Here is a 57671-nt window from a genome sequence, read left to right as displayed (position 1 = left end):
CGCTTTTAGGACCCACAAAGTTTCCATAACCAGTAAAGCAAGAACCTTTATTTGTTAACTGACCATCCTTTTTATAAGCGAAACACAGATCTACTTTCCGACCATTACTATGACTAATATGAGGAGGCAGTGGCATTTCTTTAGAAAAAGGAAAAGAAGAATCTAGATAAACTAGTTTCAAATTTTCATTAGCAAGTTGAACTTCATCTGCCGTTTTTAACAGAATAGAAAGCGTTTGCGGAGTGACATAATTTCTATTCAAAAGAGGGTAGAGTAGGTTATGAGGAATCAAGTTCCCCTGTTTCGAATTAGGCATTGGCACTTTGCCATAAATACTTGCAAGCGGCGGCACAACAAAAAGTACTACAATTAAATAAATACCCACAAAGCTGACAAACTTAAAGAAGAAATGCGTTTTAGGTTTTCCAATTGCCCAAAGCAAAAAGACGACAAACCAAACTATGCCTCCTATCTGAGAAATGAGTGATAGGAATATGATTACGAATCCATGGAAAAAGACTATAAATAGCTTTTTAAAAAGTTTTAGCATATCCTTTTAACGAAGTAAAAAATGAAAAAAACATGTTTTGGGATTTAAATTTGAGAGATTGCTTCATTTATAATGGCTTCCTTAGATTGGTCTATATCAATAGTTATAGCATGCAGTGGTTCTTCCAAATCCTTGAATTGCGAATCTAATAAATTTAAAGGCATAAAGTGATCTTCTCGTGCGTTCATTCGATCATGAATGAGTTTAGGAGATCCTTTAAGGTAGACGAAAACGACATTTATGTTTCTTGATAAGATTTCTCTGTAGCTCTCTTTTAAAGCTGAACATGCAAAAACCAAAGCGGTAGATTTTACTATATCTGCACTAAATGCGTTGATTTTTTCTAGCCAGGGTTTCCTGTCTATATCGTTTAATGGCTCACCAGATTCCATTTTAGCTATATTTTCTTTCGGATGAAAATCATCAGCATCATAGAAAGGAAGATCTAAAGACTTAGCAATTCCTTTTGCAATGGTAGACTTTCCAGAACCAGAAACACCCATTACGATGATTAATTTATTCTTTTTCATTTCAGTTCCAATTTATGATTTATTCAATAACTATCCACATCATTTATGGAAGGAGTAAAATATGTAGTTTTTAATTATTGTAAACATATAGTATAAAATCATATGTGTTAGGTTCGAATAAGGAAGAATCCATACTTGCTTTCCAGCCTATGTTTGTGTTGATAACATGAAAGTTATAGTGACTTTCTATTGACCTGAAATCGAGTGTTCTTATAGAATGGACTGTTAGCATGTCATTTCTAAACTTATGAATAGTCGTAAAGGGTTGTCATCAACAAAATTAAATAAGATGATTATTTTAAAAATTGTGGTCATAATTTTAATGGCAGATTTACTAACTGGATTTTTTCACTTCCTTTTAGATCAATACGGTAAGCCGGACGCTAGATTTTTCAAAAATGCAATAAAAATCAATCTAGCACATCATGAGAATCCACGCTTAATGGTGGACCGAACTTACTGGCAATTAACAAAAGACAGCTATTATATAGGAATTGCGCTTTTTGCAATCAGTTTACTCTGGGGATTTCATTGGGAGATTGCGCTACTTCTAATAGTAGGTGCTCAAGCTAATATTTTACACAAATGGGCACATATGAAAAGATCTGAAAAAAGCATCCTGATTCATTTTCTGCAGAAGATTAAAGTTTTACAGAATAAAAGACATCACGGAAACCATCATAGAAAACCCTTCGATAGTTATTTCTGTGTGATGACTAATTTTTGGAATCCAATTTTAGAGCGGATATATTTCTGGGAAGGAATGGTTAGGTTATTAAGGATTTTCGGATTAGAACCCGTGGCAGGAACCAGTATTCGTAATAATGTTTAGACAGAAATAATCTCAGTTCTTCAATTGCTCTTGCTTTTGAAGAACTGAGATTCTTATATTGGATTGTATTTAATTGTTTTCAGGGATCAATTTATAAATGGCACCATCAGCTTCCGTACTTACATAGATATATCCTTCATTATCTAGTCTGACGTTTCTAACTCTTCCGATGTTTTTTAGCATTTGTGTTTCTGACATATCTTCGGCAACTTTTGTAACATATTTGAACCGAAGAGAGCCAACTAGAATTTGATTTTCCCAGCCCGGATATTTGTCAGATTGAATCATATCCATTCCACAAGGAGCAATAGATGGTACCCAATATTTCTCAGAATTAGTCATTCCTTCCATTTCTGTTTTATTGGTAAATGTGGTTCCATTATAATTGATTCCGAATGATACAACTGGCCATCCGTAATTTTCACCTTTTTTAATGATATTTAATTCATCTCCACCTCTAGGGCCATGTTCGTGTTCCCATAAAGTATTGGTTTTAGCATCAAATTTCAGCCCTTGCGGATTTCTATGACCGTATGAATAGATACTTGCAATTGCATTTTCTTTATCAACAAAAGGATTGTCCTCTGGAATGCTTCCGTCCGTGTTGATTCTATGAATTTTACCACAATGATTTTCAAGTGATTGTGGATTGTCATCTCGTTTTCCACGGTCACCTACAGATATGAATAAGTGATTGTCATTGTCAAACTCTAAGCGTCCTCCATAATGATGCTTTGTAGACAAGTAGGGAAGTGCTTCGAAAATTTCTGTTACTTCTTTTAATGATTGACCATCCAGTTGAGCTCGTATAACTGCCGTCGTGTTTTTGCCGTCTTTTGGTTTGGTAAATGAAAGATAAATAAGACTGTTTTGCTCGAAATCTGGATCAAGTTCGATGTCTAATAATCCACCTTGTCCTTCGTTCTGAACTTTTGGTACGCCGGAGATTTCATTTAATGTACCGTCAGCTGTTCGATGAAATAAGGTACCATTGGTATTAGTGATCAGCATTGAATTATCTGGCAAGAACACATATCCCCAAGGCACTTCGATTTCATCTGTGATTAGTTCCAATTTGAATTTAACGCCATCCACCTCAAATAATGAATCTGGATTAAACTTATTATCAAAAGAATACGAATCTCTATTATCAATTCCATTTTTAATGAAGGCTGCCAGTTTGCCGATCTGCTCATCTGGAATAATGCTATCAAAAGAAGGCATACCTAGGTCTTCATAACCAGTTTTGATAGAACTAATTATGGAGTCTATTGCATTGCCATGTTTCCATTTTCTGTCCACGAACATTTCCACTTTTTGACCGTGGCAAGAGGCACAATTAGATGCATAAAGTGTTTTCGCTTCTGCAAATTCGTCAACTTCTACATGAGAAGCTTCCATCGCATTTTCACAGCAAATTGTGAAAACGGTAAGTAATATTAAACTGGTTATGTATTTCATCTTGTGAATATAATTAATGAGTTGGATTAATGAGGATTCGGTCTAGAACTTTTTTAGGAAAAAGTCTTAGGTTGAAATAATGAAGCGTATCAATTCAGCTCAACGATCTCTCGTTCCTCGAGCTCGGTGATCTACACTTCTCTTCAGATCGTCGAGCTTGAAGTGCAACGGAGTGATCGGCAAGCTGGTCGAAGTGAAAACGTAATTTGTTGGCTTCAATAATCTCGCGATCCGCACCTACTTGATAGCCTCACTGAATGTGAGACCATCAGAGGTGCTTCTTTGCCCACAATTTCATGGTATCACCTTCCGTGAGGCTATGAGATTGTGGGAATCCAAACGGGCACGATGATCCGATAAAGATTAAGCATTAAATTCCCCTAATTTTTCGTTATACTTGCATGTACAACTATTAACTATGCCACTATATCACAAACTCGGAAAAATACCACCGAAACGCCACACACAATTCAAAAAACCAAACGGCGAATTCTACTACGAACAGCTTTTCGGAACCATCGGATTCGATGGAATGTCATCGCTTATGTATCATATGCAACGCCCCACTCAAGTCAAGGAAATCCTGAATTCTAAAGACGTTTCCCCGAAGGCAGTTCTTGAAAAAAACATGCGTTCATTGAAGTTAATAGGATTCAATGTAGCTCCTGAAGATGACTTCTTAGACAGCCGAAAAACAATGCTGTTTAACAAAGATTGTCATATTGCATTGGCATCGCCTAAAAAATCAATTACAGACTATTTCTACAAAAATGTCGACGCTGATGAACTTCTTTTTATCCATAAAGGTAGCGGAACGCTTAAGACCATCATGGGGGAAATTCCATTTGAAAACGGAGATTACTTAGTCATCCCAAGAGGCGTGATTTATCAAATTGAATTTGACACAGAGGACAATAGATTATTCATCGTTGAGTCCTTTAAACCCATTTACACCCCTAAAAGATACCGAAACTGGTTTGGTCAACACCTTGAATCATCTCCTTTCTGCGAGCGTGATTTCAAGCTGCCTAAGAATCTTCAGACCTTCGATGAAACAGGTGACTTCTTAATGAAAATCAAAAAGCAAGGCGTCTTGCATGAATTGGTCTACGCTGCACATCCATTTGACGTGATAGGTTGGGATGGATACAATTACGCCTACGGATTTTCGATTCACAATTTTGAACCGATAACGGGGCGTGTACATCAGCCGCCTCCAGTTCACCAGACGTTTGAGACATCTGCATTTGTGGTCTGTTCCTTCTGTCCAAGGCTCTATGACTATCATCCATTGGCTGTGCCAGCTCCGTATAATCACTCTAACATTGATTCTGATGAAGTCTTGTATTATGTAGATGGTGATTTTATGAGTAGAAATGACATTGACCAAGGCTATATAACGCTTCATCCAGCTGGTATTCCACACGGTCCACATCCAGGATCTATGGAACGAAGTATTGGAAAGAAGAAGACAGAGGAATTAGCTGTGATGGTGGATACATTTGCACCGTTAATGGTTACCCAAGAAGCACTAGACATTGACGATGGAAAGTACTATAAAAGCTGGCTTCCTCATTAATTAAAACATCATAATTAAGACTTTTTGGGACTTTGCAACCGTTACTTCGGTTATTCGTCGATAAAATTGGAAAAATCCAAATCTATTTTTATATTTTTAAGTTCACTATAAAATTTACCAATGGCAACTTATACAATTAATGTAAACGGCAAAAAACGAGAAGTCGATGCTGATCCAGATACACCGCTTCTCTGGGTACTACGTGATCACTTAGGACTAGTAGGCACAAAATATGGTTGTGGAGTGGCTTCATGTGGAGCATGTACGATTCATTTAGACGGAAGTGCAGTAAGATCGTGTTCCGTTCCGGTGGGTGCCATTGAAAATCAAAAGATTACATCTATCGAAGGGTTGTCTGAAAAAGGTGATCATCCCGTTCAGTTAGCATGGAAAGAACATGATGTTCCTCAGTGTGGCTATTGCCAAGCTGGTCAGATCATGTCTGCATCAGCACTTTTAAAGAAAAATGCTAATCCCACAGATGATGAAATCATGGGTGCAATGGCTGGAAATATATGCAGATGTGGAACTTATAATAGAATCAATGCAGCAATTAAAACTGCGGTAAAAAATAGCTAATCCTTAAATCAAAGAAAATGAATGTTAAAGTAAATAGACGATCGTTTATACAAGTTTCTTCATTGGTAAGTGGAGGGTTAGTCTTAGGATTTTCTTGGGGCTCTTGCACAAGACCTGAAGAAGTTATTGTAATGCCGAAAGAATGGTTTGACCTCAATGGGTTTTTAAAAATAGGAGACAATGGTTTAGTGACCATCATGTCACCTAATCCTGAAATAGGACAGAATGTTAAGACAGCAATGCCGATGATCATAGCTGAAGAGCTAGATGTAGATTGGAAAAATGTTATTGTTGAACAAGCGCCATTAAATACGGATTTGTTTAATCGTCAAGTTGCAGGTGGATCGCAATCCATAAGACAAGGCTGGACGTCTCTAAGAACTACCGGTGCAACGGCTAAGCAAATGTTGATCAATGCTGCAGCACAAAAATGGGAAGTAGAAGCTTCGACACTTAAGGCTGAAAAAGGGTTTGTTATCAATAGTGCAGGGGAAAAATTAGGATATGGTGAACTCGCATCTATTGCAAGTGGAATGGAAGTGCCCACATCTGAAAGTGTTAAACTGAAAGATCCTAAAGATTTCACTTTAATCGGAACCAATGTTTCTAATGTAGACATCGATAAAATTATAACTGGAAAACCATTATTTGGCATTGACACCAAAAAAGAAGGAATGGTCTATGCTTCGGTTTTACGACCTCCAAGTTTTGGGAATTCCTTAAAATCTGTTAATGATGCGGAAGCACGACAAGTTACTGGTGTTTCGGATGTTGTTCAGTTTGGAGATAAAGTAGCAGTCATAGCTAGCAATAGTTGGGCTGCAATGAAGGGCAAAAAGGCTTTAAAAGCAGAATGGGAAAATGGAGAGACTGAAGATACAGCCTTTCATGATGAGGAAATGATGACGCTACTGAACACGAAAACGGATAAACCTAAGCGTGAGGAAGGAAATGTAGAGAAAGGATTTGCCGAAGCAGATGAAGTAATCGAACGAATATATGAAGCTCCATTTTTGCCTCATAATTGTCTGGAACCCATGAATTTCTACGCTGACGTAAGATCAGACAAAGTAGAATTATTAGGACCAATTCAGACTCCGGCTGGAACAAGAAAGCAAGTGGCTGATTTACTTGAAAGACCTGAAGATGAAGTCTCTGTCGATATGACACGAATGGGAGGTGGCTTCGGAAGGAGGCTTTATGGAGATTTTGCGCTAGAAGCTGCAGAAATATCAGATAAAATTAAAAAGCCAGTTCAAGTGTTGTTTACAAGAGAGGACGACATGACAGCAGGTACCTATAGACCAGCCTCGAAGTATAAGTTTAAGGCAGGAATCAAAGATGGTAGGATGACCTCCTATCATTTAGTCGGGGTCGGATATGATATGTGGGGGAATTGTACTCGACACGATAATTTTCCAGGTGGCGCAGTGGATAACTATTTGGTAGAATCTCATACTCCACATACTAATATAACTACGGGAGCATGGAGAGCACCTATTACTAACTTTTTAGCCTTTGCAGAGCAAGCATTCTTAGATGAAGTTGCTGAAAAATGTGAGAAAGATCCCGTTGAATTCAGATTAGAATTGTTCGAGAAAGCAAAATCAAACCCAGCTGGTAAAGTTGAATATGATGTTGACAAATCAATCGGTGTCATAAAATTAGCAGCAGAAAAATCAAATTGGGGGAAATCTCAAGATGGCGTATATCAGGGATTTAGTACTTACTATTCACACAATACTTATGTTGCTGAAGTTGCTGAAGTTGTGCTTGAAAATGGAAGTCCTAAGGTTCAGAAAGTGACCTGTGCAATAGATTGTGGAATTGTGGTTAATCCTTTGGGAGCGTTGAATCAAGTGGAAGGAGGAGTTGTGGATGGAATAGGGCATGCGATGTACGCAGATTTCTCATTTGAAAATGGTAGAGCTAATCATGAAAATTTCAATACCTTCCGATTAATCAGAAATCCTGAAGCGCCAAAAGTAGAAACGCATTTTGTGGAAAGTTATAATGATCCTACAGGTTTAGGAGAACCGACACTGCCACCTGCTGGAGGAGCAATCGCTAATGCATTTGCTAAGGCAGGAAAAGAAAGGATGTACAAGCAGCCATTCATTCAAGCCAAAGGTTTAATTGGGTAATTTTTAGCAGTTTTTTATAAGGAATCGGTAATAAGAATTATCATTGTCATGTAAAGAATTAAAAAATTTAATAGGACGATTTTATGAGTGAATTAAAGTGGAATACCGCAAAGGAATACGAAGATATTACGTACCGTAAATTAAATGGAGTAGCCAGAATTGCATTTAACAGACCTGAGGTCAGAAATGCTTTTCGTCCTACGACTGTTTTCGAATTATATGAAGCCTTATCGGATGCGAGAGAAGATCGGTCTATTGGAGTCATTCTCATTTCAGGGGAAGGCCCTTCGCCTAAAGATGGTGGATATGCATTCTGTTCTGGTGGAGACCAACGAGTTCGTTCTAAAACTGGATATAAAGGAAAAGACGGAATCAATAGATTGAATATCCTTGAAGTTCAGCGGCTTATCAGGTTCATGAATAAAGTGGTCATCGCTGTTGTTCCAGGATGGGCTGTAGGTGGTGGGCATAGTCTTCATGTGGTGTGTGATCTAACATTGGCAAGTAAAGAGCATGCAATATTCAAGCAGACAGATGCGGATGTGGCGAGTTTCGACGGTGGAATGGGATCAGCCTATCTGGCAAGACAAGTAGGACAGAAAAGAGCACGTGAGATTTTCTTTCTAGGTCGAAATTATTCTGCTCAGGAAGCTTTTGAGATGGGAATGGTCAATGCTGTAATTCCTCATGACGAGTTAGAGGATACCGCATATGAATGGGCACAGACCATAATGAAGAAAAGCCCTACAGCTATTAAAATGATTAAATATGCCTTTAACCTAATTGATGATGGTCTTATCGGTCAGCAAATTTTTGCTGGGGAAGCAACTAGACTCGCGTACATGACGGATGAAGCAGAAGAAGGTCGGAACGCTTTCCTCGAGAAACGAGATCCTGACTTTGATAAATTTCCTAAATTCCCATAAGTATTAGCCCTATTTAGGAATATTACATATAATATTATTAAATGTATAATCTTCTGATTATCTATGTTTTGTAAAATTATGGAAAGTCAATCAACTTGAGTTAGTATTCGACGTTTCCGTTTCGCTTTATTATTCGATGTTAACTTCTCTTGTGTAAGTATATTGATCGTTGTTATAAGTACTGTAATAATAATAGTATAACAAATAGTAATGATAAAGGTCATTATTGATCACATTGCTACCTGGAGTATTTACCGAAGTATCAGTAAACCAATTGTATGAGCCATTGGTATCAGAGCTTTCTATTTTAAATATTTGTTGCACACCGCTGACAGCTAGTTTCGATCTTCGAAATAATGTCATAGAAGTAAACTCATTATTTAAGTCATCACGCATTAATGTCTCCATTTTGGATAAAATTTGTCCATCTTGAAATTGTACACCCTTATGACAGGTATATGAATCAGTGGTATAAACATCACAATTATTGAAGTCATATTCATTGAAAACCTGCTTGAGTGGCGAAGTACTAAGACTTCCATCTGGATTGATGACTAGATTTCGAGCTTGGTTATCGGCATACTGTGGAAGTGTAAGAACTCCATCTTTTATTTGCAAAACGGTTCCTTCTCCTTGTTCAAAAACAGTTAATTGGTCGGTGGAACTATTATAAGAGATATCAAATTTTGTTTCTCCTCCTGACAGAAAACTAGCTTTAGGATTATTGTCATTTAGTATAATTTCTTTGGAAGTTATTGAATTACTTACCTCTAGATCATCATTTATGGTCAGCGTATTTGTAGAAAAATCTCCATAAATTAACGGAGTAGTTGTGCTATTATTGGCAATGAAAAGTTGATTGCTTCCTGCAGAAATCGCACCTGCTTCATAACCTAAGAACACATTGTTAGAGCCATTATTTAGCAATCCCGAATTAAATCCAAGGAATGTATTATTGCTTCCATTCGTCTGAATTTGTCCAGAACCAGCTCCGATCATCGTATTTTTAATTCCTGTTGTAATACCTTCCCCTGTATTTCCGCCTATAAAAGTGTTTCTGCTTCCTGTGCTTAATTGTTTTCCAGCTCTTTTTCCAATGACCGTATTAACGCCAGCTCCACTAGTAGTAGCTGTTCCAGCATCATGGCCTATAAATATATTATTACCACTTAAGTTAAGCCTTGTACCGTCGTAACTAAGTTTATTTGTTGCCCCATTCGCTTGCATAATCACGGAGTCTATAGCACCTTCCGTCAGAAATACTTTCGTATCATTATCAGCATCATTTATATTCTGAAATGATTTCCACCCCTCACCATCATATCCCATAAATTTCGATCCATCCCATTTGATTACTCCTTTTTCGTCATTATTAGTATCGTTCCCTACTTTAATTTTCCCATTTACGTGAAGTGTTTGACTAGGATCTTTTGATCCCATATTAATTCCTGTTCTCCCTAAATCATCTATTGTTAATGAAGGATGTGGATAGTAGTTCTCTCCTATAATTTTACCCCATCCAGTATGAATTTCTGTTTTATGAGGATAAAATAATAAACCCTGATCGAATCGTAGCATGGACGCTGAACTGATTAGTCTGTTGCCATTCTAAATAATACACAATGCTACACTGCTCGTCCATTCGTAGAATTTCCCTAATCCAAAATATCACCCCAAGAGGTGAGGCTGACCATTCACAAAAGAGTGAATATTGTTTAAAAAAAACATGAAAACAATGAATTTGCTCGTACTTGCTCTTGGTTTATTAGTTGGTATTGCATGTACTAAGGATGGAGATAGTGGAGATCCAGAAAATGAGCTTTTAACGAAGCTTGAATCTAAAGCGTCTCAGACGGTATCAGGTAACATTTCAGGAGGTAAGATTTTAGGAACGCTTGACTGGGCTTGGTCTAGTTCCAATGCTTGTTTCGTAGAACCAGCAGAATCCAGATATCAAGGAAAGCACATCTTTTATCAAATCGAATTGCCTACTAATTCCATTATTAAGATCTCATTGATACCTAATGATGCATCCACTGCGATGGGGTTATATGCTTATTCGAAAGCAAGTGGTAATGTTACTTTTCCAGAAGACTTGAACTCTGCCGTGACTTGTGAAGCAGATCCTTCGAATAATAATGGGCGTCAGACGGGTAATCGCTCAGTAGAACTAAATGCGATCAGTAATCCTTATTCGATTATGATCGGCGTGGCAGGTGCTGAAGGCGTGGAAGATGCTGGATTTAAATTAGAAATTGAAATAGAAAGTTAGAATTGGTTTTGAATAATAACGCATGGTCTCACGTGAAAGTGAGTCCATGTTTTGTTTTAAATGTGTTTTATCTTACCCCAGAAAAACCTCGATACGATAATGGCGACGATTGCCACTAGAGAAAATAGATAACCTCCGTCTTCTGCCACCGTATGTGCTGAAAAGGCTAGAACTGCATCGAAAAAAAGTCCAGCATATGCCCATTCTTTTAGAAATTTTGAAGCATTGCTAAGAATAGCAACCAAGGCTAGTGTTTTTAAGATTCCATTAGGAATAACGATCCAAGCAGGAAATCCTAAACTTTCATAGAATCCTTGCGTCATCTCTGAATTTAGCAAATGCATGTTAATTGACATCAAGAAGACTAAACTCAAGATGATTGTTGCGATCCAATAAATAATCTTATCTCTTTTCATTTCAGTTGATTTGTAATTTCATAAAGAGCAATGGAAAGTGCAGTGCCCACATTTAAAGACCCCGTTCTTCCGTATTGCTGGATATGAATAGAGTGGTCAGCAAGAAGAAGACTCTCAGGACTTATGCCGTGTCTTTCTGATCCTAATAGTAATGCAATTTTCTCCTGTGTACCCAATATTAATTTATGAAGAGGTTTGCTTTGATCTGCTATTTCTAAAGCAATGATTTGATAGCCTCTTTCATGAATCTTATTTAACTGCACTTCGGTTTCTTGTTCAATTATTATATCGATGTATTTTTCAGCTGACCTTGCTGCCTTCTTAAACTTATCAGAATGCACATTACTATACGGTCCTAAAAAATGAATTTCGGATACACCGAATGCCTCACATGTCCGAATAATCAAACCCACATTGGCTGGAGAATGAATATTTTCAACAATGACTAAAAGCGGAAATTTCTTTTGATCCCAGTTTATTTTATCCGATGGTACTTGGTTGGACATTCAATTTTATAGAATTAATGACTTTACGTACGGTTTTCTTTCTGATGTCTTTTTCTAAATTCCTATTCTCATTTTTCTTTAATTCATATTGGAACTTAAAACTAATCTGATCTTTTTCGATAGATACGACTTTCAAATAATAACTATCCTCAACAATGAAATCAGAAAACTCTTGTATTTCTTCGATCAATTCTGATTCTAATTGCTCGATGGTATTAAAGTAATTCGATCCCAGATCAAAATTAATATTGACCTTCCTAACGTTACCCTTTGTGTAATTGATTATTTCACTGAAATAAGCTTTTTCATTAGAAATGATAATAAGCTCATCGTCTTCAGAAAGCAATTTAAGCTTTGCAAGTCGAATATCTAGAACTCTTCCTTTTAGTTCTCCTATCTTAACATAGTCGTTAATGGATAATGTATTAGATAGAGCAATGTGAAAACCGGCTATAATCGGTGAAATGTATTCTTTAGTTATGATAGCAATTGCAGCTGCAATGATACTCAGAGAAGTAAATAAGGTTGAAAATTCAACACCTATTAAACTTAAGACAAGACCTATGATACTTAAGGTCACGATTAAGTAATAGATATTCCTGACGCCTAGTGTAACATTGTTCGATTCTTTAGAAGTAAGGGTTTTCCTTCTTTTATAAACAACAAGGAAAAAGGATAGCAGAATATTTAAGGAGAATAAGAAAATTAGGAAATCTAAAAAAGTGATGACCCAGTTATAAGGTATGCCTAATAGCAAATCAAAATACCTGATTAAGATCAGCGCAATTAAAATGAGTACTTTAATGAAAATATTCAGTCTTGACATGGTGCAAAGCTACACTTTCTTTTTCTGAAATACTCCCCAAATGATCGTTATTAGTAGTAAGACAATTCCAGCAATTGCTGCCATGGCAACCGTGTCTTGATAACCAGATATTTCGGATCTTTTAATTACAATTCCAATAAATGCCCAGATCAACACTAGAATATAAGCTACATCTTTTCGCTCTGCAAATACTCTAAATCCTACTAGCGTCGCGACGAAAATCATAATCATTGCCCACACTGATTCCGGAAGCCCGAATCCATCCCATCCTATACTCACTAGCAATGTCGTTGCATTAGCAATAGTCGCAACAGTTATCCAACCTAAATACAAACTGAATGGAATATGCACCAGCCATTTGTTACTGAATCTAACATGTCGCTTGCCAACCTCTAATCTCTGGTAAATGTAAATCAACGTGATCAAAATGATTAGCATGACTAAGAAGGAGAGAAAAATCATCTTGTGATGCCATAGCAGTATCCAAGTGATATTCGCTAAACAATTAAAGACAAAGAAAAATGATATCCTAGAAATAAAGTGATGTTCTTTTATTTCATCGAAGTCTGTTTTGATAAATTGATAGATAACGAATCCAATTAAAAATAAATAAATCACTCCCCAGATTGCGAATGTTAACCCTGCTGGAACGAAAACATTCGGATATAAATCTGATAATTCACCAGTATTTATACCATTGATAGGCAATGCATTAGCCAGGTAGTTAACCGTTAATACGCCAGCTAAACATATCGTATTCAAAATTGCACACAATCTATAAATATTCATTTATTTGGGTTTTTCGCAGTTTACTTTTTTCCGCGTGTCTATTAATTGAATAATTTTCCAGCCATTTTGTTCGATCAGTTGAAAAGCATCTATCCCACAATGACTGAATTTGTCACCTATATAAAAGGCATAATCCGTCCACACTTGAGCAACACCCATCTCTACATCTACTTTCGTGTTCCAAATTTTTTCATCCCATATATCATCATGCGGTGTTCCGACTGCATTCAAGAAAGCCTGCAAGTCTCCCTTTTTGATAACGATATTACCTTCGCTATTCTCTGCACTAGTGTACATCCTTACATCATCAGAAAAAACGGAATGAACCATACTGCTATCGCCAGCTCTCATCCCATCGAAAAGTTTGATGATAACATCATGTACTCCTTGTTTTTCCACTGAATTAATTAATTCCTGGCTTTTGAGATTAAAACTGATCAGCATGAGTGATAAAAGAATATATTTTCCCATTTTAGAAAGATAGCTATTTTTTAATATAATTTACACCAAAACTTAATGTAGTGTAATCTAAGTCATTCAAACCGAACTGAATTCCACCGTGAATAATAATAGGGCTCTTCGATTTATAATTAGCTTCCACTCTGAGTACACTCGGTCGATCTCCTACTTCTAAATAGCCTATATAACCTGCCCATTCAGTCTTAAATTCCCATTGACCCTTTAAAAAATGACTACCTAGCGCATATAGGAAGGCGTCATTCTGAAAATGTAGACCATCATATGTCTGGTAAACGTACAGTCCTGTTACAAAGTATGGACGAATCCAAGTGAATGTTTTAGCATATGTTGCATCAAAAAAATAGCCCGGCGTATCAGTAAATCGTCCACCTTCCAAATTATTTCCTGAAGCAGTTTTGAAATTGGCACTAACCAAGATATCCAGCCAATTCACCTTTTCCTTCAGAACATGAAAGTAAGTTCCAAAATAAAAATCACCAGATGAAAATCCGTTTGCCTCATACTGACGTATACGTCGAGCATCTCTTAATTGGTCAGAGGTATTATAATGTTCAATGGGAACCATCCACATTGCAATCGCAATCCGATCTGAAAATGGAATATCTAATCTGGCAAAGACATCATAAGTCGGATCTTTAGTGTAATGATGATATCTGAATTGTGTGTGAAACTGTACATGTTCTGGGATGCCTAGGCTGTTAAATGTAGGAACGGGCAATGCATTCGGGCCTAGACCAGAGGTCGATAGATCAAGATACTCTTGCCATGGAGTTTTCCCATCCCACTGAACTAAGGTATTCCACCAGCCATAATCTTGAGCATCCATCTTGATTACTAAAGCTGCAAATAAGGTGATGATGAATAGCGATCTTTTCACCGCTCTATGACAAATTTTCTTGCGCTTAATGCTTTCCCTTTTTCCTGGACTTTGATGACATATACACCGACTTCTAAGTTTCCAGAATTTAATGAAAAGGATTGATTCTTGGTTTTATTCATAAAAACTAATCGACCTGCTGTGTCGAAAATGGAAATTACTTTTTCATCTTCATTCTGAAAGTTAACAAGCAGTTGATCTCCCTTCTTTATAGGATTAGGGGAAAGTCTGAAAGTGGACGCTTTATTAATTTCTACAGTATTCGTCGCTAGGCTACCTAAAGCACTATAGGCATTAATTCTTCCATGTCCATGATATGGGTCCCAACCAGCCAAATCTTCATTAGATCTTCCGACTTGATCTTCCGCAGAATTGGTAAGAATAGATCTGATAGATTCTAGTGTTAAGTCAGGATCGACGTCAAGTAAAAGGGATACAACGCCTACTACATGTGGAGTTGCTTGTGATGTTCCAGACCAATAAGTACCGTAATTACTGTTGCTATTATAACTAATTCCATAGATATAATTTCCTGGAGCAGAAACATCTATATGATCGCCATAACTGCTTCCCTTTGTGGTATTCCATGGGAAAGAATTAGAACGTTTGTCATCTGGATCAGTAGATCCGACCGCAATCGTATTATCATAAGCTGCTGGATAATATGGGACGCTGCTGTTTTCGTTCATCATACATGCAACGATGATAACACCTTTATTTGTTGCATAGTTAATTGCATCTTCCATCACTGCAGAATAGCTAGAACCTCCGACTGACATATTGAGCACATTTGCTCCATTGTTTGCAGCGTAATAGATTGCCTCTGCCCACCATGAATAATAACCTTGGTTGTTTTCATTTAGAATTTTGAGCACCATTATCTTTGAATTCCAGTTAACACCTGCAAATCCATTATTGTTATTAGCATTCGCGGCAATTATGCTGGTTACGTTAGTACCATGCCCTAAATCGTCAGCAGGGATGTCGTCATTATTAGCAAAATCCTTTCCGTGAAATCCTTTTTCATTCGACCAAAGTCTGTTTGAAATTTCAGGATGATCTAATTTTAATCCAGAATCCAGAATAGCGATGATGGTCTTTTCATTTCCTTTAGAAATTTCCCACGCCTTCTTCATTTCGATATCGGCTCCTTCTTTTGTACCATTCCCTAGCGGAAAACTTCCATCGTTATGCAAGCCCCATTGTTTCGAGAACTCAGCATCATTAGGAATAATTTCTCCACCTCCATGACCTACATAATCTGGTTCCACATAGCTGAACAAGCGAGTATCATAATATTGGTAGATTGTTTTCGAGATATTAATTTGACTAGAAAAGTCTATAGAATATGTGTCTGCTCCATTTTCAGGATTGATAACATGAATTTTTTCTACTCCATGCTGCTTATTAAGTTTATCTAAGCTGGGAATATTAAATGAATTTTTCTTGAAATCAACATGGCGCACTTGGGAGTTGTCCTGGAATTTAACCAAGATTCTTTGCGAATGGTGTTTAGCCATCGTTTGAGCACTGCAGAGATGACTCAGGAGGATCAGCGCAATAAGTTGCAAATATTTCATCAATTAGGTTTAATGCTTAGAAATATCTCAAAAAGGTAAAAGGTGTAAATAGTTGTTTTGAAATAATTCTTATCGTAAATGTAAGGATTTAGATGAATAATGTGTCTTTTAAAATATGGATATGTCATATATAAGGTAATGATCATAATTAAATAGATCTTGTACATTTTAGTTAACAACTATCTTTAAGCGTATTCTGTTAGGTTTTTTATGAAGAAGGATGAAATCTTTTACCATGTTTTCCAACGAAGTTTCTACGATGCTAATGGGGATGGTCACGGCGATCTTCAAGGGCTGAGATCTAAACTGGATTACATAGAGGAATTAGGTGTAACATCTATTCTGTTACTTCCTTTGTACGATTCAAGTTTTTACCATAATTACTTCGCGAATGATTTTCGGAAGATCGATCCAGTTTATGGAACGTTCGATGATTATATCGAGCTCATCGATGATATTCACAGGAGGGGAATGAAGTTGTATCTAGACATGGAGGTGCAATATGTAGCCGAAGATCATTTATGGTTCAAGGATTCATATGGAAATCCAGCGTCTATTTATTCTCAGCATATTATCTATAATGATGATCAGAACACGAAACCTGAGTCCATCATTTTTAACTTGACCAGTATTCATTCTTACGATGGTACGGAGAAAAAAGTGGCTTGCTTGAATATATTGAATCCACCTACACAGGAGTTAATTTATAAGGAATTCGAGTTTTGGACAGATCCATATGGTGACGGGTCTCTAAGATCGGGAGTAGATGGATTTCGATTAGATCATATGATGGATGACCTGGATGACAAAGGGACGATTACGCACGTTTACTCGAAATTATGGAAGCCATTAATAGATAAAGTTAAATCGATAAACCCAGCTGTCAAATTTATAGGAGAGCAAGCTGATTGGGACTCTCATGGCTCTAAAGGTTTTACAGAGGCTAATGTGGATTACATGTTTGCATTTCCTTTAAAATTTGCCATTAGCAATCAACATAAAGGGGACATCGAATGGGCGCAGCTCAAAGGAATAGAGATAACGCCTGAGGATAAAATGCAAATTATCATGATAGAAAATCATGATACAAATAGGTATGCTACTGATGTAGCAAGTCATCCTGGCCGACTCAGAACTGGAGCAGCGCTAAATATCCTTCTAAAAGGTATTCCAGCGATTTATTATGGTCAAGAATTAGGAATGAAAGGAGCAGGTGGCTTTCAAGCTTATGGAGTTTCTGATGGAAATGATATCCCAAGAAGAGAAGCATTACCTTGGTGGGCGAAAGTAGAAGGACCCGGAATCTGTCTATGGTATAAGGAAACTGGACCGTGGTGGGATGATTCTAATCTGTCTGACTATGATGGAATTTCAGTAGAAGAACAATTGCTTGATCCTAATTCATTACTGAATTTTTATAAGGAAATAATCAAAATACGAAATCAGCACGAAGCTTTTCAAAATGGAGAAATTGTGTTTCTCGATAATGAAAATGATTATGTAATTTCTTATATTAGATTTTTTAAGGAAGACTATTTTTTAGTGAATATTAGTTTATCAGACGAAAAGCAGTTGATTAATATTGGTCAATTTAATATCAAGGAATCAATATTTTCGTACCCTTATAAAGAAGAAAACCCCTCCATACTCCAACCATTTAGCATTCAAATTTATAGTTTATTTAACGAAAAGAAAGAATATGATATTGAACATTAGTAGTGTTTTAAAGGTTCGGATAGGTATGATGATGTTATTAAATATTTTTGCTATCCAGTTTGCGCAAGTCCCTGAAAATCATACGATTCCTGAAGTTCTTCAAGATGAAATTAATGTTGCTTTAAGTTATTATCCAGATTTGAAGGATGCTGAAATTGAATTCAGATTTAAAAGTGATATCAAGAAGTCTACCATGCAGGCTAGGCCTAAATTTGGGTCTTTTTTCAAGTCTAGAAAGAATAGAGCTTATGTCGTTTTAATCAGTGAGAATTTTAAAATTTCTAATAGGGAATTTAAGACGATAGATATGCCAAGAGATGTGATGATCGGGTGGATCGGCCACGAGCTAGGACACATCATGGATTACAGAAATAGAAGTAAGTCTAATCTTATTAAATTTGGTATTAAGTATTTATACTTTGATAATTTCATTGCGAATGCAGAGCGTAGAGCTGATTCTTATGCTGTTGCTTCTGGAATGGAAGAATACATTCTGAAAGCGAAAGAGTTTATATTAAGTAACTCTGATATTGATGTGAAATATTTAGCACGAATTAAAAAGTACTATTTATCTCCTGAGGAAATTTTAGAATTGGTCAACGAAAGAGAGGCGAAGGAAGCATCTGCTTTATAGTGTAGTGAATTCTTCCCATTCAGAAAATTTATCTTCACCCATCACTCGTTCCATTTTAACTTGGCCACCTTTCTTTTTATTTCTGCCATTCCAGTCATAGAAAACATCTGGATTTACAACTCGTACTTTGACACCTTGTAACGCTTTTGATCTTGCTACTTTATAATTTTTATTAGCCTCCTTAAGATGACTATCTAGAGTTTTAGCAATTTCTATTTCATCAGCTTTAAGATCATCAGAGCCTAAATACCACACATGATAGAAACCGTCCTCATATTTTTTAGCGCACAAGGTATACTCAGGAATAGTTGTATTGTATTTCTCTTCTAAATGTTTTACGGCGACGTCTAACTTGTTAACTGACAATTGCGAGCCAACGGTGTTCAGGAAGAATTTGGTCCTACCGGTTATCTTAATCTCAGCCTTTTCCACATTTGTAAACATGATTGTGTCTCCGATCAAATATCGCCATGCACCACTTACTGTACTTATAATTAATATATAATCTTGGTCTTCTTCGACTTGAGAAAGATTCAAACTTGGGGCTCCTTCTATCACCGATCCATCTTCTTTTATATATTCAGGTTGGAATGGTATAAATTCATAATAAATTCCATTGTCAGTGATCAGTTGCATAGCATCTGTTTCAGGTCGCACTTGGCAAGCGATAAATCCCTCCGAAGCTAAGTACGTATCTATAACGGTGACAGGCTTGCCTAATAAAGCATTGAAGCTTTTTTCATAAGGACCGAATGCCACACCTCCTGAGGTATAGACTTGTAGATTAGGCCAGATCTCATGAATGTTGTTCGCACCATGAAAATGGATAACTTCTTTCATCATTAATTCCATCCAAGATGGGATTCCACTTAATCCTGAAATGTCCCACTCTTTCGCTCGTTCAGCAATAACACGAACTCTGTCATCCCAATCATCAATTTTAGCAATATCGTCTCCTGGTTTATAATATCCCTTGAACCAAAATGGAATTCTACTTGCGCTAATTCCACTAATTTCTCCCTCCAAGTGTGTCTCTTTATCTTCGAGATCCGTAGAGCTACCTAGCATCATGAACTCTTTTTCGAAAAACTCTGGAGGTAAGTCAAAATTTCTAAGTGATAATACTTGTTTTATTCCACCAGCTCTAATGGCAGCAATCATTTCATCTGTAACAGGAATACGCTTACTAGTTTTGCCTGTTGTGCCAGAACTCAATGCAAAGTAATCAGGAGAACCAGGCCAAGTTATGTTTGATTCACCTTCATGCATTAAGTGCCACCACTCACTATTCATTTTCTCGTAATCATGATAGGGAACTTGCTTCTTAAATGCAATGTGGGGATTATTGCTATCTATGATCTCTTGAAAGTTGTAGTGCCTTCCGAATGAAGTTTCCTTTGCTTTTTCTAATAGATTTTTAAGTACTTTTTCTTGGTTACGAATGTGATCCTCTTCAGCTAATAAGAGATCACTAAAATCTATTAAACTCTTTACGATTGTTCCAAATATTGCCATATGAATGAAACCTCGAAAGAGCCATAATTGATCGGTCTATGACTATAAATCACAAAAAAAAACTCAGAAGCCTTCCTTTCAAGAAGATTTCTGAGTTTTAGAAGGAATAGGGTAGTATCCTATTTCTTCTTTGCGACAGGAACATCAAGCGTCAAATACTCATCTTTTCCAGTAACTGCATTTAAAATTTCAAATTGTAAATCTACCGTGCTTAAACTTTCGAGCGTTCTTACTAAAAGTGTTTTTTCTGAATGTGCTGGAATCTCTATGATTCTGGCATTTCTCTGAAAGCTGTACTTAGAGGTATTGTTTAATATGAAATCGACATCTGAAATGTTAGTGACTTTCACTTGTAAGATGGTAGTAGGCCCGATATAGTCATCGTATTCGAAAGAAAGCGAAGCGTTGCATATTGCCTTAAGCCACTCTTCTTCACCTATCAAATTGTTATTAAACCAAGCTACGGTTCTTCCAGCAAAAAGCGCCTCTTTCATAGATTCTGCAGTTTTCTCTTTTGCAAAAATCAATGTGATGGGTCTATGGTTTCCACTCGCTATTCTAAATTGATAATCTACTAATCCGTGAACATCAGAAGCACCTATCTGAGTTAACCCATATTCTTTAGCGATGTCAATAGTCTCTTCAGAGTAGGTTATATCATTTACTACTTCGATCCCATGTATTAAACCTTTGCTGATTAAATCTTTATTAAAGTCATTCATTCTTGCTACTCCATCAGGTCTGTGAGCAACCCAGTCTGGGTGATTCCACATTACGAAAGCACCTTGTCGTTTTGCTTCTTCGAATACATCTATAGATTCTTCGACTAATAGTTTATTAGCATCTTCGATAAATAATGCATTACAGTGACCTGGGCCAGTAGGTAACGATCTAGTAATTTCCGCACCTGGAATAACAATTAAGTCGTGAGCTTTCGCATTATCTCTTGCGATATAGTAGGCTCTATTTCGGTCTGGGTTAGGAAGATCGTCTTTGTGATTTTGGTATTCTAAGTGTTCTGTGATCGCAATGGCATCTAATCCATCCCATAATGCCTCTTCTACTCTGATATTAGGCCAAACACTCCCATCTGAAAAAACAGTATGAATATGTAAGTCAGCTTTTAAACTTAAATATCCATCAATATCAGGGAATTGGATCTTTCTGTCGGTGTCTTGAGCTGTAATTGTGTGCGCGAACAACATGGCGACAAACAAAAAGGATAAATAATTTTTCATGTATAGTATGTTTTAAGGTTTAAATAAATCAATGGTGTTGGTATAAAACTGTGTGCCGAGGAATGTGGCTTTCTGACGATTTCCATTTTGGAAACTTATCCGTTGATTACGTTATGTGAAATTCAACTGAGAGGAATTACTTAGCATACAGTTATACCTTACAATTATAGCAAATTAAAAGGATTAAAAAAATTAAAGGAATGGCCTTTTTATTAAGTTGACATTAAGAATGAAATCCTTCGAATTAACGAAGGAAAGAAGCAGGTTTTTATTTGCTTTTCTATCACCTGTGATTTTGAAAAGGATAAAATTTCATTATCTTTCTCATCAATTCAGAATTAAAAACCATTATGAAAAGAAGAAATTTTATCCAATCAGGATTAGTAGCAGCTCCATTTGTTATGGGGGGCGTGGGAAAATTAAACATTAAAACGGAAAATGCGAAGCATAATTTCAAGATGAAGTATGCTCCTCATTTAGGTATGTTTAAAAATCATGCAGGCGATGATCCAGTGGATCAAATTAACTTCATGGCGGAAATGGGTTTTAGAGCTTTCGAAGATAATGGCATGGCCAATAGATCCATAGATGATCAGAAAAGGATAGGGGAGGCACTTGCTAAGAATGGAATGGATATGGGTGTTTTCGTAGCACATAAGATTTACTGGAAAGAGCCTAATCTAGCGAACGGGAACAAAGAAAAGCGGGATGAGTTCCTTCAGTCAATTAAAGATTCTGTGGAGGTAGCAAAAAGAGTGAATGCTAAGTGGATGACCGTTGTTCCTGGACATTTAGATCTTAGAAAGGAAATGGGTTACCAAACTCAGAATGTGGTTGACTCTTTGAAAATGGCTTGTGAAATTTTAGAACCTCATAATTTGACCATGGTTTTAGAACCATTAAATTTCAGAGACCATCCAGGTCTTTTCTTAACTAAGGCCGCTCAAGGATTTGAAATATGCAGCAGCGTAGGAAGTCCTTCTTGTAAAATTTTATTCGATATTTATCACCAACAGATTACAGAAGGAAACTTAATTCCTAATATCGAGGCCGCTTGGGATGAAATTGCGTATTTCCAAATAGGCGATAACCCTGGAAGGAAAGAACCAACAACGGGAGAAATAAATTATAAAAACGTTTTCAAATTTATTCACGACAAAGGTTTCGATGGAATTCTAGGTATGGAACACGGTAACTTCAATAAAGGCAAAGAAGGAGAGGAGCAATTGATTAAAGCTTATGTGACTTCTGACGATTTCTAAATAACTGGCCACAGGGAACTTGATGCCGAAGCAATTTTAGGGTGTAAAATGACTCTCCGAATTAAAGCAGAGATTCTCTAATTGCCTGCAAACCAGTTAAATCTTTATTTTCAGTTTGAATAAATAACGTAACCCCAAGGGCCAATCGTTAATTGATCTTCAGAAAGCTTTACGGTTTCAGATAATAGCACCTTCATCGTCGAAAGATCAAAATTCTCACCTAAAGATATGGAATTTTCGGAATTTGTGAAATTTATAAAGGTAAGGACAGTATTACTGTCTTTTTTACGTTGAAAAGCCATAATATTATTCTGTTCTGAAATGCGAGTTGGAGGTGCGCCAAATTCTCCATTCCAAAGGGCTTCGTTTTGCTTTTTTAGGTTAAAAAGCGTGGTATAAAATTCTTGGTACTCATAATTTTCAAATCCAATGTCATCCTTTTCGAAGAATTCTAATCTCTTCATTAGCGGTTCTTCCTGACCACCATATATAAGAGGCATTCCATCAAAAGTAGCGGTAAATACCGCCATAGCTTTGTGAGCATCTTCCATCCGTTCAAATACAGTTCCTGCCCAAGTATTCTCATCATGGTTAGAAGTAAACATCATATGGTAGCCCTTTTCGAATTTGGCCGAATCTTCTTCGTAATAAGTCCATATATCGTCAACAGATTTCTCTCCTTTAGCAACTTCATTTAATAAGTGATGTAGACTCCAGCCATAATCTGCATGAAATCCACCGGCATTTCGCTGCTTTGGAACCTCACCTTCAGCAAGTAGAAAAATATCTCCCTGTTTTTTCAATTCTTCATTGGCCTGCATCCAAAAATCATCTGGAACACCATGGGCAACATCCATTCGGAATCCATCTATATTTCTTTCATTGATCCAATATTTTAAAACGGAAATCATCTCCTTTCTCATTTCCTGATTGTCATAATTAAGGTCAGCAACATCCGTCCAGCCCCATGATTCTCCAGTATTATAATCAATCGGATCTATGATTTCTCCTTGATCATTTTGTGTGTACCATTCTGGATGGTCCGTAATCCACTGATTATCCCAACCAGTGTGATTAGGCACCCAGTCAATTATGATTTTCATATCCAGGTCATGAATCTTCTTCACCATTGCTTCAAAATCTGCCATCGTTCCATATTCAGGATTAACATCTTTGTAATCAGCTACGGCATATGGAGAGCCAAGTGTACCTTTTCGTTCCTTAACAGAGATGGGGTGAATCGGCATTAACCAAATGATCTTTATGCCCATATCTTTAATTCGAGGCAAGTGTTTTGAGAATGCCTCGAAGGTTCCCTCTTCCGTAAATTGTCTCATGTTGACTTCATAGATGCTTGCATCTTTAGCCCACTCAGGAATGTAAGAAGTTGCAATATCTTCAGTTACTATTTGCGCTTTCTCCACTTTGGATTCACAAGCAAATAATAAAGAGAACAATAAAAGGTAGAGAGCGTAATTTTTCATTATTTGATTTAATTTTTTTTGACTATTGGATTAAGCGTTAGGCAATACAAATTCTGTATTCTCTGCGGATAAAGCAGCTTCATTGCCGTTAATAGCAACCACAACTTTAGGCCCACTTAACCGAATGATTTTACTAGATTCGCTCGTAATAACGATGTCTAGAACTGTTCCTCTGAACTTTAATCTAAAGGATAGTCCCTTCCAAGATTTCGGAATTTTTGGTTCGAAATGTACGATGCCATTAATCACTTGCATACCGCCGAAACCTTTCACGATGCTCATCCAAGTACCAGCCATAGAGGTAATGTGCAGGCCATCTTCTGTATCATTATTGTAATCGTTAAGGTCTAATCTTGCTGTTCTATTGTACATCTCATATGCCTTTTCTGGCATATCTAATTTAGAGGCAAGTATGGCATGAATGCACGGTGAGAGACTAGATTCATGTACAGTCCTCGGCTCGTAAAACAAGAAATTTTTACGTAAAGTATCTATGTCGAATTCATCCTGAAAGAAGAAAAATCCTTGAAGGACATCGGCTTGTTTAATAAAACAAGAACGAAGGATCCTGTCCCAAGACCAATTTTGGTTTAATGGCAAATTTCCCTCAGGAAGATCTTTAACGAGAATTTGTTCTTTGTCTAAGTAGTTATCCTGCTGTAAATATATGCCATATTCTTCATCATATGGGTAGTACATTTTATCAATAATATCTAACCAACTTCCTGTTTCTATTCCTTCTTTGAACTGTGTTTTCTGCGTTATTCTTTCGTAATGTTCTGGATGATCTTCTTTTAGGTCAATGATAGACTGAATGGTATATCGCAATGTCCAGCAAGCTAGATAATTCGTATACCAGTTGTTGTTAACATTGTTTTCGTATTCGTTAGGTCCTGTAATTCCTAACATAACGTACTGTTGTCTCTTCTCTGAGAAGTGAATTCTCTGCGCCCAGAACCTAGAAATAGCAATTAATACTTCTAGTCCATATTCCGCCATGTAAGACTGCTTGCCAGTGTAATTGATATAATCATATATGGCATAGGCGATCGCTCCGTTTCTATGAATTTCTTCGAATGTTATTTCCCACTCATTATGACATTCTTCACCGTTCATGGTTACCATAGGGTAGAGGGCTGCCCCATTTGTGAAGCCTAATTTTTCAGCGTTTTCTATTGCTTTTTGTAAATGTTTATACCTATAGATTAATAAAGCTTCTCCTACAGATTCTTCCGCAGTACTCATGTAGAATGGCAGGCAGTAGGCCTCCGTATCCCAGTATGTACTTCCTCCATAACGTTCACCTGTAAATCCTTTAGGACCGATGTTTAAGCGATAATCATCTCCTGTATAGGTCTGATGTAATTGGAAAATATTGAAGCGAATACCTTGTTGAGCCTGATCATCTCCTTCTATAGTTATGTCAATGTCTTTCCACTTGTTAGCCCATATTTCCTTTTGCTTCGTTAGATAGAAGTCATATCCATTAGCTAAAGCAGCCTGCACTGATTGAATAGCGTGATCTTCTAGTGCGCCTTTTTCATGATTGAGCGACGAAGCTAGGATGACATATTTGTATAATTGAAGTGTATCCCCTTCGCTACATTTTACTTCGAAAATGCTACCTACTTCTGTTTCAGCTGGTGGTAGTGGTTTTGTCGAAACAGCTTTTTCATTTACAGTTACGGATATTGTTTGTGCAGTAGTTACTTGGAAAGCAGTCTTTTTTGTTTCTGCAGAGATGGTGCATTGATCTTCATTACAAATTGCACGATATTGATGCCAAAAGTTCTCCTCATAATTGGAATCTTCATTCCGAACATCAAAGTCTATTTTAGCTGCACAAGTTATTTTTGCACTGCCTTTGATTAATTTGATCTGATAAGATATTAAACCTAATTCTTTGTTTTCGAAGGAATTAATACGTTGTGAATTGATCTCAACTTGAACACCATCAGACATTTCTACTTTCGAAAATCTCCTTAACACACCTTCTTGCATGTCAAGTTCTCTTCTGAAGTCTAGGACCTTACATTGAGCAAGATCTAACCTTTCACCATTCACATGAATGTCTAAGATATTCCAATTGGCTGCATTAAGCACTTTCGCATAATATTCAGGATAGCCATTTTTCCACCAGCCGACTCTTGTTTTATCAGGATAGTATACACCACCGATATAATTGCCTTGCAGCGATTCGCCTGAAAAGTATTCTTCGAAATTGGCACGTTGACCTAGGCGGCCATTACCAAGACTGAAAATACTTTCAGTAACTTTATTCATCTCTGCATGAAAACCTTCTTCAATGATTTTCCAGGGGTGTACACTTAAATAATCCTTCATAATTTTTCTAAAATATTCATATCCGCATCCGACAAACTTCTTAAGTTGATATCGGCAATGTTAAGTATTTCTGGATCGCCTATTCCTATAGAATAGAAGCCTCCATTTTTAGCTGCTTCCAGCCCTTTGTATGCATCTTCTATCACAACTGATTCACTAGCTTTTACGCCTAGTCCTTTAGCAGCAAGTTCGAAAACCTGCGGATCTGGTTTTGTTTTAGTTGTATTGGTGCCATCTATTATAACATCAAACTGATCAATTAAATCCAAGCTCTCTAGAATTCGACGAGCATTTTTACTTGCTGAACCCAATGCTATTTTAATATTATTATCCTTGCATTCTTGGATCCATTCCAGTGTTCCAGGCAAAATATCTTCCCGATTTAGATCTGTTATTAATTCTAAATAATGGAGATTCTTGCTAATTGCTAATTTCATCTTATCATCTTGGGACATATATTGAACATCGCCTAGAGATAAAATGAAGTTAAGAGAATCCATTCTGCTTATACCTTTTAGATTTTCATTTTCTCTTTCTGAAAACGGAATACCTAATTGATCAGCTAGTGATTTCCATGCTAGATAGTGATATTTAGCTGTATCTACAATTACACCATCTAAATCAAAAATGACCGCTTTTATTTTATTCTTCCAATCCATAATAATTACATACTTAGTGTAAAAATAACACATTACCTCAAAATACAAATTAATCCACTGCTTCTTTTTGAGATTTGCTGATAATCATGAACATTGAGCGGATAAAATAATGTAATTTTGGTCTTGTTTTTGCAACTCCATATATATGACAGAAGATTTAAAACTTTCAAGAGCTCAGATTTCTAGAGCGGCCCTTCAGCGACTTTCACTTGCAATGAGACACCTTTTTACTAGAGGCAGTTATAAGCCGTTAGGTGTTTCAGGTGAATCCATGATCAGTTCTATGCTGGCATTAAACCCAGAAATATATGGGTCTATGGGTGATGAAGAGAAAGTAGAATTAAATGGATTGTTGTATATTTTTCAGAGATTACCTCAGGGAATAGAGCAGTGCCGCTACATAAAATTAATCAGTAGAGAAGGCTTAGAAGAAACCAATTTTGAGCCTTTAATTCCAAGCAAAAGAAGAAGGAATTGCTATAGAATCGATGAAGAGCAGATGTACATAGAGATGACAAGAGGCCGCAGTGATATTTATGATGTCCTAACCCACCTAACCTTCATGTATATCGAGGCAGAGAAAATTAGAAGAAATAGTCTTGACCCTAAAAATAGAAAACGAAGATCATGGAAAATGCTTAGAGAGCTGGTTCAAGATCTACGTGCAGGAAAAGAAATCAATCAAGAAGTTGGATACACGTACTTAAGTGCAATCTTAGGGCGGTCTTTCAAGGAAACGGCAGATGCAGCGGATAAATTTTCAAAAGCTAAAGATGTAAACTCTCTTTTAGAAATCATCTATGAGTTAGGAAGATTAAGTATGAAAGAGTTTTTCGATAAAGTAGATCGAGAAATTAGTTTTTCATCTCCATTAAGAGCCAAATTAGGTCACCATATTTTTGGAGAAGAGTGGGCAACTCAAATTAAAGATACACTTTGGACTCATTCGCTCTTCAAAAAGGACTTACATGTGATAAGTGCGAATCTGCACAGTGTCATGAACAGCCTATATGCAAAGCAAGCATTGAAGTCAAAACAGAAAAATAAATCTCTAGAAGAGCTAGCGGGAATGCTAAGTGAAAGTAAGGTGCTCAGACAAAAAGTTCGAGATTTCGCTCTTTCTAATGGGATGTATGAGATTCATAATCCTAGTGGTACGAATATTTCTGTTCAGGTAATAGATTGTTCGAAAATTAAGCCTGAACACTTGACTCCAGAACTGGGAATCGGAATCGAAAAGAATAAATTACAGGATACCGTTTTAATTGTAATGGACTACGCTTTCGGAGAACAAGCTTATGAAACAATGGATGAATTGCTTAAGCCTTATGAATTCGAAGGTAAGAAGCATAAGCTTGATATTTGCTCGATCAATATTATGGGTAAAGCAGGAATTTTGCAAGGAGGAAAAAGTGATTTGATGATTCCTAGTTCACATATATTCGAAGGAAGTGCAGATAATTATCCATTTGATAATGAGTTTAGTGCTAAGGATTTTGAGGGGTATGGATTAGGAGTTTATGAAGGTTCGATGATAACGGTTCTAGGTACTTCTCTTCAGAATAGAGATATATTAAGGTATTTTCTGAAATCTTCTTGGAAGGCGGTTGGATTAGAAATGGAAGGAGCACACTATCAAAAAGCGATTCAAGCTGCTGCCTTGATCAGAAACAACATCAAAAGAAGTGTGAAATTAAGATATGCATATTATGCGTCAGATAATCCTTTAGAAACAGGAGGTACATTGGCTTCTGGTTCATTAGGACTAGATGGCGTTAAGCCAACGTACTTAATTACATCGAAAATGCTAGAGCAAATTTTACAGTAATAATTAAGTTTTTAAAGCAATTGTACGAGTAAGTATAATATTAGAAAGCATACCTGATGCTATAGACTTTGCGCATATACTATATTTATTAGCGCTAGCAATTTGGCATTCACATAATTTTTTGAATTTTCGAATTAAATTCCTTTAAATCAATGTATTAAATTCTTATGTTTAAGTAGTTATTTATATTATAAATTAAATCATTCCCCATGAAACTTACTTTATTAATTGCATTACTATGTACATAATTAACAACTCAAAATACTTCTGCTCAAGTTGCCATCGGTAGTAATAATGTCCCTCACAGAACAGCAGTTCTTGAATTAGACAGTAATAAAAAAGGATTTTTGCCGCCACGACTTTCTTCGACTTAAATAAAATCAATTATTGAACCGGCTGAAGGACTAATTGTATATAATACAACTCATAAGTTACCCTTCTTTTTTAATGGATCTTACTGGGTTAGTTTTGATTCGACCATCGGTTTAGTAGAAATCGGTGACTATATTCAGGGTGGTATTGTCTTTTACCTCGAGGAAGGAGGTGCTCATGGGTTAGTTCTTTCTTTAGAAGATTTAAGAAACAGGGAATTTGGGTGTAATAATATGGATATAACTGGTGCTGATGGTGGTGAAATAGGAGATGGAGCTCAAAATACTATTGATATATTGAATTCTTGTGGAGGGTCGGACATTGCTGCTAAAGTGTGCGATGATTATGTTTATGATGGGTATGATGATTGGTTTTTACCCACTGTTTCTACTTTATTAGAATTTAGAGAGCATTTTACAACAATAAATAATAAATTATTGGAAAATGGGGGAGAGGTAATAGCTGACTACAACCAATTTTGGTCTTCACTTGAATCCAGTTCCTTTAATGCAGTTACTGTAATTATGAATCCTTCTGAATTATTCCCAATAGAAAGCAGACCCAAAACTCATTCGAAAGATGTAAGAGCAGTAAGAGCATTTTAATTATACCATTTTAGCTAAGATTTTGAAACAATCTCGCGCCTGGACTATAATGAAGACCAGGGATTTTCAAAGCATGAATAATTATTCTTCCCGTCCAATAAACATCTGAATAATATATGAAATTATGATTACTGAAAAACATCCGACAACATTGAACCACAAATAAGAATCAGTGGCGAATGTTAAAGCTATGACAATACACTGTGCTACTAATGCACCTATAAATACCGCTTTGGACTTTACTCGTTTCACATAAAAAGCAACCAAGAATATCCCTAGAATTGTTCCATAAAAAATGGAGCCAATGTAGTTGACCAACTGGATAAGGTTGTCAAAAAGACTTGCGGTAGATGCGACTATAATCGCCATGATTCCCCAGCCAAGGGTAAACATCTTACTCGCATTCAAGTATTGTTTATCCGTAATCTCTTTCTTAATATTTCGCTTGTAGAAATCCACAGCAGTTGTAGTTCCGAGCGCATTAATTTCTGCCGCGGTAGAAGACATAGCTGCAGATAAAATCACAGCAAGTAATAGTCCAATAAGTCCCTTAGGTAGATACTTGAGAATGAAACTTAGGAAAACATAATCTCTATCATTAGATTCGATTTCAAGCCCAGAATCATTCATGATCTGACGACCAGACTCTCTCAGTTGGGAAAGACCAGCTTCTTTTTCTTTTAATAGCTCCTTAATCTGACCTAATTTAGATTCGTCGTCTGCATTAGACGCTGCTATAAATTGTCTAGATAATGCTGATTTTTCATTCTGGAGAAGTTGGTATTCTTCTTCTACTTGAGCGTATTCAGCAGCATATGGACTAGCTTTAATCGTTTCTTCTGCCGCGGGATTAAAGTTTAGTGGATTATTTGTAAATTGGAAAAATACAAATACCATAACTCCGACGATAAGAATGAAAAATTGAAGTGGCAATTTGAAAAGTCCATTAAATAACAGCCCAAGTCTACTTTCTCTTAAAGATTTTCCACTTAGATAACGTTGAACCTGCGATTGATCTGTTCCGAAATAAGCGAGGGCTAAGAAGAAACCTCCAGTGATTCCAGACCAAAAGGTATACCTTTCTTCAAAATTGACCGAAAAATCTATTGCTTTCGTCTTTCCTGAAGCTCCTGCAAGTTCCATTGCTGTTGAGAAATTCATGTCTTCTGGAAGAAGTCCTAGAATGATGAAAAAAGCAATGACCATTCCAGATAAAATGATGATCATTTGTTGCTTTTGGGTAACGGAGACCGCCTTAGTTCCACCTGAAACGGTATATATAATAACCAAGATTCCGATGACTACACAAGTCAGTTTTAGATTCCATCCCAGCAAAACTGAGAAGATGATCGCCGGCGCGTATATTGTAATACCTGCAGCAAGTCCACGTTGCACTAGAAATAAAAATGCTGCTAGCGTCCTTGTTTTTAAGTCAAATCTTTGTTCTAAATATTCATAGGCTGTGAAAACCTTCAGCCGATAAAAGATCGGTACAAACGTAATACAAAGAACGACCATGGCTAATGGTAGGCCGAAGTAAAATTGAACGAATCCCAATCCTTTATCAAATGCTTGTCCTGGTGTGGAAAGAAAAGTAATCGCACTCGCTTGAGTTGCCATCACTGACAATCCTATGGTCCACCATTTTGAGTCACTTCCTCCTTTCAGATAGGATTCAGAGGTGTTTTCTTTTCTGGTTTTATATAATCCGTAGACAATAATAAAAAGCAGGGTTCCGATTAGAATGATCCAGTCAATTTGACTCATATTATTTTGTGCTTAATGTTACAAACAGAAAAATAAGCACATAGATGATATTTGCACCTATGACCAGTAAATACATCATGTTCCACTTTTTATTGCTCTCTTCCATATTAAGGTCTATCATATTTGCCAATGGAAACTAAATTAGCAAAAATTCTGTAAGCGCCCGCTACTCCTGGTGGTAATTCTCTGAACCAAGAGTAACCAGTATAGATATAATAACCTTCACCGTACTTAGCAACTAACAAACCTCCGTTTTTCGGATCTTCGCCCGGATCATTAGAAGATAAAATTGCATCATATTGGTCAGCCCATTCATTAGGGAAATATAAACCTCTTTCTTGTTGCCAATTTTCGAAATCCTTCTGTGTAATCTTATTTGGATAATTTAATACTTCATGTTCTGGAAGCAACATTCGCACTTCTGCATTTTCATTTGTTACTCGATCCCTCGAAAGTTTCATCGGGTAGGGGCCAAGTTCGTCTACACGCGTTCCTCTGTTCGTATTATATTGCACGATCATCGTTCCACCTTGTTTCACATATTCAAGGAAGTTATCATGGTAGAATTGTATTCTATCAACGGTATTATATGCTCTTACTCCTAAAATTAAGGCATCGAATTTACTGAGATTTTCTACACTTGCTTCATCGATATCGATAACATCCACCTGATATCCGATCTGTTCTAAACTCTCTGGAATTTTGTCACCAGCACCCATAATGTAGGCAACTTTCTTACCTCTAATCTGAATATCTAGTTTTACAACTTTAGCACTCGCATCTGATATTACCGTTTGAGTAGGAATATGATCGTACTTAATTAAAGAAACTTCATTGGTGTAGGATACACTATCTGTATCGAATATTAATGGCACTATAAAGTTCTCATCTTGATCTTTAGGTGGTGTTACTTCGAACTTGAATACTTTCTCGGCACCTTTATCTGCAATCTCTACCTCGTATTTCGCTGGACTTACGGTCCAGCCATTTGGGTGACAAAGTTCTAAGCTTCCCTTAACATCGTTTTTGCCAGCTTTCACCACTACAGTGATGTCTTTGCTCTGTGCATCTGGAAAAATAAATACCTCACTTAATAGTTTAACAGAAAAAGCAGGAATAATCTCGAATGGTTCATATACTTCTCCTTTCACAGGGTCTGAAGTTTTGTAAATAATTGCTGAGGTCACGGAGAATGTATTTCCATCTATTTCGAATGTATAAGTAGCAGTATAAGGAGGCTTGTTTTCTGGTGTTCCCCTTAAGAGCTGATCTTTCACACTGTACATGCCCAGAGTTGCATCTGAATTCAACCAATAAGCTGAAGAATATGGCGCATCTTTAGGTATCGAGAAATCTAGTTTAGTATTAAAACGCTTGTTGTTTTCAAGGATCTCATTCACGTTAAGTTCTTGTTCACCAGGCGTTAGGTTTATAGAAACTAGTTTTAGATCAATGGGTGCTCTATTGATAATCTCAATATTCGCGGATAGTTTTTCTCCTGGAGATGCTGATGGATTATTTACTCTGACCTCAGCGAATAATCCTAAACATTGTTGGATGATTTCATCAACTTCGGCTAATTTGGTTTCTTTCCAATGTTCATCAGAAATGCTTGAAACCATTTTTCTTACATTGACCAATTCAACAACAGATTCATATGGCTTTTCAAAATTAAACTCTTTAATTATTTTACTTACAGCTTCACCGATAGGCTTGCCTCCTTTTACTCTAGACCAAGTGGTATTAATACCTTCGAAAGGATCTTTCATTTCCGTAGGACGATCTCCTTTTAGAAATTCCATGTATTCAGACTCACTTCCTCTTGTTCCAGAAGAGCCGAAGCCTTGGCACTTGTGCATACTTCTAGCTTCCGCTGCAATTTCGGTATTTGATTTTCCGAGAATAGGGTAGTAGACTCCAGCGTCAACTGCGACTAAGTTAGATTTGTCTGCTTCCTCGAATTTATCCCTACTTCCATAAAACCACCAAGAAGTATTGAAAAACAACCTTGTCGGTTGCCAAGTTTCTACATATTTCAATTGTTCAGGGTAGACAGATTTGTCATTGGTTAAATCGAAAGCCTCTACAGACAGCATTGCAGATCCGGTATGGTGACCATGAGTAGAACCTGGAGACCTATGATCAAAACGATTAACAATAACATCCGGTCTGAATTTTCTAATGGTCCACACTACATCTGACATCACTTCTTTTTTATTCCAGATGGCAAATGTTTCGTCCGGATGTTTAGAATACCCAAAATCATTCGCTCTAGTGAAGAACTGCTTTCCTCCGTCGATTGCTCGGGCTTGGAGTAGTTCTTGCGTTCTCATTACGCCTAATTGTTCTCTGATTTCAGGTCCGATCAAATTTTGTCCTCCGTCTCCTCGAGTTAATGATAGGTATGCTGTATTGGCATGAACGGCATTAGAGAAATAGGATATGAGTCTTGTATTCTCGTCATCTGGATGTGCTGCAACGTATAAAACAGATCCTAAAAAGTTTAATTTTTCAAGTTTTTGAAATATTTCTCCGGAGGTTAATTTATCTGGTGCTTGGGAATGAAGAGGTAAAAAGAACAAAAAACTCAAAATGAGATTCAGGATATATTTCATTTTTTATACATATGTTGTGGATCATAAAAATAACATCTTTTCTGAAAGCCATGTTTTTTATTTCTTCCTTTTGGATTTTCTTAACATATTAAAGCGCAGGTTTTATATTAAAATAATTATGTAATTGTCAGATTTACAGTGTGATATATAGTATAATTTACAATATTTTAAAAAGTGTCAGATTAATTGCGGGGTAGGGTATTTTACCGTGTCACATGTATATGAAGTATTTAAAGTTAGTATAGTACTCCACCGCTACATTTTGAGCTTATAAAGCACTAATTGTAAAGAATGTAGAAAAAGTAATATTAGCTTTGAAACTTAATATTTATATGTAAAATAAATATATGAAATTTGGGAGGATGAAATTTGGAGAGGTTAGTTAATTTACCTTTATTTGTTACAACTTGAGAAGTTCCCCCTAACAGTAATATTATTTAATGATTGCCAATTTTTGGCACTACTAAACTATTTATAAACCTAACGTTATGCTCGTATTTTACGTTACTGTATTGTTATTAGGATTAAGCTTAATTGTAAATTTTGCGCTTAAATATTCTCAAAAATAATTTAAGATTTACACCATTAAAACGTGTTCAAGAGAAGGAATCTGGAATCCAATCAAATTAACACATTTTTTATAAGCATTAATTTTTATCGAAATTCTAACCTTTTATAGGTTGAATGGCTAATTTATATCTAAGAAATCTATCTAGGATTTTATAGGTGAACTGCATTATGCAGGCTTCACCTCAGGCATTTTGCACTCTTCATCTGGACTACGACCACAAACCGTGCACTCGCCAATTTCACTCTTAAGCATTGGGTTATTCGTTGCACATGTACCTCTAAATTCATTACCTGTAACTATATGACGGATGTTTATTAATAGGAATGAAATCCCAAAAACTCCGAAAATAATTAGCATTGTATATAATAATTCGTTCATTGTTTGTTTGACTTGTGTTGAAGTATAACGATATTAGTGGCAACAAAGTTTGTTAAAAAGAATGGAATTATCATAATAATGGATGAAAAATTAGAAGCTTTCGGAAGATTGCTAACGATAATGGATGAGTTAAGAGAAAAATGTCCATGGGATAGGAAGCAAACTCTGGAATCTCTCAGAAATTTGACAATAGAAGAAACGTATGAACTTGCAGATGCGATTTTGAACAATGACTTAGAGGAAGTCAAAGAAGAAATAGGTGATATTATGTTACATATGGTTTTCTATGCTAAGATAGCAGATGAAAAAGGTGCATGGAATATTACAGATGCACTTCATGCAGTATGTGAGAAACTAATTCACCGTCATCCACATATTTATGGAGATGTGAAAGTAGAGAATGAAGAGGAAGTAAAACAGAATTGGGAAAAATTAAAACTACAAGAAGGCAAGAAATCCGTTCTTTCTGGAGTTCCTGTTTCCCTCCCAGCCATGGTTAAGGCATATCGAATGCAGGAAAAAACGAAGCAAGTAGGATTTGAATGGGAGAATGCAGGTCAAGTTTGGGAAAAGGTAGAGGAGGAGATTCAAGAATTTAAGGAAGCAAAGACACCAGAAGAAGCAGAAGATGAATTTGGTGATGTACTTTTCTCGTTAATTAATTACGCTCGCTTTAAAGGAATTGACCCCGAAACGGCATTAGAGAAGGTTAATCGAAAATTTAAGACAAGATTTGAATATATTGAGGAGAATGCGGACCGACCTCTTGAAGAAATGAGTTTAACAGAAATGGATGAATTGTGGAATGAAGCAAAAATAAAATAGACCTTTAATCTTAATACCCTTTAAATGTATAGAATAATAATCCTAGCATGTTTACTTCTAAGCGTCAGTGCTATAGAGATAGGAGCGCAGTCATGGACTGTAGAAAATCAAAGAAATGTTCCTAACCTTGGCGAACAAAAAATTAAGCCAGATCAATTTATCCTAGCAAGAATTAGTGATCAAGAGATCAAGGAAGTATTATGGAAAGCGCCTATGGAATCCAATAGTAGGAATTCAGAAACCTCGAGCTTGAAAATAATGCTTGCAGATGGAAGTGTAGATGATTTTGAAATTGTGGAATATTCAATGATGGAGGCTGGTTTAGCAAGGAAGTATCCAGATTTTAAGACTTTTTATGGAAGATCTAAGAGCACGAAAAACAGATCTATTCGCTTAGATTATACTTTGAATGGTATTAGAGCTGTTATTTCGGATGATAGTGGCGAAACTTATATAGATCCTTACCAGTCTAATGATAATGAGCGCAGGATTATATATCGGAAGTCGGATATTAGGAGTCAGAGTGATTGGAATTGTTTGACAGATTCGAAGTTGATCGAAGCTGAGAAATCGGAGAAAAGTCGATTTGCGGGTGATTGCATGCTTCGTGAGTATCGACTAGCAGTTGCTGCAACTGGAGAATATACTGATTTTCATGGAGGGACAGTTGCACTAGGACAAGCAGCGATCGTAACAGCAATGAATAGAATTAATGGCGTGTATGAGCAAGAGGTCGCCTGCAGAATGATCTTAATAGCTAATAATGATTTGTTGGTTTATACTGATGGTGCTACAGATCCATATCAAAACTTGAACCCGAGTGCACTATTAGGTGAGAATCAAACGAATGTAGATAATGTCATAGGAAATGGGAATTATGATATCGGCCATATATTCTGTACTACAGATAGTGGTGTTGCATATTTAGAATCACTATGTAATAACACTAGTAAAGCGGGTGGCGTGACAGGACAACCTAATCCAATTAATGACCCATTCTGGATAGATTATGTGGCACATGAAATGGGGCACCAATTCGGAGCAAATCACACCCAAAATAATAGTTGCAACAGGAATGGAGGAACAGCAGTAGAACCAGGTAGCGCGAGTACGATTATGGGTTACGCTGGTATATGTTCACCTAATGTCCAGAATAATAGCGATCCTTATTTTCATGCCATTTCTATAGAAGAAATGTCTGCCCATATTACAAGTACAAACTGCGCAGTTGTATCGAGTTTTGGGAATAGTGCGCCGGTGGTATCACTAGTAAACAATTATACCGTCCCGAAATCAACGTTTTTAGTTTTAGAAGCGGAAGCAATAGATGCGGATGGAGATAATCTAACTTATTGCTGGGAACAAATGGATAATGAAGTAGCAACGATGCCACCAGTATCAGGAAATACGGGTGGCCCGGCTTTTAGATCTATTAATCCAACTTCAGATAACAAAAGATACCTTCCCAATATTTCCGCAATTATCGCTAACACGACACCGACATGGGAAGTTCTGCCTTCAGTAGGAAGGACAATGGATTGGAGAGTGACCGTAAGAGATCATGCTTTAACAGTAGGTTGTACGGACGAAACAGATATGACCATCACGGTAGATGGAACCTCTGGACCATTTTTGGTAGATGATACCTCGATTCCAAGTACCGTTGCAGAAGGTGAAAGTATAACTTTAACTTGGGATGTTGCTGGCACGGATCAAGCTCCTGTGAGTTGTTCAAATGTCGATGTGTTCATGTCTACGGATGGAGGATTAACCTATCCGATCACACTTCTATCTAATGTAGATAATGATGGAACGGAATCATTCGTTGTTCCTGCAGGGCTCACAACCACGGCAAGAGTTATGGTTAAGTGTTCAGATAACATCTTTTTTGATATCAATGATGCTGATTTTGAAGTGGAAGTTGGTGTGGATGGATATACAATTGATGTGGTTCCTGCTGCAGGCGAAACGTGCAATGATGAATCAATTATGTTTGATGTTAATGTAAATCAGATAGGGAATTATACTACACCTGTAACATTAAATATCACAGGACTTCCAAGTGGCGCTAATGCTAGTTATTCAAGCAATCCATTGACACCAGGAAATTCAGCAACAGTAACCTTAAGTAATTTCGGAAGTAATGTAGGCAGTTTTACACTTGACGTAGTTGCTAGTTCAGGTGGTAATGTAAGAACTAAAAATTACGAGTTGGAGCTCTATGAGCCAACGACAACACCGACTTTAATTTCACCAGCAAATAATGCGGTAGATATAAATCTTAATCCAGAATTAGCTTGGAGTGCAGTACCTACAGCTGGGACTTACGAATATGAGTTAAGGACAGGACCTAATGGAACAGGTAGTCTAATTGAATCTGCAGCCATAGCTAGTAATTCAATTATAATCAGTACGGAACTTGTTGCTTCGACAACTTATTATTGGCGCGTGAAATCAATAAATAGTTGCGGTATGTCTTCGTATTCGTCTGATTTTACATTTACCACAGGTCAGATTATAAAGGTTTGTGAAACATTTATTTCCAATGATACACCTAAGACAATTGTAAGAGATAGGGGCGGTTCTGGAACAGCATCAGTTGTTTCCATACCTGTTGCTTTAAATGAAATAATTAGAGATGTAAATGTAATTGATGTCTCAGGAACTCATAATAATGTAGGTGACTTAGCATTTGTATTGTTATCTGCTGGAGGGACCCAAATTACACTTTATGATTTTTTTAATTGTGGGAACGTCGACGATTTTGATATGGGCTTTGATGATGAATCTGCTATAAGTGGTGTAGATTGTCCACCAAATGTAAATAATACATATCAACCTGAAGGTTCTTTGGGTGATATGGATGGAGAGAACGCCAATGGTGAATGGTTGTTTGGGGTTTTCAACTTTGGGAATACAATAGGTTCATTAACCAATGTTTCAATCGAAATTTGCTATGATGGAGTGGCACCTCCATGTAATCTTAATGTTTCTTCGACCAATAGTTCTGGAGCAGGAACACTACATAATGCAATAGGATGTGCAACTTCTGGGGATGTGATTATAATTGATACAGGACTAAATAGTGAAATAGATCTGGAAAGTTCTCCTTTAGTAATCTCAAAGAACCTTACTATAATGGCGGACCCTGTTGATAACATAATCATAAAATATGGAGGCCCAGGATCAGCGCTAGAAGTGATGAGTGGTTTTAATTTAACACTAGAAGGAATAAATTTAGAGCAAAGTGTACTACCGAAAGGGGTATCTTTGAAAATTGAAAAAGTATTGAAGAATCCCCGGAAATAAGCTGGTTGCAATAAATAAATTTAACCTTTGCAAGGATTCTACAACAATTGAGAGGTAATAGATGTTTTTATAAATATTAATAATTTTTATATTTGTGTATGTCAGAAGAAAAAATACTTTTAAATGAGAGCCAAGCGGATAAACTTGAGCGGATTGCATACATTCTAAAAACCATTGCACATCCAGTAAGACTTGGTATAATACATTTACTTGAACAACATGCAAGATTATCAGTAACAGAGATTTGTGAAAATCTTGGTACTGAACAATCATTGACTTCTCACCACCTTCAGAATATGAGGCTGAAAGGTCTACTTTCTGTAAAAAGAGATGGTCGTTCTATGTTATATTCTTTGAAGGAAAGAGATGTTTCTCTAATCATCGAATGTTTAGAGAATTGTAATTGTAATATGTAAACTTTTTATGTCCATTATCAAAAGTATTTTTAATTACAATTGTCCAAGATGTCGACAATCCAATTTGTTTAAAAAACCATTTTCCATGTCTAATCCTTTAGACATGAATCATTCATGTGAAGTCTGTGGTCAGCGTTTCGAACCCGAACCAGGATTTTATTATGGAGCCATGTTTATTTCATACATCTTTTCGGGATGGTTTTTCATTGGTGTTGCGCTACTACTTGTTTTTGCTGCTGGATGGTCTATAGAAGCTGCTATGGGCGTTGTTGCGGCTTTAGCTGCCTTATTGTTTTTCAAACTTCTTAGAATTTCTCGATCTTTATGGATTCATATGATGGTAAAATATAATCCTTCTTACATTAATAAAAAGAGCGCGAATGAAAGTAAGAATACTTAATCAGTCTATCAGATTTAGAGTATCAATGGATGAAATGGATTTGATCGTTTCGAATGGAGCAATATCATCTAGCATCTTATTTCCAAGTGGACAATTAACTTTTCAAGTTCATACTCATCCGGAAAAACACAGTATTGACCAACAAAACCAAAATTGTCAATTGTTTTTAAATAAAGAAGAAGTATCAAGTCTTCATGGCAGTGATCAGGTTTCCATTTCTTTCTCCCAAAATGATCTGAAAGTAGTTTTCGAAAAGGACTTTAAATGTTTAACTCAAAGAGACGAAAACGAAGATCACCTATATCCTAATCCTAAAGGTTCCCATTAATTTTTGTCTGGTAGACATGGTCATTCATAATATCAAATATTTATAAAATAAGGAATATGCAAGTAGAACAAATTTACACAGGATGCCTTTCACAGGGTTCTTACTTCATCAGTTCTGATGGAGAAGCAGTTGTAATAGACCCACTTAGAGAGACTAAACCTTATCTGGATAGAGCAAAAAAACAAGGTGTAAAAATCAAATATATACTTGAAACCCATTTTCATGCAGACTTCGTTTCTGGTCACATAGACTTAGCTAAAGCTTCAGGTGCAACGATAATCTACGGACCTGGCGCGTCAACTTCTTTCGAAATGAAGAATGCAAAAGACGGTGAAACATTAAAGGTGGGTAAAATCTCCTTCAAAGTGTTACACACTCCGGGGCACACGCCAGAATCTACTTGTTATTTATTAAATGATGAGTCTGGTAAAGAATATGCTGTTTTTACAGGTGATACTTTGTTCATAGGAGATGTTGGGAGGCCAGATCTTGCGCAGAAGGCCACTGATTTAACAAAAGAAGATTTAGCTGGATGGTTGTTTGATAGTCTTAGAGAGAAGTTAATGCCTCTACCAGATCATACCATCGTTTATCCAGCTCATGGAGCTGGTTCGGCTTGTGGAAAAAAGATGAGTAGTGAAACTTGGGATACTTTAGGTCATCAGAAAGAAACGAATTATGCTCTCAGAGCTGACATGACCAGAGCGGAATTTGTAGCGGAAGTAACCAGAGACTTACTTCCTCCTCCTCAATATTTCTCTGAAAATGTAAAATTGAACAAAGAAGGTTATACCTCTATTACGGAAGTGATGGCTCAAGGAGCAAGAGCTTTAAGCGTCGATGATTTCGAGTATATCGCTAATCAAGAAGATGTATTAGTATTAGACGTTAGGAATAAACAGAATTTTGTGAAGGGGTTTATTCCTGGATCTATATTTATCGGATTAGACGGAAGTTTTGCGCCTTGGGTAGGAGCACTTGTTACCAATCTAGAACAGAAGATTCTCATCGTAGCACCGGAAGGTCAAGAATCAGAAGCGGTTAAGAGATTGGCTAGAGTAGGTTACGATAATGCGCTAGGATTTTTAGACGGTGGATTTGGTGCATGGAATAAGGAGGTCGATCAGATAGAAACGATCTCGGTAGAGGAATTTGTGGGAAGCCAGCTGGATAAGAAAATTTTAGATGTTCGGAAACCCGATGAATGGGAAACGGCACATATCGAAGGAGCACAGCATTTTCCTTTAGATTTCATTAATGATCACATGGGTGAGCTGAATTCTTCTACTTCCTATGTGATTCATTGTCGAAGTGGGTATCGATCTACAATTGCTGCCTCCATTCTTAAAGCTCGAGGTTACGACATGCTTATAAATGTGCACGGATCTTTCGATGTAATCAAATTTTCTGAGCTTGAAGTAAGTGGGAATTGTCCATCTTTAGTTTCTTAGCACTTGACTATTAAGGTAGTTATATGTAATTTATGGATAGCTTACAACTATTTGCATGAAATTACTAATTACACTTTTGGCGTTATGCGTCACCTTACCCATTAATGCACAGAAAACATATAAGGCAATTAGCTATAATATCCGCTGGAATAATATCGCAGATGATCTTGACCAATGGGATAATAGAAAAGAAGCAATTGGTAATTTCTTAGAAGAAGAAAAACCTGATTTTGTAGGCATGCAGGAAGTGCTGGAAGATCAGTTGTTTTTTTTGAATAAATACTTAGTCTATTACACACATATAGGAGTAGGTCGTGATGATGGAATAAAGAAGGGAGAATTCTGTCCCATTTTTTATGACGCCGTAAAGTGGCAAATTCTTGAAAATGAAACCATCTGGCTATCTGAAACGCCAGGAAATGCCTCCAGAGGCTGGGATGCTGCCTGTAATAGAGTGGTGACCTACGGATTATTCGTAAATATCGAAAGCGGAGATACCCTTTCTGTTTTTAATACCCACTTTGATCATAAAGGCGAAACTGCTAGAGAAGAAAGTGTTTCGCTCCTACAAAGTTTTGTCGAAACGAAAAGTAAAAACCGAGATTATATTGTATTAGGTGATTTTAACTTAACACCAGTAACCACTTTATACAGATCACTTACTAACGTTTTCAAAGATACTAGAGAAGTTGCTAATCATCGTTATGAAGAACACAGTGGAACATTTAACGATTTCGAATTAGAGGGAGAATTTTCCAGAAGAATCGATTATATCTTCACTAAGCCTTCTATGGACGTTTTGTTGTACGACTGTCCAGATCTCAGAATCGATGGAAGACATTTATCTGACCACTTTCCTATCGTTGTTATTTTTAGGTCTATAAAAAATACTGATTAATCAGTGCTTAGCCTTTCTTTTATTGGTCAATGTTAGAAACTTTAACTATCGAAATTCTTAGAACTTTTAGTTAAAACAAGGTCTGATCATACATCTCTCTATGCTAGGGCAGTTTCCATCATTCAGCATAATAAAAAGTGTATTCAAATTAATGGAAAAGATTTTGCTGATCAAGACCTAGTTTATATTTTGCATCCAATACACTAAAAAAAATTCTTGCTAGAATAAAACCTACCGTATGATTTCACGCGTAGACTAGGTAAGCATAAACTTTAATAAATGAAAAATACTTTACTCTTTGTCTTTATTTTTGTCGGCAGTTTAAATATCCATGCCCAAAAAATCAGTGGAATTATACAAAATAGTAGCGGTGTCCCAATTGAGGATGCTTATATCCTACATTTTAATCATGATCACCATGCTCACACCAATGAAAATGGATTTTTCTCTTTGAATGAAGCAGAAATTGGAGATACCCTTCAGATCATCCACCTTTCCTATAAGGATCTGTTCTATAAAATTTCAGAAATATCAGATAATCTGAAGATTGAAATGGAAGAATCCAGCTTTGAGTTGGGTGAAATTGTCATTGGCGAAAACGCTAAGAAGACTAACCTTATTTCTTACATTGATAATCAAACCACAACGGTTAACTCATCACAAGAAATCTTGAGAAAGGTACCTGGGTTGTTTATCGGCCAACATGCCGGAGGAGGAAAGGCAGAGCAGATTTTCTTAAGAGGATTTGATATAGATCATGGAACGGATATCGCATTGGCTGTTGATGGAATGCCTGTAAATATGGTGTCTCATGCTCATGGACAAGGATATTCGGATTTGCATTTTTTAATTCCAGAAACCATTGAACTCATTGATTTTGGGAAGGGACCTTACTACGCAGATGAAGGAAACTTTGCTACTGCAGGATATGTGGGTTTCAAAACGAAAGATGAAATTGCAAATTCTCAGGTTAACATAGAATTAGGTCAATTTAACACGCTTCGAACGTCGGGAATTTTTAATGTTTTAAATCAGAATAACCACGATGCTTATATTGCAACCCAATATATGATAAGTGATGGACCTTTCGAATCTCCACAAAATTTCAGCAGGGTTAATTTCTTCGGAAAATATACAGGAAGAACTTCATCGAAAGATAAATTCTCCGTCATTGCTTCTCATTTTCAAAGTGAATGGGATGCTTCTGGACAAATTCCAGTCAGAGCTGTTGAGCAAGGTTTAATATCACGCTTTGGTGCTATCGATGATACGGAAGGAGGAAATACAAGAAGGACTAATCTTCAATTCACTTATTCTAAGACGCTTGATGACCATTCCTACATTAGGAATCATGTCTATTATTCAGAGTATGATTTTGAGTTATTTTCCAATTTCACTTTCTTCCTAGAAGATCCTGTTAATGGAGATCAGATTAGACAATATGAAGACCGACAGTTATTCGGTTTCGAAAGTGTCTGGAATCATGAAAAGAACTTAAATTTTGCGAATTCGCTGGTACGTGCAGGGATTGGGTACCGAAATGACCTAAGTAAAGATAATCGGTTATCAAAAACCCTAAATAGGAAAGAGACTTTAGAAGATATCCAATTTGGAGATATCAATGAGAAAAACGTGTTTTCATTTGTCAGTGGTGAATTGGAATTTGATCGACTTTCAGTACAAGCGGCATTGAGATGGGATTATTTTAATTTTAATTATGAAAGTAAATTGTCTACGCTTTTCGATCGGAAAGTGCAGGATAAAAGTGTTTTCTCTCCGAAGTTGAATTTTATTTATAATCTGAACAGATCTGTTCAGTTGTACTGGAAATCAGGAATAGGTTTCCATTCTAATGATACTAGAATTGTACTCGAACAGCAAGTAGAGGATGCACTTCCGAAAGTATATGGAACAGATGTTGGAGTGGCCTTTAAGCCTTTTAAGAGAATGTTCGTGGATGTTGCGCTATGGTATTTGTTCTTAGAACAAGAATTTGTATATGTAGGAGATGCTGGGATTGTCGAGCCATCTGGAAAAACAGGTAGAGCAGGTGTAGATTTGGGAGTGAGGTATCAGATATTAGATGAGCTTTATTTTAGCGGTGATTTTAATTACACATATGCTCGAAGCTTAGCTGAATCAGACGGGGAGAATCTAATTCCACTAGCGCCACCGATGACCTCCACTGCTGGACTTTATTATAAAAAAGGAAAGTTTAATGCAAGTTATAAGAGCCGATTTATCAAGGATAGACCTGCTAATGAAAATGGTAGCATAATTGCAGATGGATATTTTATCAGTGATGTAAATGCTAATTATACTTTTGGCAACATTAATATTGGTTTTGCTATAGAGAACTTGTTTAACCAAGAATGGAATGAGGCGCAATTTGCAACGGAAAGTAGACTTATTAATGAGGTTAATCCTGTTGAGGAAATTCATTTTACGCCAGGAACACCGTTTTTTGCAAAAGCGATTCTAAAATTTAACTTTTAGATAATATAATTAGTACAGGAATTAGGCATGAGCTTGACAGTGAAACATTGAACTGGTCAGGGGCTTGAATAATATTTGTACCACGTTTCGATATACTTTGACACGCATTTTTCTGGATGGAAGAACATTAAATATTTGTTATTGTTATGCTAAAAGGCACTTCATTCAGCTGGTAGAATTAAATTAGATTCTACAAAACTAAATAGCAATGTTAAAGTATATTACTTCTGTCGTTTTTCTATTTTTCTTTTTGGTCAATGTGATGGTCGGTCAGTATGCCATGGATCTGACTCCGAGAATCAGTTCTGATAATAGTATTTCGGAAAGGGTAGCATACACGAAAATTAGTATTGATTATGGAAGTCCTAAAGTTAGAGGCCGACAGATATGGGGCGAAATGCAAGAATATGGACAGATATGGAGAGCCGGCGCGAATATGGCGACAGTCATTTCCTTTTCAGAAAAGGTGAAGATACAAGGAAAGGAACTTCCTAGAGGATCTTATTCATTCTTTGTAATACCTCGAGAAAATGAACCATGGACCGTTATCTTTAATAAAGTTGCTCAGCAGTGGGGAGCCTTTGGATATGAAGAATCAGAAGATGCATTGAGAATCGAAGTTGATCCTGTAATTAATAATCATGTTGAAGATTTGACTTTTGATATTATAGCGAAAGATTTTGATGGCGCTTATGTGGTTTTGGAATGGGCGAGTGTGAAGATCAGTTTTTATGTGGAAGTGGAACATTATATTGTTTTAGAGGAAAAGTTGGCGGAGAAATTAGAAACGTTACCGCGGAATACACATTGGGTGATCTATCTCCAAGCGGCTAATTATCTGATAGATGAAGAAGAACGATTAGATGTAGCTGCGAAATGGTTAAAGGCAAGTGAAGACTTATATTCCGAAGATGGAGAATGGAGTGGACAGTATTATCCGAAAGCATATATTAAAGGTGATCTACTTTGGGCGAATGCCAAATTATCTGCCTTAAATGGAGACTTCAGTTCAGCTTTAAATTATGCAGAAAAAATGAAAGCTATTCCTGGAGATTATGTTTTTTACGATCGAGAAAATGAAGTAGAGCAAATAGATCAGCGAATAGAAGAGTGGGGGAGAAAGTAGATTAATCTCAGTCTGATATTCTTATGCAGTGCAATTTAAAATGCAAGTAGTTTTATAAATAAGAAGAGCCCATCGAAGATTTCTCCGATAGGCTCTTTTGTATTATTCTACTTTAGATTACTTCACTGCAGTAATCGTTAAAGAAGGTCTATTTGCTGTTCCGCTATCAACTGAATTTCTAGTTAATCCATTCACATTGATCACTTCTACGTCTAATCTAATCGAAACACTTTCTTCCGTAATAGAAGGAATTTGATAATCCATAATTAGCTCATCAGTTTGTGAATCTTCTTGAAAATTAGAAACGAATGGGTAAGATTTAACTTCCGTAGTTTCTCCGCCACCGATCGTCTGATATAACTTAATCGTAGATATTTCATCTAATGACCAGAAATCAAGATCGATCTGAATGTTCGTTCCTACTGGATATGTGTCCATCTCGTCAAGGATTGTAATTCCAGCAATAACTGGAAAATGCTTCCCTTCTGTTGTTGTATTATCGCCTAACCAGTCACTTTCTTTATAGCAAGAACTTACTGTAAATGCGATTAAAAAGAGAAAGGCTAAATTTCTTAAAATATATTTTGTATTCATGTTATTTTATTTTAATCAAAATGAAATTTATTGGTCTCTCCACATTTGAACCAATAAGTCTTTATTGTTTGCTTGCGTCTCATCTCCATTTCTATTAAACTCATCATCTGGATATCTAACGCGCTGGAAGCTACCGCCTAATTCGAATGGATCTGCTTCTACAAAACCTGTGTATGCATCTGTAGAGTAGTTATATCTTCTCATATCTACCCATGCTTCAGGGTTTAAATACAAAGCAATATATTTTTGCTCCATAATATCAGAAAGCGTCAAGTTATCCGCTCCAACTGCAACATTAGGATGAGTTAAAAAGTCTCCTGCTTCCACTTCTAGTTTAGAAACGTTAGCCGCAATACCTTCTAAGTATGCATCGTAAGCTCTCGTCTTATCATTCGATATAAATGCTGCTTCAGCTTCGATAAACTTTGCTTCCGCATAAGAAACCATAACGATTGGTGCAGATTCTGTACTGTGCCATGTTGTTTCACTTAGATCAGAATTATTTGGCGCTGCATTATCATCATAAGAAGTAATTCCTACTACTTCTGCATTTGGAATATCTCCTGCATCTACTAGTGCAGCCATTCTAGGATCACCTTCATCAGTGATTCCTTTTAATAAGTCAACAAAGTAAGATCCCTGAGTAATTGTCAAGTTCCCTGTATTGTTCGCTAATGCTACACTTGTGTGCCATGGATTTTTATTCACTGAATTATACATCAATTGGAAATCATCTCCATTACTTGTAAATCCATTTGAAATAGCCGACAAAGCATCACTAGCCGCTTGCGTACCATTCTTATTTGTCAAGTGGATCGCGTAACGCGCTTTTAATGTGTAAGCTAATTTTATCCATTTAGAAATATCACCATTGTATGCTAAGTCATCACTTCCTGGAGCAAAAATAGACTCACTTTTCTGTAAATCGGTAATAGCAGCATCTAGTAAGCTATTAATAGACGCATACAATTGCTCTTGAGAATCGAACTTAGGTGTAAAATTATCTGAACCTAATATAGCCTCAGAGTAAGGTGCAGCCTCCCAGTTATCAGTAAGCAATCCAACATTTATAGCTGAAAGTACTTTTCCTATTCCCGCATAATGAGGTGAATTACTCTCCTCAGCCTTGATAATTAACTGGTCTAAATTATTTAATCCTTTTAGATATATCCCGCTCCATGTAGAGCTTAGAGATAAAATCTGAGGATATCCAAAGTATGAACCTAGATGCTGTGTAATCTGATTCGTAGTGTATGCCGATCTGTAGTGCGCTGCACTTGCAGCCTCGATCGTAGTAGGTAGCAGTGAGTTTAATGTAACATCAGTCACTCGATTCGGATCTGTGTTAACATCTAAAAAACTCTCACATGATGCAAACAACATAAGCACCAGTGACACCGCTAAAAGCGTTTTTATTTTTATGAACTTCATATTATTATTCAATTTTTATTAAAAGTTTAGATCAAGACTTACAAAGTAACTTCTTGTAGCCGGTGTCTGTAATCCTGTGTAACCTGCAATATTACTTCCTGAACCGAAATAGTTGATTTCAGGATCGTAGCCTCTTGCTGGTGTACTTAAGAATAAATTGTTCCCACTGAAACTGATTCTTGCAGAACTGATGTATTGCTTGTTTAACATTTTAGATGGAAGACTGTATCCTAAACTCACCCTTCTAACTCTAAACCAAGATGCATCTTGTAATAAAATTTGGTAAGCATTATTATATCTATTTCCATCTCTATAAAGCGATTCTCCATTAATCTCAACAGGAATGTTATTAGGACTTCCATCTGCTAATACACCGTCAAAAATAACTTCCTCATGTCTTCGCTCTGTTTCAGCAAGTAATCCATTTCTTAGACTATTTCTAAATCCTCTGTCATATACATCTCCACCGCTTCTCCATTCTAGTAAAAATCCTAAACTAAGACCTTTATATGTAAAAGTGTTAGTCATACCTGCCGTGAAGTCTGGGTAAGCATTTCCAACTAAAATCGTACTATCGAAGTTGATTTGTGGGAAACCATTACTTCCAATAAGTAACTGGCCATCTTCAGATCTATCAAAGTCCCATCCATATAAGTCTCCTACTTTTCCTCCTGGAACTAACTTACTAGTGATTCTATCATCAAAGAAAATAATTTCATCGATTCCTTCTTTTATAGAGATCACTTTACTAGTCATCTTAGAATAGTTAATCGACATATCCCAAGAGAAATCTTTCGTAGAAACTGGGTTTAAGTTAAGCAATAACTCAACTCCTGAATTTTCTATTTCTCCAGCGTTCGTGATGAATCTTGAGTATCCTGTTGCATTACTTACAGGAACTGGGATGATCTGATCCTTACTGTTTTGTTTAAAGTAAGTAAAGTCGATACCAATTCTATTTTGTAAAACTCTTAGGTCTAATCCGAATTCTGTAGATGTAGTCGTTTCAGGTTTTAAGTTGAAATCTCCAGCCACTGAACTTTGAGAGAATCCATTAACTCCATTGAATGGGAAGTTAGATGCTCCACTGTAGAATATACCAATTTGGTATGGTCCTGCGTCTTTTCCAACTTGTGCCCAAGATCCTCTAAGTTTTAGGAATGTAAAGAAATCAGGTAAGTCAGTCATTTCAGAAACTACCCATGACAAACTTGCACTTGGGTAAAAGAATGATCTGTTTTCAACTGGTAAAGTTGAAGACCAGTCATTACGAGCCGTTAAATCTAAGTATAAGTAATCCTTAAAGCCGAAACTTGCAATTCCAAATAAACCAACCAATCGCTGACGAGATGCATTTTTACTTGCAAATACATTACTCGTATTACTTAAGTCATAGAAGTTTTCAAGTGAAAATCCTTCTCCTCTAGTATTAATACTACTAAATTTAATATCTGTAATATTATTTCCTACTGTCAATGAACCCGTGAAATCAGGTGTCAATTGTTTAGAAGCTCTCAAGTAAAGATTCGAAGTGATCTCGCTATAATTGATTTGTTCTTCGATGATGAATCCACCAACTTGTGAACCTACATCAGTTCCATCAGGTACACTTCTCACTCTAGAATCATTATAAAAATCATTTCCTAATTTATAATCTAATTCTAACCATGGTAGCGGCTGGTAATTAAATCCAATATTTCCGATAACTCTGTTTACGTCATCAGAAAGTTTTGAAAATTCTGCTAGATATCTTGGGTTGTCAATGATTCCATCAGAGAAATCTCGCTGGCTACCATCTGGATTGATATAATCATTCACATCAAAACTTGTCGTGTAATATCCTAAAGAACTTAAGATAGACTTATCACCTGCATGAGGCTTGTTTCCACCTGACTTAGAATAGTTAACTGAACCAGATACTGTTAATGGATCTGAAACCTTTACTTCTCCACCTATTCTAACAGTTGTACGATCCCATTCAGTAAATGGAATAATTCCCGTATGATCTAATCTAGAAAAAGAAGTTAAGTAGGTAGCTCTATCATTTCCACCTTGGATGCTGATTGAGTTTTTAAATTGGCTACCAGTCTGAAAGAAATCATCAGTTAAGTCAAATACTGGTGTTAGTCCTTCATATACTTTCGGTCCATAAGTCTGGAATCTTAATGGAGAACCATCGCTGTTAAATCGAAGTCTTCCATGTCTTCCTTCTCTATGTGTGCTTACTAAGTCTGGAGATTTGTTTATTTCTTCCCAGCCATAAGTAGAGTTGAAACTTACATTTGTTTTTCCAGCTTGACCTTTTTTTGTTGTGATTACAACAACACCATTTGCAGCACGAAGACCGTATAATGCAGTTGCAGCAGCACCTTTAAGAATACTTACTGAAGCAATATCAGCAGGATTCAAATCGGCAGCTCTATTTGTAAAACTAGATTGCTCTTGACTATTTACAGCATTAGAACCTGAACTCGGAAGTTGTGAACCAGAAAAGGTTTGGTTTCCGATAGGTATTCCATCTACTACAAATAGCGGCTGATTGTTAGATCCAGGATTCAAGGAGTTCAATCCTCTTATTACAATACTAGATCCAGCTCCTGGTGCTCCCGAAGAAGAATTAATTTGTACACCTGCTACTTTACCTTGAAGAGCATTAATAACGTTGTTTTCTTGAGTTCCAGTAAGTTCTTCAGCATTTACTTCTTGCACTGAATAACCTAATGCTTTCTTATCTCTAGAAATTCCCAAAGCAGTTACGACTACTTCGTCTAATTGTAATCCAGTAGCTAGGCTAACATCCATTGTCGTCTGTCCTGCAACTACTGTTTTTTCCATCGTGGTAAATCCTGTGTAAGAATAAACCAATACATCACCAACTGCTGCACTTATCGAGTAGTTTCCATCCAGATCAGTTGTGGTTCCAGTGAAAGTGTTCTTAATGATAACACTTGCACCGATTAAGGGTTCTCCAGTATCAGTGGAGACGATTTTGCCTGTAACATTTAATTCTTGAGCGCTTCCACTTAGAAAGAACCCAATCATAAAAAGAAAGGCCATAGTGAGTCTTTGTTTCATATATTAATTTTTTTAAGAATTACATGAACCTCAATTCATATACCTTACTGATATTCAATCATATAAATGATAATTAGATACTAGATGTGTGTTAAGAATTGAGATTCCATATGTTATTAATGTTGCAGTTTAGTAAATAATATTGGAAAAAAGAACATTGAATGCCAATTTCGTATGTTAATTAGACTGAATATATATAATAATCGAGGAAAGGCTTTTAGGACTCTTTTAATTCATTTGTTCCCCATAATTGATGCCAATCCTTATGCATATCCTGAAGTGACTGATCGATAAGTTGACGAGATTTACGCATTAAGGTAGTTCCATTATCCGAGATCAATGGCTGGTGAATTTCTATTTTGACTTGAGTTTCCTTTTTTCCAAATTGAATTAAGAATTGCTTTAGTAAGGAAGGCTCAATCCATAGGTCAGATTTGTTTTTGTATTCAAGCGCAATAGGAACGACAGGAACACCTAATGATGCAGCTTCATCAAAGGAGCCTTTATGGAAAGTAATTGTTTTTTCCTCTGTTCCAGTAGTTCCTTCTGGATATACAATTAAGTCAAGTCCAGCCTTCATTGTGTTGTGCATCGTAGCTCTAGCAGCACTCCTGGAGTCTTTTTCGTCTCGTTTTACGTATATAACACCTGTTAATTCAGCCCCTTTGCCGAGAAATGGAATGTTTTCGACTTCTGCTTTAGATAGAAAGTAGGCATCTTTAATATGAGCACAAATAACTGGATCTATTAGATTTCGATGATTTACAACATATAAACAAGGCTGAGGAGGAAGTTCACCTTTCACTTCTATCAATTTGATGTTTAAAATCCTAAATGCTATTTTAACCCAAGCGCGACGCAGTCTAAAACCTCTTTCGATCGTATGTGGAATAAATAAACATTTGATTCGATACCAGCTCAGGTATGTCATTAATGTAAATACTAGTGCCAATAATCGCCAGATTGCCCTTGTTGTTTTTAAGGGTTTCACTTTTTCTCTGCCTTCATCTGAGGGAAAAATAAAACATCTTGAATCGAGTGCTGTCCTGTTAATAACATCGTCAGTCTATCCATTCCAATCCCCAAACCAGAGGTGGGTGGCATCCCAAATTCGAGCGATCTTAAGAAATCCTCATCTAATACCATTGCTTCATCGTCTCCACGTTTCGCAAGTTCTAATTGGTCAGCAAATCTTTGTCTCTGATCTATTGGGTCATTTAACTCAGAATAAGCGTTCGCAATTTCTTTTCCGTTAATGAATAACTCGAACCGTTCGACTAAACCTTCTTTCGATCTGTGCTTCTTAGCTAATGGTGTCATTTCCAATGGATAGTCTGTTATATAAGTAGGTTGGATCAAGTTCGCTTCTACTTTCTCTCCGAAAATTTCATCAATTAATTTTCCACGTCCCATAGAAGGATCCACTGGGATATGTAATTCTTTACAGAAGGCCCTCATTTCATCTTCGCTCTTTTCAGAAACATCTACTCCTGTATATTTCTCAATGGATTCATACATACTCATTCGAACGTATGGTCCCGCGAATTCAATTTCGTTACCATCATACATAACTTTGGTAGTGCCATTGACTTCCTTAGCAATGTATTCAAGACATTGCTCTACCATTTCCATCATCCAGATGTAGTCTTTATAAGCTACATATATTTCCATAGAAGTGAACTCAGGATTGTGTGTACGATCCATTCCTTCATTTCTGAACATTTTTCCTATTTCATAAACTCCTTCGAAACCACCAACGATGAGTCTTTTCAAGTAAAGCTCATTCGCAATTCTAAGAAAGAAAGGCATATCTAAGGTATTATGATGTGTTTTGAACGGTCTTGCAGCAGCACCACCATGAATAGCTTGCAATACAGGTGTCTCTACTTCTAACCAATCTCTATCATCGAAAAACCTTCTCATCGAAGAAAGGATTTTAGATCTTTTTCTGAAAACTTCTTTCACTTCAGGGTTCACAACAAGATCGACATATCGCATTCTGTATCGTTGTTCCGGATCTGTGAATGCATCGTGTACATTCCCTTCTGCATCTGTCTTAACAATAGGAAGCGGACGTAATGCCTTCGACAGAATGGTTAATTCACTTACATGGATAGACAGTGTACCTGTCTTTGTTGTAAATGCATAACCTTTCACACCTATGAAGTCACCGATATCTAATAACTTCTTAAAAATGGTATTATATAAAGTTTTATCTTCTCCTGGGCAAATTTCATCTCTATTCACATAAATCTGAATTCGACCAGTATTGTCTAATATTTCTGCAAATGAAGCTTTACCCATGATTCGCTTCTGCATGATTCGACCTGCAATAACAACTTCTTGGAAATTGTTTTTCTCAGCATCATAATTTGCGTGGATTTCAGCGGATGTTGTGTTTTTCTCAAACATCTCTGCTGGAAACGGATTAACTCCAGTTTCAATTATTTTTTGTAAATTTTCTCTTCTTACAATTTCTTGTTCACTAAGTTGCATATACGACATTTTTTAAGAAAGGGCAAAAGTAGGAGTTTTAAGTGATAAACTATAGTGATTTAAAAACATATCTTCCTGTAGAAAGCAAATCCTGCTTGAGCATCACATATTATTAAGACAAGTGGTGGAAAATTCAAAGCTTATATTAGTAATATCAAATGGATTCAATTGAGTTATTTGGACAGTTTAGAATTAACAATTTAATAATAATCATATATATAAATATATTAGCAGAAATTCTATTTTTACGCTGATGAGAAATGGTACACAAGGTCGGTTGTTATTTGTTTTGCTTTTCTTGATCGGATTCGGCTATGTGAGTGGTCAAACGACAATTTTTAGTGAGACGTTTAATGAGCCATTAAATAGTACATCTGGAACTGATCAGTTTGGGACAGGATGGAATGCAACATGTGCAGGATGCCTAAGTTCTGGTGGACGATACAGTGTTCAAGGAGGAGTTCTAGAACAAAATAATTCAGAAGGCCCTGCTATTTTTTCTACAAATAGTATTAACATTTCTAATTGTAATACTCTTACCGTTCGAATGAATTATGTAGGTCAACCTTATGCTGGATCTGGAAATTTCGAATCTCCTGATGAGTGTGATTTTGGAATGCCTTGTGCTGGAGATACTGATAACCCGTTAGCTGGAGATTGTGCGCCTTGTTGGGATTTTTTTTTAGTTGAATTGGTTTATAATGGGGGCGTGAGAGAAACAGTTCGTTTAATTGGAAATGGAGATAATCCCACAACTGCATTGATCGATTACACAAGTTCATGCGTAGGGAATAAAAATAGTGTTTCTTTAGAGATAAAATCTCAAACATGGGCATCAGCTGAAACGAATACAACGGATAATATCATGATTATCTGTAATGATCCTACCACAGGACAGCAACCTGTGACTTCTACTGTTGTCTATTGTGATGGAGAAACGGTTGATATGTCTATTAGTCCAGTTGGAGGAGCGACTTCTTATCAATGGTATGATAATAATGATAATCCAATAAGCGGTGCTAATTCCACAAATCTTTCCTTTACAGCAAATGATGCCCTTGGCAGTCCACAGAATATTTCTTACATAGCCAGTTTGTCAAACGGATGTAAGGTTTCAGGGGATTTAAACATCATCGTGAACCCTTCTCCTACTGCAACGTTACCGGGATCCATATCCGTTTGTCAAGGAGACAACATCAGTATTCCCGAAACTGGCGGAAACTCTTCTTGGTCATGGAGTGGACCTGGACCCGGAAATCCAGGAAATAATTCAACTTGGAATATCAATAATGCCCAACCTTCCGCCTCAGGATCTTATATAGTAACGGTGACGGATGCAGGATGTAGCTCTACTGCATTTACAAATGTGACGGTTAATCCCGGAGGAGCATATACGATATCTACCATGCTACCTTTGTGTGAAAATGATGGTAGTCGAATGCTTAATACAGTTCAAGACGGTAACCCTGGAAATTGGTCAGGAAGTGGCGTTTCCAGTAATAGCTTTGATCCTTCGAGTGTAGGGCCAGGAACCTATTCAATTACCTTTACTCCTACATCTGCAGGCTGCCTAAGCCCACAAGCGATGGATGTAACGGTGAATAATTCTCCGAACTCATCAGTTCCGACTTCACCTTTAGAGTCTTGTGGATTAGGAATGGCTAGTTTTGATCTGACAAATTTAAATAATGAAGTTAATGGTGGAAGTGGTGAGACCGTAATCTGGTATGAGCAAGCAAATCAAGTTGACGAAATATTAGACCCGACAAACTATACTGCGGTTTCTTCTACCGTGTATGCCGTGGTCTCAGATGGAATTTGTTTTTCTGATGAACAACAATTAGACCTATTGGTCACCGATGGGCCTGATATTATGATGTCACCTACTATTGACGGTTGTGAAAGTGTAACAGTTAATGCGATTACCATATTAAATGAGTCAGGGAATCAAGCTTACTACGATATGCCTGGTGGTATGGGGACTCAATATTTGCCTGGTCATGTATTTACAGAAGATATCACCATTTATGCATACGACGAAAATGGAGCGTGCACCGATGAACAAGAAATTGTCATTACAGTGGGCAAACTCTCTGAGGCTGGGCCTGATGTAGCAATAGATACCTGTATAGCAGGTGTCATTGACTTACAAAGTCTGGTTGATCCTTCTGCAGATTCAGGTAAATTTTCAGATATAATGGGCAATCCAGTACCCGACTTTATTGATCCAGATACACTTACTGTGAATGGGTTAAATTTGACTTACACGACCATTTCAAGTGGTGTTTGTTCACCAGATGAAGCTAAATACACCATAGGATTATTTGCAGGAAATGATGCAGGAGATAATGCGAGCACGACCATTTGTACGAATGAAACCATAGACATCAATACGCTGACCACAGATAATGGCGCTTCCGGGTTTTTCATTTTTACAGATGGGACTACAAATCCGCAAACTACATTTATGATGGCTCCAGGTGACCCACCTTTTCAACTTGAATTCTACTACATTGTTGACGTACTTGGTTCTTGCGATCCTGATTCAGCCTTAATTATTGTAGAAGGATTAGAAGCGAAAAGTACCTTGATCGACGGAATGGTTTGCCCTGATTTTGAAACGGAAGTATTTGGTGTGATGTATTATTCAGGGAATACCTCTGGAATGGAAATGGGAATGTCTAGTACGGGATGTGATAGTATTGTTAATATTGACTTGACATTTAGACCCGAGAATCGATTTAATATCAGTGATGTATTATGTATCGGAAATGATATTACCGTGAATGGAGTTGTCTATAATGAGACGAATCCAATAGGAGAGGAATTTATCATCGGCGGAGATCAATTCGGTTGTGATAGTATCATAGAAATTGACCTAACCTTTGACTCTGAAGTAACAACCCTGATTGATTTTAGCTTATGTGAAGGTCAGGATACCATTATCAATGGTAAACTTTATAATCAAGCAGATGCCACTGGTTCAGCTAATTTCGTGTCATCGACAGGGTGTGATTCCATTGTCAATGTTGACCTATCATTTGCCCAATCATCTGAATTTTTAATTTCAGAGACGATTTGTATAGAAGATAGTTTGGTTATAGAAAATGAAGTTTTTAATCACCTCCGAAAGAGTGGAATGTTTCTATCAGAATCCTTGAATGCTGCTGGTTGTGATAGTTTCATAATGGTTGAACTAATAATAGATGATTCGTTTCTGAAAATATTTGATAATGAATTGTGTTCTGATGAAAGCATTAACATCAATAATATAACCTATAATGCCGCTAATCCATTTGGTTTTGATACCATTAGTAATGCAGGAGCATGTGATAGTGTTTATGTTATTACTCTCAATTTTTTACCAGCGGATACGAGTTATATAGAAGGTAGTTTTTGTAACGATACTAGTTTCATTGTTAATGGAGCTACTTATGATCGAAACAACAGCCAAGGCATGGAAGTGGTCAGTGGGGGAGCAGCTTCGGGATG

At 36.7% G+C, this 57671-nt stretch carries 45 protein-coding genes (2 of these 45 cut by a window edge); 21 read left to right on the top strand and 24 right to left on the bottom strand.

Going from position 1 to position 57671, the window contains the following annotated elements:
• Positions 1–550, bottom strand: the 5' portion of a protein-coding gene (locus tag L2586_RS09175) for a hypothetical protein (RefSeq protein ID WP_235292585.1). 284 nt of this gene lie to the left of the window's left edge; 550 of the gene's 834 nt are visible here — the first part of the coding sequence; it begins with the start codon at positions 548–550; its stop codon lies off the left edge, out of view.
• 44 nt (positions 551–594) lie between these two features.
• Positions 595–1080, bottom strand: a complete 486-nt coding sequence (locus tag L2586_RS09170) for a gluconokinase (RefSeq protein ID WP_235292584.1) — start codon at positions 1078–1080, stop codon at positions 595–597.
• Positions 1081–1369: 289 nt separating this feature from the next.
• Here L2586_RS09170 and L2586_RS09165 point away from each other — a divergent pair, with 289 nt between their 5' ends.
• The gene (locus L2586_RS09165) at positions 1370–1912 is read left to right on the top strand and encodes a fatty acid desaturase family protein (protein ID WP_235292583.1); all 543 of its coding nucleotides are present in this window, start codon (positions 1370–1372) and stop codon (positions 1910–1912) included.
• A 69-nt stretch (positions 1913–1981) separates the two neighbouring features.
• Here the strand turns inward: L2586_RS09165 and L2586_RS09160 are convergent, their stop codons facing one another.
• A complete protein-coding gene (locus L2586_RS09160) occupies positions 1982–3373 on the bottom strand; it encodes a PQQ-dependent sugar dehydrogenase (RefSeq protein ID WP_235292582.1) in 1392 nt (463 codons plus the stop codon).
• A gap of 418 nt (positions 3374–3791) precedes the next feature.
• Between L2586_RS09160 and L2586_RS09155 the strand changes: the two genes are divergently transcribed.
• The 4 genes from L2586_RS09155 (at position 3792) to L2586_RS09140 (ending at position 8601) form a co-directional block, all read left to right on the top strand.
• Entirely contained in the window at positions 3792–4952 is a 1161-nt protein-coding gene (locus L2586_RS09155) for a homogentisate 1,2-dioxygenase (protein ID WP_235292581.1), read from the top strand.
• 120 nt (positions 4953–5072) lie between these two features.
• A complete protein-coding gene (locus L2586_RS09150) occupies positions 5073–5531 on the top strand; it encodes a (2Fe-2S)-binding protein (RefSeq protein ID WP_235292580.1) in 459 nt (152 codons plus the stop codon).
• Positions 5532–5548: 17 nt separating this feature from the next.
• The gene (locus tag L2586_RS09145) at positions 5549–7675 is read left to right on the top strand and encodes a xanthine dehydrogenase family protein molybdopterin-binding subunit (protein ID WP_235292579.1); all 2127 of its coding nucleotides are present in this window, start codon (positions 5549–5551) and stop codon (positions 7673–7675) included.
• 83 nt (positions 7676–7758) lie between these two features.
• Positions 7759–8601, top strand: a complete 843-nt coding sequence (locus L2586_RS09140; RefSeq protein ID WP_235292578.1) for a 1,4-dihydroxy-2-naphthoyl-CoA synthase — start codon at positions 7759–7761, stop codon at positions 8599–8601.
• 129 nt (positions 8602–8730) lie between these two features.
• On the opposite strand, the gene L2586_RS09135 is transcribed toward L2586_RS09140, so the two are convergent.
• Positions 8731–10179 carry an autotransporter outer membrane beta-barrel domain-containing protein gene (locus L2586_RS09135; protein WP_235292577.1) on the bottom strand — a complete coding sequence of 483 codons (1449 nt, stop codon included), beginning with the start codon at positions 10177–10179 and terminating at the stop codon, positions 8731–8733.
• A gap of 148 nt (positions 10180–10327) precedes the next feature.
• Between L2586_RS09135 and L2586_RS09130 the strand changes: the two genes are divergently transcribed.
• Positions 10328–10873 carry a hypothetical protein gene (locus L2586_RS09130; protein ID WP_235292576.1) on the top strand — a complete coding sequence of 182 codons (546 nt, stop codon included), beginning with the start codon at positions 10328–10330 and terminating at the stop codon, positions 10871–10873.
• A gap of 56 nt (positions 10874–10929) precedes the next feature.
• Here the strand turns inward: L2586_RS09130 and L2586_RS09125 are convergent, their stop codons facing one another.
• The 7 genes from L2586_RS09125 to L2586_RS09095 are packed head-to-tail and all read right to left on the bottom strand — an operon-like array spanning position 10930 to position 16347.
• Positions 10930–11289, bottom strand: coding sequence for a DoxX family protein (locus L2586_RS09125; RefSeq protein ID WP_235292575.1), 360 nt, complete (start codon positions 11287–11289; stop codon positions 10930–10932).
• A complete protein-coding gene (locus tag L2586_RS09120; protein WP_235292574.1) occupies positions 11286–11795 on the bottom strand; it encodes a TrmH family RNA methyltransferase in 510 nt (169 codons plus the stop codon). Before L2586_RS09120 ends, L2586_RS09125 begins: the two co-directional genes overlap by 4 nt.
• A complete protein-coding gene (locus L2586_RS09115; RefSeq protein ID WP_235292573.1) occupies positions 11770–12621 on the bottom strand; it encodes a mechanosensitive ion channel family protein in 852 nt (283 codons plus the stop codon). The genes L2586_RS09120 and L2586_RS09115 overlap by 26 nt, the downstream gene beginning before the upstream one ends.
• 9 nt (positions 12622–12630) lie before the next feature.
• Positions 12631–13410 (bottom strand): tryptophan-rich sensory protein, encoded by a 780-nt coding sequence (locus tag L2586_RS09110; RefSeq protein ID WP_235292572.1) that lies wholly within the window; start codon positions 13408–13410, stop codon positions 12631–12633.
• On the bottom strand, positions 13411–13881 hold the full coding sequence (locus tag L2586_RS09105; protein ID WP_235292571.1) for a hypothetical protein: 471 nt from the start codon (positions 13879–13881) through the stop codon (positions 13411–13413).
• 13 nt (positions 13882–13894) lie between these two features.
• Positions 13895–14767, bottom strand: coding sequence for a hypothetical protein (locus L2586_RS09100; RefSeq protein ID WP_235292570.1), 873 nt, complete (start codon positions 14765–14767; stop codon positions 13895–13897).
• Entirely contained in the window at positions 14764–16347 is a 1584-nt protein-coding gene (locus L2586_RS09095) for a S8 family peptidase (protein ID WP_235292569.1), read from the bottom strand. Before L2586_RS09095 ends, L2586_RS09100 begins: the two co-directional genes overlap by 4 nt.
• A 210-nt stretch (positions 16348–16557) precedes the next feature.
• On the opposite strand from L2586_RS09095, the gene L2586_RS09090 reads away from it, so the two are divergent.
• Positions 16558–18063: an alpha-amylase family glycosyl hydrolase gene (locus tag L2586_RS09090; RefSeq protein WP_235292568.1), complete on the top strand. Its 1506-nt coding sequence runs from the start codon at positions 16558–16560 to the stop codon at positions 18061–18063.
• On the top strand, positions 18047–18697 hold the full coding sequence (locus tag L2586_RS09085; protein ID WP_235292567.1) for a hypothetical protein: 651 nt from the start codon (positions 18047–18049) through the stop codon (positions 18695–18697). Before L2586_RS09090 ends, L2586_RS09085 begins: the two co-directional genes overlap by 17 nt.
• On the opposite strand, the gene L2586_RS09080 is transcribed toward L2586_RS09085, so the two are convergent.
• Together L2586_RS09080 and L2586_RS09075 are read right to left on the bottom strand one after the other, a co-directional pair.
• Complete coding sequence (locus L2586_RS09080) at positions 18692–20212, bottom strand: GH3 family domain-containing protein (RefSeq protein WP_235292566.1); 1521 nt, start codon at positions 20210–20212, stop codon at positions 18692–18694. The genes L2586_RS09085 and L2586_RS09080 overlap by 6 nt on opposite strands.
• A gap of 119 nt (positions 20213–20331) precedes the next feature.
• Complete coding sequence (locus L2586_RS09075; RefSeq protein ID WP_235292565.1) at positions 20332–21450, bottom strand: Sb-PDE family phosphodiesterase; 1119 nt, start codon at positions 21448–21450, stop codon at positions 20332–20334.
• Between the two features lie 350 nt (positions 21451–21800).
• Here L2586_RS09075 and L2586_RS09070 point away from each other — a divergent pair, with 350 nt between their 5' ends.
• The gene (locus tag L2586_RS09070; protein WP_235292564.1) at positions 21801–22712 is read left to right on the top strand and encodes a hydroxypyruvate isomerase family protein; all 912 of its coding nucleotides are present in this window, start codon (positions 21801–21803) and stop codon (positions 22710–22712) included.
• Between the two features lie 110 nt (positions 22713–22822).
• Here L2586_RS09070 and L2586_RS09065 read toward each other — a convergent pair whose 3' ends face one another.
• From L2586_RS09065 to pgmB, 3 genes are read right to left on the bottom strand one after another with little or no spacing between them, the layout of a single operon-like run.
• Entirely contained in the window at positions 22823–24196 is a 1374-nt protein-coding gene (locus L2586_RS09065) for an alpha-amylase family glycosyl hydrolase (RefSeq protein ID WP_235292563.1), read from the bottom strand.
• Positions 24197–24226: 30 nt separating this feature from the next.
• The gene (locus L2586_RS09060) at positions 24227–26539 is read right to left on the bottom strand and encodes a family 65 glycosyl hydrolase domain-containing protein (protein ID WP_235292562.1); all 2313 of its coding nucleotides are present in this window, start codon (positions 26537–26539) and stop codon (positions 24227–24229) included.
• Positions 26536–27198: a beta-phosphoglucomutase gene (pgmB, locus tag L2586_RS09055; RefSeq protein WP_235292561.1), complete on the bottom strand. Its 663-nt coding sequence runs from the start codon at positions 27196–27198 to the stop codon at positions 26536–26538. The genes L2586_RS09060 and pgmB overlap by 4 nt, the downstream gene beginning before the upstream one ends.
• Positions 27199–27343: 145 nt before the next feature.
• Here pgmB and L2586_RS09050 point away from each other — a divergent pair, with 145 nt between their 5' ends.
• Together L2586_RS09050 and L2586_RS09045 are read left to right on the top strand one after the other, a co-directional pair.
• Positions 27344–29026 carry a DUF6909 family protein gene (locus L2586_RS09050; RefSeq protein WP_235292560.1) on the top strand — a complete coding sequence of 561 codons (1683 nt, stop codon included), beginning with the start codon at positions 27344–27346 and terminating at the stop codon, positions 29024–29026.
• A 605-nt stretch (positions 29027–29631) separates the two neighbouring features.
• Positions 29632–30003: a hypothetical protein gene (locus L2586_RS09045; protein WP_235292559.1), complete on the top strand. Its 372-nt coding sequence runs from the start codon at positions 29632–29634 to the stop codon at positions 30001–30003.
• 81 nt (positions 30004–30084) lie between these two features.
• On the opposite strand, the gene L2586_RS09040 is transcribed toward L2586_RS09045, so the two are convergent.
• From L2586_RS09040 to L2586_RS09030, 3 genes are all read right to left on the bottom strand, one after another.
• Positions 30085–31770: a sodium:solute symporter gene (locus L2586_RS09040; protein WP_235292558.1), complete on the bottom strand. Its 1686-nt coding sequence runs from the start codon at positions 31768–31770 to the stop codon at positions 30085–30087.
• Between the two features lie 107 nt (positions 31771–31877).
• A complete protein-coding gene (locus L2586_RS09035) occupies positions 31878–34385 on the bottom strand; it encodes a PIG-L family deacetylase (RefSeq protein ID WP_235292557.1) in 2508 nt (835 codons plus the stop codon).
• 736 nt (positions 34386–35121) lie between these two features.
• On the bottom strand, positions 35122–35334 hold the full coding sequence (locus tag L2586_RS09030) for a hypothetical protein (RefSeq protein WP_235292556.1): 213 nt from the start codon (positions 35332–35334) through the stop codon (positions 35122–35124).
• Between the two features lie 78 nt (positions 35335–35412).
• Here L2586_RS09030 and mazG point away from each other — a divergent pair, with 78 nt between their 5' ends.
• From mazG to L2586_RS08985, 9 genes are all read left to right on the top strand, one after another.
• Positions 35413–36159: a nucleoside triphosphate pyrophosphohydrolase gene (gene mazG, locus L2586_RS09025; RefSeq protein WP_262914134.1), complete on the top strand. Its 747-nt coding sequence runs from the start codon at positions 35413–35415 to the stop codon at positions 36157–36159.
• 24 nt (positions 36160–36183) lie between these two features.
• On the top strand, positions 36184–39468 hold the full coding sequence (locus L2586_RS09020; protein ID WP_235292554.1) for a reprolysin-like metallopeptidase: 3285 nt from the start codon (positions 36184–36186) through the stop codon (positions 39466–39468).
• A 98-nt stretch (positions 39469–39566) separates the two neighbouring features.
• Entirely contained in the window at positions 39567–39884 is a 318-nt protein-coding gene (locus tag L2586_RS09015; RefSeq protein ID WP_235292553.1) for an ArsR/SmtB family transcription factor, read from the top strand.
• 85 nt (positions 39885–39969) lie between these two features.
• Positions 39970–40284 (top strand): DUF983 domain-containing protein, encoded by a 315-nt coding sequence (locus L2586_RS09010; protein ID WP_235292552.1) that lies wholly within the window; start codon positions 39970–39972, stop codon positions 40282–40284.
• Positions 40265–40612 (top strand): DUF7009 family protein, encoded by a 348-nt coding sequence (locus L2586_RS09005; protein ID WP_235292551.1) that lies wholly within the window; start codon positions 40265–40267, stop codon positions 40610–40612. Before L2586_RS09010 ends, L2586_RS09005 begins: the two co-directional genes overlap by 20 nt.
• 56 nt (positions 40613–40668) lie before the next feature.
• Positions 40669–42063, top strand: coding sequence for an MBL fold metallo-hydrolase (locus tag L2586_RS09000; RefSeq protein WP_235292550.1), 1395 nt, complete (start codon positions 40669–40671; stop codon positions 42061–42063).
• Positions 42064–42118: 55 nt separating this feature from the next.
• Positions 42119–42961 carry an endonuclease/exonuclease/phosphatase family protein gene (locus tag L2586_RS08995; RefSeq protein WP_235292549.1) on the top strand — a complete coding sequence of 281 codons (843 nt, stop codon included), beginning with the start codon at positions 42119–42121 and terminating at the stop codon, positions 42959–42961.
• A gap of 279 nt (positions 42962–43240) precedes the next feature.
• The gene (locus L2586_RS08990) at positions 43241–45457 is read left to right on the top strand and encodes a TonB-dependent receptor (RefSeq protein ID WP_235292548.1); all 2217 of its coding nucleotides are present in this window, start codon (positions 43241–43243) and stop codon (positions 45455–45457) included.
• 208 nt (positions 45458–45665) lie between these two features.
• The gene (locus tag L2586_RS08985) at positions 45666–46583 is read left to right on the top strand and encodes a DUF2911 domain-containing protein (protein WP_235292547.1); all 918 of its coding nucleotides are present in this window, start codon (positions 45666–45668) and stop codon (positions 46581–46583) included.
• 117 nt (positions 46584–46700) lie between these two features.
• Here L2586_RS08985 and L2586_RS08980 read toward each other — a convergent pair whose 3' ends face one another.
• From L2586_RS08980 to lysS, 5 genes are all read right to left on the bottom strand, one after another.
• Complete coding sequence (locus tag L2586_RS08980) at positions 46701–47177, bottom strand: hypothetical protein (RefSeq protein ID WP_235292546.1); 477 nt, start codon at positions 47175–47177, stop codon at positions 46701–46703.
• Between the two features lie 27 nt (positions 47178–47204).
• Positions 47205–48608, bottom strand: a complete 1404-nt coding sequence (locus tag L2586_RS08975; protein ID WP_235292545.1) for a SusD/RagB family nutrient-binding outer membrane lipoprotein — start codon at positions 48606–48608, stop codon at positions 47205–47207.
• 18 nt (positions 48609–48626) lie between these two features.
• Positions 48627–51683 carry a SusC/RagA family TonB-linked outer membrane protein gene (locus tag L2586_RS08970; RefSeq protein WP_235292544.1) on the bottom strand — a complete coding sequence of 1019 codons (3057 nt, stop codon included), beginning with the start codon at positions 51681–51683 and terminating at the stop codon, positions 48627–48629.
• Between the two features lie 217 nt (positions 51684–51900).
• Complete coding sequence (locus L2586_RS08965; protein ID WP_235292543.1) at positions 51901–52635, bottom strand: lysophospholipid acyltransferase family protein; 735 nt, start codon at positions 52633–52635, stop codon at positions 51901–51903.
• Between the two features lie 35 nt (positions 52636–52670).
• Complete coding sequence (lysS, locus tag L2586_RS08960) at positions 52671–54179, bottom strand: lysine--tRNA ligase (RefSeq protein ID WP_235292542.1); 1509 nt, start codon at positions 54177–54179, stop codon at positions 52671–52673.
• A gap of 253 nt (positions 54180–54432) precedes the next feature.
• Between lysS and L2586_RS08955 the strand changes: the two genes are divergently transcribed.
• Positions 54433–57671, top strand: the 5' portion of a protein-coding gene (locus tag L2586_RS08955) for a T9SS type B sorting domain-containing protein (RefSeq protein WP_235292541.1). It continues 946 nt past the right edge of the window; only the first 3239 of its 4185 coding nucleotides appear in the window; it begins with the start codon at positions 54433–54435; the stop codon falls past the right edge of the window.

It is taken from the genome of Portibacter lacus, from assembly GCF_021533215.1.
In the GTDB taxonomy this organism is placed as follows: Bacteria; Bacteroidota; Bacteroidia; order Chitinophagales; family Saprospiraceae; genus Portibacter; species Portibacter lacus.
Note: the sequence above shows the minus strand (reverse complement) of the source record. Positions and strands in the feature narration are given on the sequence as shown.

What these genes read in the sequence shown, in the direction of transcription:
- L2586_RS09170 (WP_235292584.1), bottom strand. Translation starts at nt 1,080, where the DNA reads ATGAAAAAGAATAAATTAATCATCGTAATGGGTGTTTCTGGTTCTGGA.
- L2586_RS09165 (WP_235292583.1), top strand. Translation starts at nt 1,370, where the DNA reads ATGATTATTTTAAAAATTGTGGTCATAATTTTAATGGCAGATTTACTA.
- L2586_RS09160 (WP_235292582.1), bottom strand. Translation starts at nt 3,373, where the DNA reads ATGAAATACATAACCAGTTTAATATTACTTACCGTTTTCACAATTTGC.
- L2586_RS09155 (WP_235292581.1), top strand. Translation starts at nt 3,792, where the DNA reads ATGCCACTATATCACAAACTCGGAAAAATACCACCGAAACGCCACACA.
- L2586_RS09150 (WP_235292580.1), top strand. Translation starts at nt 5,073, where the DNA reads ATGGCAACTTATACAATTAATGTAAACGGCAAAAAACGAGAAGTCGAT.
- L2586_RS09145 (WP_235292579.1), top strand. Translation starts at nt 5,549, where the DNA reads ATGAATGTTAAAGTAAATAGACGATCGTTTATACAAGTTTCTTCATTG.
- L2586_RS09140 (WP_235292578.1), top strand. Translation starts at nt 7,759, where the DNA reads ATGAGTGAATTAAAGTGGAATACCGCAAAGGAATACGAAGATATTACG.
- L2586_RS09135 (WP_235292577.1), bottom strand. Translation starts at nt 10,179, where the DNA reads ATGCTACGATTCGATCAGGGTTTATTATTTTATCCTCATAAAACAGAA.
- L2586_RS09130 (WP_235292576.1), top strand. Translation starts at nt 10,328, where the DNA reads ATGAAAACAATGAATTTGCTCGTACTTGCTCTTGGTTTATTAGTTGGT.
- L2586_RS09125 (WP_235292575.1), bottom strand. Translation starts at nt 11,289, where the DNA reads ATGAAAAGAGATAAGATTATTTATTGGATCGCAACAATCATCTTGAGT.
- L2586_RS09120 (WP_235292574.1), bottom strand. Translation starts at nt 11,795, where the DNA reads ATGTCCAACCAAGTACCATCGGATAAAATAAACTGGGATCAAAAGAAA.
- L2586_RS09115 (WP_235292573.1), bottom strand. Translation starts at nt 12,621, where the DNA reads ATGTCAAGACTGAATATTTTCATTAAAGTACTCATTTTAATTGCGCTG.
- L2586_RS09110 (WP_235292572.1), bottom strand. Translation starts at nt 13,410, where the DNA reads ATGAATATTTATAGATTGTGTGCAATTTTGAATACGATATGTTTAGCT.
- L2586_RS09105 (WP_235292571.1), bottom strand. Translation starts at nt 13,881, where the DNA reads ATGGGAAAATATATTCTTTTATCACTCATGCTGATCAGTTTTAATCTC.
- L2586_RS09095 (WP_235292569.1), bottom strand. Translation starts at nt 16,347, where the DNA reads ATGAAATATTTGCAACTTATTGCGCTGATCCTCCTGAGTCATCTCTGC.
- L2586_RS09090 (WP_235292568.1), top strand. Translation starts at nt 16,558, where the DNA reads ATGAAGAAGGATGAAATCTTTTACCATGTTTTCCAACGAAGTTTCTAC.
- L2586_RS09085 (WP_235292567.1), top strand. Translation starts at nt 18,047, where the DNA reads ATGATATTGAACATTAGTAGTGTTTTAAAGGTTCGGATAGGTATGATG.
- L2586_RS09080 (WP_235292566.1), bottom strand. Translation starts at nt 20,212, where the DNA reads ATGGCAATATTTGGAACAATCGTAAAGAGTTTAATAGATTTTAGTGAT.
- L2586_RS09075 (WP_235292565.1), bottom strand. Translation starts at nt 21,450, where the DNA reads ATGAAAAATTATTTATCCTTTTTGTTTGTCGCCATGTTGTTCGCGCAC.
- L2586_RS09070 (WP_235292564.1), top strand. Translation starts at nt 21,801, where the DNA reads ATGAAAAGAAGAAATTTTATCCAATCAGGATTAGTAGCAGCTCCATTT.
- L2586_RS09065 (WP_235292563.1), bottom strand. Translation starts at nt 24,196, where the DNA reads ATGAAAAATTACGCTCTCTACCTTTTATTGTTCTCTTTATTATTTGCT.
- L2586_RS09060 (WP_235292562.1), bottom strand. Translation starts at nt 26,539, where the DNA reads ATGAAGGATTATTTAAGTGTACACCCCTGGAAAATCATTGAAGAAGGT.
- pgmB (WP_235292561.1), bottom strand. Translation starts at nt 27,198, where the DNA reads ATGGATTGGAAGAATAAAATAAAAGCGGTCATTTTTGATTTAGATGGT.
- L2586_RS09050 (WP_235292560.1), top strand. Translation starts at nt 27,344, where the DNA reads ATGACAGAAGATTTAAAACTTTCAAGAGCTCAGATTTCTAGAGCGGCC.
- L2586_RS09045 (WP_235292559.1), top strand. Translation starts at nt 29,632, where the DNA reads ATGGATATAACTGGTGCTGATGGTGGTGAAATAGGAGATGGAGCTCAA.
- L2586_RS09040 (WP_235292558.1), bottom strand. Translation starts at nt 31,770, where the DNA reads ATGAGTCAAATTGACTGGATCATTCTAATCGGAACCCTGCTTTTTATT.
- L2586_RS09035 (WP_235292557.1), bottom strand. Translation starts at nt 34,385, where the DNA reads ATGAAATATATCCTGAATCTCATTTTGAGTTTTTTGTTCTTTTTACCT.
- L2586_RS09030 (WP_235292556.1), bottom strand. Translation starts at nt 35,334, where the DNA reads ATGAACGAATTATTATATACAATGCTAATTATTTTCGGAGTTTTTGGG.
- mazG (WP_262914134.1), top strand. Translation starts at nt 35,413, where the DNA reads ATGGATGAAAAATTAGAAGCTTTCGGAAGATTGCTAACGATAATGGAT.
- L2586_RS09020 (WP_235292554.1), top strand. Translation starts at nt 36,184, where the DNA reads ATGTATAGAATAATAATCCTAGCATGTTTACTTCTAAGCGTCAGTGCT.
- L2586_RS09015 (WP_235292553.1), top strand. Translation starts at nt 39,567, where the DNA reads ATGTCAGAAGAAAAAATACTTTTAAATGAGAGCCAAGCGGATAAACTT.
- L2586_RS09010 (WP_235292552.1), top strand. Translation starts at nt 39,970, where the DNA reads ATGTCTAATCCTTTAGACATGAATCATTCATGTGAAGTCTGTGGTCAG.
- L2586_RS09005 (WP_235292551.1), top strand. Translation starts at nt 40,265, where the DNA reads ATGAAAGTAAGAATACTTAATCAGTCTATCAGATTTAGAGTATCAATG.
- L2586_RS09000 (WP_235292550.1), top strand. Translation starts at nt 40,669, where the DNA reads ATGCAAGTAGAACAAATTTACACAGGATGCCTTTCACAGGGTTCTTAC.
- L2586_RS08995 (WP_235292549.1), top strand. Translation starts at nt 42,119, where the DNA reads ATGAAATTACTAATTACACTTTTGGCGTTATGCGTCACCTTACCCATT.
- L2586_RS08990 (WP_235292548.1), top strand. Translation starts at nt 43,241, where the DNA reads ATGAAAAATACTTTACTCTTTGTCTTTATTTTTGTCGGCAGTTTAAAT.
- L2586_RS08985 (WP_235292547.1), top strand. Translation starts at nt 45,666, where the DNA reads ATGTTAAAGTATATTACTTCTGTCGTTTTTCTATTTTTCTTTTTGGTC.
- L2586_RS08980 (WP_235292546.1), bottom strand. Translation starts at nt 47,177, where the DNA reads ATGAATACAAAATATATTTTAAGAAATTTAGCCTTTCTCTTTTTAATC.
- L2586_RS08975 (WP_235292545.1), bottom strand. Translation starts at nt 48,608, where the DNA reads ATGAAGTTCATAAAAATAAAAACGCTTTTAGCGGTGTCACTGGTGCTT.
- L2586_RS08970 (WP_235292544.1), bottom strand. Translation starts at nt 51,683, where the DNA reads ATGAAACAAAGACTCACTATGGCCTTTCTTTTTATGATTGGGTTCTTT.
- lysS (WP_235292542.1), bottom strand. Translation starts at nt 54,179, where the DNA reads ATGCAACTTAGTGAACAAGAAATTGTAAGAAGAGAAAATTTACAAAAA.